The 57,671-nt window shown below is 61.5% G+C and carries 49 protein-coding genes and 9 tRNA genes (1 of these 58 running past the window's edge); 37 read left to right on the top strand and 21 right to left on the bottom strand.

The genetic code is table 11. The features are described from left to right. On the bottom strand, positions 1-580 hold the 5' portion of the coding sequence (locus AB5Y80_RS12600; protein WP_041212603.1) for a LysR family transcriptional regulator. 323 nt of this gene lie to the left of the window's left edge; only the first 580 of its 903 coding nucleotides appear in the window; it begins with the start codon at positions 578-580; the stop codon falls past the left edge of the window. Positions 581-770: 190 nt separating this feature from the next. Here AB5Y80_RS12600 and AB5Y80_RS12595 point away from each other — a divergent pair, with 190 nt between their 5' ends. The 4 genes from AB5Y80_RS12595 (at position 771) to ygjK (ending at position 6,227) form a co-directional block, all read left to right on the top strand. Further along, on the top strand, positions 771-2,027 hold the full coding sequence (locus AB5Y80_RS12595) for an adenylosuccinate synthetase (protein ID WP_010673886.1): 1,257 nt from the start codon (positions 771-773) through the stop codon (positions 2,025-2,027). Between the two features lie 177 nt (positions 2,028-2,204). Then, positions 2,205-2,738 (top strand): YbhB/YbcL family Raf kinase inhibitor-like protein, encoded by a 534-nt coding sequence (locus tag AB5Y80_RS12590; RefSeq protein WP_049637270.1) that lies wholly within the window; start codon positions 2,205-2,207, stop codon positions 2,736-2,738. An 11-nt stretch (positions 2,739-2,749) separates the two neighbouring features. Continuing rightward, a complete protein-coding gene (locus tag AB5Y80_RS12585; protein WP_048207195.1) occupies positions 2,750-3,562 on the top strand; it encodes an AraC family transcriptional regulator in 813 nt (270 codons plus the stop codon). A 184-nt stretch (positions 3,563-3,746) separates the two neighbouring features. Further along, positions 3,747-6,227 (top strand): alpha-glucosidase, encoded by a 2,481-nt coding sequence (gene ygjK, locus AB5Y80_RS12580; protein ID WP_368173008.1) that lies wholly within the window; start codon positions 3,747-3,749, stop codon positions 6,225-6,227. A gap of 78 nt (positions 6,228-6,305) precedes the next feature. Here the strand turns inward: ygjK and tyrS are convergent, their stop codons facing one another. Continuing rightward, positions 6,306-7,505 (bottom strand): tyrosine--tRNA ligase, encoded by a 1,200-nt coding sequence (gene tyrS / locus AB5Y80_RS12575; protein ID WP_182954635.1) that lies wholly within the window; start codon positions 7,503-7,505, stop codon positions 6,306-6,308. Positions 7,506-7,619: 114 nt separating this feature from the next. Here tyrS and AB5Y80_RS12570 point away from each other — a divergent pair, with 114 nt between their 5' ends. Together AB5Y80_RS12570 and AB5Y80_RS12565 are read left to right on the top strand one after the other, a co-directional pair. Next, a complete protein-coding gene (locus tag AB5Y80_RS12570; RefSeq protein ID WP_368173007.1) occupies positions 7,620-8,930 on the top strand; it encodes a peptidoglycan DD-metalloendopeptidase family protein in 1,311 nt (436 codons plus the stop codon). A gap of 154 nt (positions 8,931-9,084) precedes the next feature. After that, entirely contained in the window at positions 9,085-10,209 is a 1,125-nt protein-coding gene (locus AB5Y80_RS12565) for an anhydro-N-acetylmuramic acid kinase (protein WP_368173006.1), read from the top strand. A gap of 112 nt (positions 10,210-10,321) precedes the next feature. On the opposite strand, the gene AB5Y80_RS12560 is transcribed toward AB5Y80_RS12565, so the two are convergent. Together AB5Y80_RS12560 and AB5Y80_RS12555 are read right to left on the bottom strand one after the other, a co-directional pair. Then, the gene (locus AB5Y80_RS12560; protein WP_233466622.1) at positions 10,322-10,723 is read right to left on the bottom strand and encodes a hypothetical protein; all 402 of its coding nucleotides are present in this window, start codon (positions 10,721-10,723) and stop codon (positions 10,322-10,324) included. A 376-nt stretch (positions 10,724-11,099) separates the two neighbouring features. After that, positions 11,100-11,972, bottom strand: coding sequence for a hypothetical protein (locus tag AB5Y80_RS12555; protein WP_368173005.1), 873 nt, complete (start codon positions 11,970-11,972; stop codon positions 11,100-11,102). A gap of 1,069 nt (positions 11,973-13,041) precedes the next feature. On the opposite strand from AB5Y80_RS12555, the gene AB5Y80_RS12550 reads away from it, so the two are divergent. Further along, positions 13,042-14,307: a Rid family detoxifying hydrolase gene (locus AB5Y80_RS12550; protein WP_368173004.1), complete on the top strand. Its 1,266-nt coding sequence runs from the start codon at positions 13,042-13,044 to the stop codon at positions 14,305-14,307. A 160-nt stretch (positions 14,308-14,467) separates the two neighbouring features. Here AB5Y80_RS12550 and AB5Y80_RS12545 read toward each other — a convergent pair whose 3' ends face one another. Further along, positions 14,468-15,094, bottom strand: a complete 627-nt coding sequence (locus AB5Y80_RS12545) for a hypothetical protein (RefSeq protein WP_368173003.1) — start codon at positions 15,092-15,094, stop codon at positions 14,468-14,470. 183 nt (positions 15,095-15,277) lie between these two features. Continuing rightward, positions 15,278-17,269, bottom strand: coding sequence for a transketolase (tkt, locus tag AB5Y80_RS12540; protein WP_182976411.1), 1,992 nt, complete (start codon positions 17,267-17,269; stop codon positions 15,278-15,280). Positions 17,270-17,609: 340 nt separating this feature from the next. On the opposite strand from tkt, the gene metK reads away from it, so the two are divergent. From metK to ruvX, 7 genes are all read left to right on the top strand, one after another. Beyond that, positions 17,610-18,761, top strand: a complete 1,152-nt coding sequence (gene metK, locus AB5Y80_RS12535; RefSeq protein WP_010673869.1) for a methionine adenosyltransferase — start codon at positions 17,610-17,612, stop codon at positions 18,759-18,761. Positions 18,762-18,828: 67 nt separating this feature from the next. Beyond that, positions 18,829-19,368: a SprT family zinc-dependent metalloprotease gene (locus tag AB5Y80_RS12530; protein WP_323902393.1), complete on the top strand. Its 540-nt coding sequence runs from the start codon at positions 18,829-18,831 to the stop codon at positions 19,366-19,368. 73 nt (positions 19,369-19,441) lie between these two features. Further along, the gene (locus AB5Y80_RS12525) at positions 19,442-20,134 is read left to right on the top strand and encodes an endonuclease (RefSeq protein WP_039040144.1); all 693 of its coding nucleotides are present in this window, start codon (positions 19,442-19,444) and stop codon (positions 20,132-20,134) included. Positions 20,135-20,263: 129 nt separating this feature from the next. Further along, on the top strand, positions 20,264-20,995 hold the full coding sequence (gene rsmE, locus AB5Y80_RS12520) for a 16S rRNA (uracil(1498)-N(3))-methyltransferase (protein ID WP_041212593.1): 732 nt from the start codon (positions 20,264-20,266) through the stop codon (positions 20,993-20,995). Positions 20,996-21,118: 123 nt separating this feature from the next. After that, the gene (gene gshB, locus AB5Y80_RS12515) at positions 21,119-22,069 is read left to right on the top strand and encodes a glutathione synthase (protein ID WP_368173002.1); all 951 of its coding nucleotides are present in this window, start codon (positions 21,119-21,121) and stop codon (positions 22,067-22,069) included. 154 nt (positions 22,070-22,223) lie between these two features. After that, a complete protein-coding gene (locus AB5Y80_RS12510) occupies positions 22,224-22,778 on the top strand; it encodes a YqgE/AlgH family protein (protein WP_010673864.1) in 555 nt (184 codons plus the stop codon). Positions 22,779-22,889: 111 nt separating this feature from the next. Beyond that, the gene (gene ruvX / locus AB5Y80_RS12505) at positions 22,890-23,312 is read left to right on the top strand and encodes a Holliday junction resolvase RuvX (protein ID WP_010673863.1); all 423 of its coding nucleotides are present in this window, start codon (positions 22,890-22,892) and stop codon (positions 23,310-23,312) included. Here the strand turns inward: ruvX and yidZ are convergent. From yidZ to AB5Y80_RS12485, 4 genes are all read right to left on the bottom strand, one after another. Further along, on the bottom strand, positions 23,309-24,349 hold the full coding sequence (gene yidZ / locus AB5Y80_RS12500) for an HTH-type transcriptional regulator YidZ (RefSeq protein ID WP_183148794.1): 1,041 nt from the start codon (positions 24,347-24,349) through the stop codon (positions 23,309-23,311). The two genes, ruvX and yidZ, sit on opposite strands and share 4 nt — an antisense overlap. Positions 24,350-24,359: 10 nt before the next feature. Next, positions 24,360-25,526, bottom strand: a complete 1,167-nt coding sequence (locus AB5Y80_RS12495) for an MdtL family multidrug efflux MFS transporter (protein WP_368173001.1) — start codon at positions 25,524-25,526, stop codon at positions 24,360-24,362. Positions 25,527-25,818: 292 nt separating this feature from the next. Further along, a complete protein-coding gene (blaMOX, locus tag AB5Y80_RS12490; RefSeq protein WP_368173000.1) occupies positions 25,819-26,970 on the bottom strand; it encodes a CMY-1/MOX family class C beta-lactamase in 1,152 nt (383 codons plus the stop codon). A gap of 179 nt (positions 26,971-27,149) precedes the next feature. After that, positions 27,150-28,580, bottom strand: a complete 1,431-nt coding sequence (locus tag AB5Y80_RS12485) for a sodium:alanine symporter family protein (RefSeq protein WP_010673860.1) — start codon at positions 28,578-28,580, stop codon at positions 27,150-27,152. A 725-nt stretch (positions 28,581-29,305) separates the two neighbouring features. Here AB5Y80_RS12485 and tal point away from each other — a divergent pair. Then, the gene (gene tal, locus AB5Y80_RS12480; protein ID WP_010673859.1) at positions 29,306-30,256 is read left to right on the top strand and encodes a transaldolase; all 951 of its coding nucleotides are present in this window, start codon (positions 29,306-29,308) and stop codon (positions 30,254-30,256) included. A 180-nt stretch (positions 30,257-30,436) separates the two neighbouring features. Further along, complete coding sequence (locus AB5Y80_RS12475) at positions 30,437-30,616, top strand: DUF3545 family protein (protein WP_010673858.1); 180 nt, start codon at positions 30,437-30,439, stop codon at positions 30,614-30,616. A 96-nt stretch (positions 30,617-30,712) separates the two neighbouring features. Here the strand turns inward: AB5Y80_RS12475 and AB5Y80_RS12470 are convergent, their stop codons facing one another. Together AB5Y80_RS12470 and ung are read right to left on the bottom strand one after the other, a co-directional pair. Further along, positions 30,713-31,258, bottom strand: a complete 546-nt coding sequence (locus AB5Y80_RS12470) for a hemerythrin domain-containing protein (protein WP_041212588.1) — start codon at positions 31,256-31,258, stop codon at positions 30,713-30,715. Positions 31,259-31,418: 160 nt separating this feature from the next. Then, positions 31,419-32,099 carry a uracil-DNA glycosylase gene (gene ung / locus AB5Y80_RS12465; RefSeq protein ID WP_048207174.1) on the bottom strand — a complete coding sequence of 227 codons (681 nt, stop codon included), beginning with the start codon at positions 32,097-32,099 and terminating at the stop codon, positions 31,419-31,421. A 614-nt stretch (positions 32,100-32,713) separates the two neighbouring features. On the opposite strand from ung, the gene grcA reads away from it, so the two are divergent. Further along, a complete protein-coding gene (gene grcA, locus AB5Y80_RS12460; protein ID WP_010673855.1) occupies positions 32,714-33,094 on the top strand; it encodes an autonomous glycyl radical cofactor GrcA in 381 nt (126 codons plus the stop codon). An 80-nt stretch (positions 33,095-33,174) separates the two neighbouring features. On the opposite strand, the gene AB5Y80_RS12455 is transcribed toward grcA, so the two are convergent. The 7 genes from AB5Y80_RS12455 to hemA all read right to left on the bottom strand — a co-directional run bounded on the left by AB5Y80_RS12455 (position 33,175) and on the right by hemA (position 40,083). After that, positions 33,175-34,458: a dicarboxylate/amino acid:cation symporter gene (locus AB5Y80_RS12455; RefSeq protein ID WP_041212586.1), complete on the bottom strand. Its 1,284-nt coding sequence runs from the start codon at positions 34,456-34,458 to the stop codon at positions 33,175-33,177. Between the two features lie 289 nt (positions 34,459-34,747). Next, on the bottom strand, positions 34,748-35,602 hold the full coding sequence (gene kdsA / locus AB5Y80_RS12450) for a 3-deoxy-8-phosphooctulonate synthase (protein WP_048207171.1): 855 nt from the start codon (positions 35,600-35,602) through the stop codon (positions 34,748-34,750). A gap of 11 nt (positions 35,603-35,613) precedes the next feature. Beyond that, positions 35,614-36,414, bottom strand: a complete 801-nt coding sequence (locus AB5Y80_RS12445) for a SirB1 family protein (protein WP_042015581.1) — start codon at positions 36,412-36,414, stop codon at positions 35,614-35,616. Between the two features lie 11 nt (positions 36,415-36,425). Further along, positions 36,426-36,809 (bottom strand): SirB2 family protein, encoded by a 384-nt coding sequence (locus AB5Y80_RS12440; RefSeq protein ID WP_039039603.1) that lies wholly within the window; start codon positions 36,807-36,809, stop codon positions 36,426-36,428. 42 nt (positions 36,810-36,851) lie between these two features. After that, positions 36,852-37,685, bottom strand: a complete 834-nt coding sequence (gene prmC / locus AB5Y80_RS12435) for a peptide chain release factor N(5)-glutamine methyltransferase (protein ID WP_039039602.1) — start codon at positions 37,683-37,685, stop codon at positions 36,852-36,854. Further along, complete coding sequence (gene prfA / locus AB5Y80_RS12430; protein WP_039039601.1) at positions 37,685-38,773, bottom strand: peptide chain release factor 1; 1,089 nt, start codon at positions 38,771-38,773, stop codon at positions 37,685-37,687. The genes prmC and prfA overlap by 1 nt, the downstream gene beginning before the upstream one ends. 50 nt (positions 38,774-38,823) lie before the next feature. Further along, complete coding sequence (gene hemA / locus AB5Y80_RS12425) at positions 38,824-40,083, bottom strand: glutamyl-tRNA reductase (RefSeq protein WP_223955661.1); 1,260 nt, start codon at positions 40,081-40,083, stop codon at positions 38,824-38,826. A 125-nt stretch (positions 40,084-40,208) separates the two neighbouring features. On the opposite strand from hemA, the gene lolB reads away from it, so the two are divergent. The 14 genes from lolB to AB5Y80_RS12355 all read left to right on the top strand — a co-directional run bounded on the left by lolB (position 40,209) and on the right by AB5Y80_RS12355 (position 46,046). Continuing rightward, positions 40,209-40,787, top strand: coding sequence for a lipoprotein insertase outer membrane protein LolB (lolB, locus tag AB5Y80_RS12420; protein ID WP_039039599.1), 579 nt, complete (start codon positions 40,209-40,211; stop codon positions 40,785-40,787). Then, positions 40,787-41,665 (top strand): 4-(cytidine 5'-diphospho)-2-C-methyl-D-erythritol kinase, encoded by an 879-nt coding sequence (gene ispE / locus AB5Y80_RS12415; protein WP_368173024.1) that lies wholly within the window; start codon positions 40,787-40,789, stop codon positions 41,663-41,665. The genes lolB and ispE overlap by 1 nt, the downstream gene beginning before the upstream one ends. Continuing rightward, positions 41,645-41,719, top strand: a tRNA-Gln gene (locus tag AB5Y80_RS12410). Before ispE ends, AB5Y80_RS12410 begins: the two co-directional genes overlap by 21 nt. A 239-nt stretch (positions 41,720-41,958) precedes the next feature. Continuing rightward, positions 41,959-42,906 (top strand): ribose-phosphate pyrophosphokinase, encoded by a 948-nt coding sequence (locus tag AB5Y80_RS12405; protein WP_010673845.1) that lies wholly within the window; start codon positions 41,959-41,961, stop codon positions 42,904-42,906. A gap of 249 nt (positions 42,907-43,155) precedes the next feature. Beyond that, positions 43,156-43,752 carry an aminoacyl-tRNA hydrolase gene (gene pth, locus AB5Y80_RS12400; RefSeq protein WP_041215615.1) on the top strand — a complete coding sequence of 199 codons (597 nt, stop codon included), beginning with the start codon at positions 43,156-43,158 and terminating at the stop codon, positions 43,750-43,752. A 132-nt stretch (positions 43,753-43,884) separates the two neighbouring features. After that, positions 43,885-44,976, top strand: coding sequence for a redox-regulated ATPase YchF (gene ychF / locus AB5Y80_RS12395; RefSeq protein WP_010673843.1), 1,092 nt, complete (start codon positions 43,885-43,887; stop codon positions 44,974-44,976). A gap of 235 nt (positions 44,977-45,211) precedes the next feature. Then, positions 45,212-45,288 (top strand) — tRNA-Met (locus tag AB5Y80_RS12390). 8 nt (positions 45,289-45,296) lie between these two features. Next, positions 45,297-45,371: transfer RNA gene (locus tag AB5Y80_RS12385), tRNA-Gln, on the top strand. Positions 45,372-45,413: 42 nt separating this feature from the next. Further along, positions 45,414-45,488 (top strand) — tRNA-Gln (locus AB5Y80_RS12380). A gap of 41 nt (positions 45,489-45,529) precedes the next feature. Next, positions 45,530-45,604: transfer RNA gene (locus tag AB5Y80_RS12375), tRNA-Gln, on the top strand. 39 nt (positions 45,605-45,643) lie between these two features. Then, positions 45,644-45,720, top strand: a tRNA-Met gene (locus AB5Y80_RS12370). 46 nt (positions 45,721-45,766) lie between these two features. Beyond that, positions 45,767-45,841, top strand: a tRNA-Gln gene (locus AB5Y80_RS12365). Positions 45,842-45,877: 36 nt separating this feature from the next. After that, positions 45,878-45,954 (top strand) — tRNA-Met (locus tag AB5Y80_RS12360). 8 nt (positions 45,955-45,962) lie between these two features. Beyond that, positions 45,963-46,046, top strand: a tRNA-Leu gene (locus AB5Y80_RS12355). Positions 46,047-46,290: 244 nt separating this feature from the next. On the opposite strand, the gene AB5Y80_RS12350 is transcribed toward AB5Y80_RS12355, so the two are convergent. Then, positions 46,291-48,123, bottom strand: a complete 1,833-nt coding sequence (locus AB5Y80_RS12350) for an SLC13 family permease (protein ID WP_042014550.1) — start codon at positions 48,121-48,123, stop codon at positions 46,291-46,293. A 270-nt stretch (positions 48,124-48,393) separates the two neighbouring features. On the opposite strand from AB5Y80_RS12350, the gene yqfB reads away from it, so the two are divergent. From yqfB to nifJ, 4 genes are all read left to right on the top strand, one after another. Beyond that, complete coding sequence (gene yqfB, locus AB5Y80_RS12345) at positions 48,394-48,726, top strand: N(4)-acetylcytidine aminohydrolase (protein ID WP_042014549.1); 333 nt, start codon at positions 48,394-48,396, stop codon at positions 48,724-48,726. An 87-nt stretch (positions 48,727-48,813) separates the two neighbouring features. Then, positions 48,814-49,734 carry an alpha/beta hydrolase gene (locus AB5Y80_RS12340; RefSeq protein WP_368172999.1) on the top strand — a complete coding sequence of 307 codons (921 nt, stop codon included), beginning with the start codon at positions 48,814-48,816 and terminating at the stop codon, positions 49,732-49,734. A gap of 61 nt (positions 49,735-49,795) precedes the next feature. Continuing rightward, a complete protein-coding gene (locus tag AB5Y80_RS12335; protein ID WP_111736082.1) occupies positions 49,796-50,155 on the top strand; it encodes a DUF1622 domain-containing protein in 360 nt (119 codons plus the stop codon). 242 nt (positions 50,156-50,397) lie between these two features. Then, positions 50,398-53,943: a pyruvate:ferredoxin (flavodoxin) oxidoreductase gene (gene nifJ, locus AB5Y80_RS12330; RefSeq protein WP_368172998.1), complete on the top strand. Its 3,546-nt coding sequence runs from the start codon at positions 50,398-50,400 to the stop codon at positions 53,941-53,943. 79 nt (positions 53,944-54,022) lie between these two features. Here nifJ and AB5Y80_RS12325 read toward each other — a convergent pair whose 3' ends face one another. Further along, a complete protein-coding gene (locus tag AB5Y80_RS12325; RefSeq protein ID WP_368172997.1) occupies positions 54,023-55,387 on the bottom strand; it encodes an MDR family MFS transporter in 1,365 nt (454 codons plus the stop codon). A gap of 163 nt (positions 55,388-55,550) precedes the next feature. On the opposite strand from AB5Y80_RS12325, the gene AB5Y80_RS12320 reads away from it, so the two are divergent. Then, entirely contained in the window at positions 55,551-56,177 is a 627-nt protein-coding gene (locus tag AB5Y80_RS12320; RefSeq protein WP_167824747.1) for an HAD family phosphatase, read from the top strand. 322 nt (positions 56,178-56,499) lie between these two features. Further along, positions 56,500-57,653 (top strand): IS3-like element ISAeca4 family transposase gene (locus tag AB5Y80_RS12315; RefSeq protein ID WP_139739419.1). Its coding sequence is split into 2 segments (ribosomal slippage): positions 56,500-56,737 and positions 56,737-57,653, totalling 1,155 coding nucleotides; the frame shifts between segments, so codons are not numbered across the junction. The last annotated feature ends 18 nt before the right edge of the window (positions 57,654-57,671 follow it).

Genomic DNA, 57,671 nt, shown 5'->3' with positions numbered 1-57,671 from the left:
GCAGGATCAGGGTCGGCTCGTCCAGAGGATCGCTCTCCCCCGAGCTGGCCCGCGCCTGCCAGCGGGCCAGGCCGTGCCCCAGGGCACACCAGGTCACCTGCTGCAACTCGGTGTAGAAGAGCGGCTCGCTGCGCTTTTGTGCCATCACGAAGCCCAGATCCGCCTTGCCCGCCCGCACCAGATCCGCCGCCTGATCCGAGGTGGTGTTGAACAGGGTGAGGTCGATGCCGGGGAAGGCCTGCTTGAAGCGCTGGAACGGCTGGATGAGCAGCAGGCGCGAGATGATGTCGCTGGCGGCGATGGCGAGCGTCCCCTGGCTCAACTGGCTCAGGGCATTGAGATCGGACTGGCAGAGCTGCAGCTCGTTGATGGCGCGCTCGGCGCTTTGCAGCAGCCGCTCCCCCGCCTGGGTCAGGCGAAACGGGCTGCGCTCCACCAGCTTGACCCGGGTCGCCTGCTCCAGGTTCTTGAGGTGCAGGCTCACATTGGGTTGCGTCATGTGCAGTTCGGTGGCCGTCTGGCCGAAGTGCTGCAACCGGGCCAGGGTGACGAAGGTGTGCAGCCAGTGAATGTCCAGCATGGGGTTCCTCTTCTCCCGGGTCGATGGCAAGGCCAGCGCCGCCAGGGCACGGGCACCACGAAAGGGAGCGCGGTGTCGATAATGGCACCTGAATTATATGGCTTTCTTATCGGAATTATAAAGATAATTAATTTTTCTAATCCTCACGGGGCTCCTAGGATGGACGCCTAACGTCTTAGGAGAAAGAGTCATGTCGTCTATCGTAGTCGTAGGTGCTAACTGGGGTGATGAAGGCAAAGGCCGCATCGTCGATTATCTGGCAGGCCAGGCTGGCGCCAGTATTCGTTTCCAGGGCGGCAACAACGCCGGCCACACCGTGGTCAACGATCTGGGCACCTTCAAGCTGCACCAGGTGCCGAGCGGCGTCTTCAACCCGGATTGCCTGGTCGTGCTGGGCCCCGGCATGGTGATCAGCCCCGAGAAGCTCACCGTCGAGCTGGAAGAGGTCAAGGCCTCCGGCGTCATTCCCAAGCTCGCCATCTCTGACCGTGCCACCCTCTGCCTGCCGCTGCACGCGCTGGAAGACACCCTGGAAGAGCAACGCCTGGGTGACGGCGCCTACGGCTCCACCCGTCAGGGCATCGCCCCGGCTTACGGTGATCGGGTCATGAAAAAGGCGATCCTGGTGGGCTGGCTGAAACAGCCGGACGTGCTGGTCGAGCGCATCCAGTTCATGCTGGACTGGAAACTGCCGCAGATGAAGGCTCTCTATCCGGACTTCGAATTCACCCAGACCGCCCAGGAGATGGCCGACTGGCTGCTGGAAGTGTCCGCTCCCTGGCTGGACGCCGTCTGCAACGTCAGCATGCCCCTCAAGGCACTGCAAGCCGAAGGCAAGACCCTGCTGTTCGAAGCCCAGCTGGGTGCCGGCCGTGATCTCATCTACGGCGAATACCCCTGGGTCACCTCCTCCCACGTTTCCGGCGCCTACGCCGGCATCGGTGGCGGTCTGCCGGGCCTGCGCCCGGAGCGCGTCATCGCCGTGGCCAAGGCCTTCAGCTCCTCCGTCGGTACCGGCACCCTGCTGACCGCCATGGAGAACCAGGACGAGTTCCGCAAGATCACCAACGAGTTCGGCGCCACCACCGGCCGTCCCCGTGACGTGGGTTACTTCGATGCCGTCGCCACCAAGAACGGCGTCGAGCTGCAGGCTGCCACCGAAGTGGCCCTGACCAAGCTGGACTGCCTGACCGGTCTGCCGGATCTGAAGATCTGCGTGGCCTACGAAGGTGCCCACACCGAGAACCCGATCTGGCCGCAGACCGCCGCCCTCACCCCCGTCTACGAGAAGATGGAGAGCTGGAGCGAAGACATCAGCGGCTGCCGCACCTTCGCCGAGCTGCCCAAGGCAGCCCAGGACTATGTGCTGCGCATCGAAGCCCTGCTGGGCGTGCCGGTGCCCATGGTCTCCGTCGGCCCGGGCCGTGACGAGATGATCCTGCGCTAAGGCCCCTCGCCTCTCCCAAAAACCGGCATCCTAGGATGCCGGTTTTTTTATGCCCCTCAAAAGCCCCGAACAGCTCACAAAAGCCACTTCTATGGCATAATTTGAGCCATACGGGCACTCTGTTTTGAGCCAGCCCCCTTAGAGTGAATGCCATATTCACACAAAGGAGTGCCCATCATGAGATCCCCCATTATCCCGCTGCTGCCCCTGTTCTGCCTCGCGGCTCTGCCCGCCGGTGCCATGACCCTCAAGAGTACCGACATCCGCGAGGGTGAACCCATGGACAAGGTCTTCAGCTTCAACGGCTTTGGTTGCAGCGGCGAGAACCGCTCCCCCCAGTTGAGCTGGCAGAGCCTGCCCGCCGGCACCCAGAGCGTCGCCATCACCGCCTATGACCCGGACGCCCCCACCGGCAGCGGCTGGTGGCACTGGCTGGTGGTGAACCTGCCGGCCAGCCAGAGCGAGCTGCCGAGCAATGCCTCCGGCAAGATCAAGCAGGGGCTGGAGCTTGGCACCGACTACGGTACCCAGGGTTATGGCGGCCCCTGCCCGCCCGCCGGTCACGGCATGCACCGCTACCAGTTCACCGTCTGGGCCCTGCCCAAGGCGCTGGAGGTGAAGGCCAACACCCCGCCCGCCATGGTAGGCTACATGCTCAACAGCCTGGCCCTTGGCAAGGCCACCCTGACCGCCACCTTCACCACCCCCTAGGAGCCCGCCCGATGAGCACGCCCCTGCTGCAACTGAATCACTACTTCGGGATCCGCCAGCAGCCCCTGCGCCGGGTGCTCATCTACGCGCCGACCCTCATCTGGGTGCAGCAGGGCCGCAAGCAGCTGTGGTGGCGGGAGCAGCGCCTCTCCTTTGACAAGGAGAGCTGGCTGCTGATCCCGGCGGGTCACCGGCTCACCTTCGTCAACCAGCCGGAGCAGGGCACGTTTCGCTCCCAGGCGCTCACCCTGCTGGCCCCGCCACCGGCCGAGTGGCTGGCAGAGAGCACCCTCGATCTCCTCAAGCCACCGGCCATCAGGGTGACGTCGGCCCTCGCCTTCTGCTTCGATCTCGTCACCACCATGGCGCAGCGGCAGCTCTGCGAGACGGCCCAGACCCAGCTGCTGCAAGGGTTTTATGGCGAGCTCAGGGAAGCGGGGGGCCTTGGCCTGCTCTTTCCTGCCACCACCATGACCCTGGGGGAACGGCTGGCCCGTTACCTCAGCGTGGAGCCTGGTCTCGATCACCGGCTGGAGACGGTAGCGACCCACTTCGCCATGAGCCGCGCCTCTCTGGTCCGCAAGCTGGCCGCCGAGGGGCGCAGCTTTCGCCAGGTGCTGACCCAGGTACGCCTGGGGCACGCCCTCACCCTGCTGCAACAGGGGCTCACTCCGCTTCAGACCGCCCTCGCCTGTGGCTACGACTCCCCCGGCCGCTTTGCCGCGCGCTTCAAGGAGGAGTTCGGCCTGACCCCCCACCAATACCTGCGTACCTGCCCCTCCTCTCTCTCACTGACTGCCACCACAAAAGTAAATAATTACTAAAACACAAAGCTATGTAACCTCGTGTAACCGGGTGATCCGGCTCACACTCGCCCCTCCTGCACTGTGACACAGCGCCAATAATCCCGCCAAAATCGCCCTATAATGGCTCTCGTAAACGCTTTCACTAAAATAATCACTAAAAAACACCTTCCTTAACCTACAAAAACTGTCATTGGAGCGAGAGATGTTTCGTAAAAATTTACTTTCCATCACCCTGAGCGTCGCCCTGTTCGGCCTCACTGCCTGCAATGGCAATGACTCCAGCAGCCCGGCCGCCCCCAGCGCCACCCTGGCGAACCAGTATCAGAACGTGATCGACCGCAGCGGCACCCCGCTCCAGTTCCGTGACTTTGACAGCTACGCCAACCTCAAATACAACCCGCTGCTCGATCTCGGCGCCTGGCACGGCTTCCTGCTGCCCGCCAGCGACAGCGAATGGGGCGGCTTTACCGGTCCCATGGTCATCGCCGAGGAGTACAGCCTCTTCTTCGCAAGCGAGCTGGACAAGCTGACCCTGAGCGACGAGAGCGGCCGCGCCTTCCCCCTCACCAGCGCCAGCAAGCAGGCGCTGTACGCCATCCCGGGGGCGCTGGTGCAACGCTTCGAATTCGACCCCTTCACCCTGGAGCTGGAGCTGCGCTACGGCGATGCCCGCACTGCGCTGGTTCGCACCCGCCTCATCAACCACACTGACGCCCCCCTCACCCTCAAGCTCAACTGGCAGGGGGAGCTGCTCAACCAGTGGGATGCCAACAAGACGGTCGCCGAGCAGTACCCCGCCTGGACCCGCACCATCAGCCAGACCGAGCGCGGCGTGGCATTCCAGTTCGGCAAACTGCGCAGCACCTGGAACATCATGCAAAGCGGCAGCGCCAGCTACCGCATCGATCGCACCCTGCCCAGCCGTACCACCCTCGACGAGCAGGGGCTCGGCTACGTGAGCGAGGCCAGCCTCACCCTGGCCGCCAAGGGCCAGCAGGATATCTACACCCTGCAGAGCTACGTCCACAGCAGTGCTGAAGCGAGTCGCTTCGAGCGAAGCCGCCTGGCGCTGCTGGCCGACCCCGCCAGCCATTTCGACGACTCCATCCGCCGCTGGGAGGATTACCTGGCGCGCGGCCTCTCCAATCAGGGGATCCCGGAGTCGGAGCGGCGCATCGCGGTCAAGGCGATGGAGACCCTCAACGGCAACTGGCGCTCACCGGCCGGCGCCATCCTGCACGACGGGGTGACCCCCTCCAACACCGCCCGCTGGTTCGACGGGGTCTGGGCCTGGGACAGCTGGAAGCACGCCTATGCCATGGCCCACTTCAACCCCGAGGTAGCCAAGAACAACGTGCGCGCCATGTATGACTACCAGATCCAGGCCGATGACCCGGTTCGGCCGCAGGATGCCGGCATGGTGATCGACGCCGTCTTCTACAACAAGCTCGCCGATCGGGGTGGCGACGGCGGCAACTGGAACGAGCGGGACACCAAACCGCCCCTCTCCGCCTGGGCCATCTGGGAGATCTACAGCGCCACCCAGGACAAGGCCTTCATCGCCGAGATGTACCCGAAGATCCAGGCCTATCACGACTGGTGGTACCGGGCGCGGGACAACAACCGCAACGGCATCATCGAATATGGCGCCACCCGCCACGTCGAGCACAACGACGAGTTCGGCAACATCACCTTCAAGGTGCAGTACCCGACGGGGGTACCGGCCGGGCTGGATCTGTCGAGCTGCACCGATGAGGGTGATGGCTGGTATGGCTGCGCCGGCATGGCGCTCTACCAGCAGGTGTTGAGCGTCGGCGGCTACGCCGACATGGATATCGGCGCCCAGCACGGCGCGGGCTGGGAGTCCGGCATGGACAACGCCGCCCGCTTCGGCTTTATCGAGCAGGATCAGCTCAAGCGCTATGCCGACAAGACCTATGGCGGCGACCTGGCCAGGGCGCGCCAGGACTGGAACGTCTTCTTCTTTGAAAACCATCAGGACGACGGCAGCCTCATCGGCTTCTCCATCGATCAGGAGTCGGTGGAGCTCAACGCCTTCCTCGCCAAGGAGAAGCGCATCCTGGCCGACATGGCCGAGCTGCTCGGCAAGCCTGACGAGGCGAGCCGCTACCGCGAAGGGGCTACCCAGCTGGCTGGCTACATCAACAGCTGCCTGTTCGATGAGGCCTCCGGCTTCTATTACGATCGCCAGATAGCCCAGGGGGATCTGCCCGACGCCAACGGCTGCGTCGGCAAGCTGTTGACCGCCCGCGGCCGTGGCCCGGAAGGGTGGAGCCCGCTCTGGGCCGAGGTAGCGGACAAGGAGAAGGCGGCGCGGGTGCGCGAGGTGATGCTCAATGCCCAGGAGTTCAACACCAAGGTGCCGCTCGGCACGGCGGCACTGACCAACCCGGCCTACGACCCCGACATCTACTGGCGCGGTCGGGTCTGGCTGGATCAGTTCTACTTCGGGGTGAAGGGGCTGGAGAACTACGGCTATCGCAGCGATGCCCAACAGCTCGTCAACAAGCTGTTTGCCAACGCCGAGGGGCTGGCGGGCAGCGGCCCCATCCGCGAGAACTACAACCCGGAGACCGGCGCCATGCAGGGTGCCAGCAACTTCAGCTGGAGCTCGGCCCACCTCTACATGCTCTATCGCAACTTCCTGAAAACCGAGGGTTGATCCCTCTTTGCAGCAATGAGCCAACAAAAAGGCCTCCGCAAGGGAGGCCTTTCTTATGGCAGCGCCGCAGGTGGCGACTTACTTCACGGTCACCCGGGCAAACTTGCGCTTGCCGACCTGGTAGACGGCGGTACCGGCACCGATGAGGGCCTTGCCATCGTCCAGCTTCTCGCCATCCACCTTGACCGCGCCCTGCTTGATCATGCGCAGCGCTTCGGAGGTGGTGTCAACCAGACCAGCGTCTTTGAGCAGGTTGGCGATGGCCAGCCCTTCCCCTTCCAGTGCCAGCTCGACTTCCGGCATGTCGTCCGGAATGGCGTTCTTGGAGAAGCGCTGGGTGAAATCTTCGTGGGCCGCTTCGGCCGCCGCTTCGTCGTGATAACGGGCGATGATCTCTTTGGCCAGCCAGATCTTCACGTCGCGCGGGTTGAGGGTGCCGGCGGCGATACCTGCCTTGAACTCTTCAATCTCGGCGAGCGGACGGAAGGAGAGCAGCTCATAGTAGTTCCACATCAGATCGTCGGTGATGGACATGATCTTGCCGAACATCTCCCCCGGGGCATCGTGCACACCGATGTAGTTGGCAGCGGACTTGGACATCTTCTTGACGCCGTCCAGGCCGACCAGCAGCGGCATCATCAGCACGCACTGGGTCGCCATGCCCGCATCTTTTTGCAGCTCGCGGCCCATCAGCAGGTTGAACTTCTGATCGGTACCGCCGAGCTCGACGTCCGCCTTCAGCGCGACCGAGTCATAGCCTTGCAGCAGCGGATAGAGGAATTCGTGAATGGCGATGGACTGGCCGTTGCTGTAGCGCTTCTTGAAGTCGTCGCGCTCCATCATGCGGGCCACGGTCTGCTTGGCCGCCAGCTTGATCATGCCGGTCGCGCCCAGCTCACTCAGCCAGGTGGAGTTGTACTCGATGCGGGTCTTGGCCGGGTCGAGGATCTTGAACGCCTGCTCGGCATAGGTGAGGGCGTTGTGCTTGATGGCCTCTTCGGAGAGCGGCGGACGGGTGGCGTTCTTGCCGGAGGGGTCACCCACCATGGCGGTGAAGTCACCGATCAGCAGGATCACTTCATGGCCCAGATCCTGGAAGGTCTTCAGCTTGTTGAGGATCACGGTATGACCCAGGTGGATGTCCGGCGCGGTCGGGTCCATCCCCAGCTTGATGCGCAGGGGGCGCCCTTCCTTCAACTTGGCGATCAGTTCTTCTTCAACCAGAATTTCTTCCGCTCCGCGCTTGATCTCGGCTAGCGCCACCTCGAGCTGGGACATTTTTTGACTCTCCAATCACGATTCCACAGGGCCAGACATATTACTGGAATGGCGGGCCAATTGGAAAGGCGGTAAACTCCGACCTTCTTCCGGGTTCAACTTTGTCTGCTTCTCATGGTCCTTTGGCACGCCTTCAACTCTCTCCCTCACTGGCACCGCAAGATGGTGCTTATCCTGAGCATCATGGTGATGATGCTGGCGGCCTGGCCGAGCGAACAGGCAGTCGCCACCCGGGTCGATGACAACGACAACGAACTGGCCGTCGAGCAGCAGGTCGACGAGGAGGCCCAGCTGGCACGGGCCGAGCCCGTCACCTCGCCCAAACCGCGCTATGTCACCAGACAGGTGAAGGTGCGCAGCGGCGACAACATGGGGGTCATCTTCCAGCGCCTCGGCCTCAGTACCACGGATCTGCACCTCATCGACCAGCTCGAGGGCACGGATACCCTGCGCCTGCTCAAGCCCGGTCAGGAGCTCACCTTCAAGCTCACCAAGGGCGGCGAGCTGCACAGCCTCTATTACCCCCACAGCCTGGAGCAGGCGCTCAAGGTGAACCGCCGGGATGACGGCTTCGTGGCCAGGCCGGTGAAGATCGAGCTCGACACCCGCGAACAGGTGGCCCAGGGGGAGATCCGCTCCAGCTTCTGGGGCGCCGCCGTCGAAGCGGGCATGACGGAAGACCAGATCATGGATCTCGCCGCCATCTTCGGCTGGGACATCGACTTTGCCCAGGACCTGCAACCGGGGGACAGCTTCCGGGTGGTCTACCAGGACAAATACCAGGATGACGAGCGGGTTGCCTCCGGCGACATCCTGGCCGCCGAGTTCGTCAACCAGGGGGCCATCTACCGCGCCGTGCTGAACACGGATGGCAACTATTACACCCCGGACGGCAAGGCGATGCGCAAGAGCTTCCTGCGCGCGCCGGTCAACTTCAAATACATCAGCTCCAACTTCAATCCGCGCCGCCTTCACCCGGTCACCGGCAAGGTGCGCCCCCACAACGGCATCGACTACGTGGCGCCGGTGGGGACCCCCATCATGGCGGCGGGCGGCGGCAGCGTGGTGGCCGCCGGCTACAACCAGTTCAACGGCAACTACGTCTTCATCAAGCACGCGGGCAACTACGTGACCAAGTACCTGCACCTCTCCAAGCGCACCGTCAACAAGGGGCAGCGAGTGAAGCAGGGGCAGACCATCGGCCTGCTCGGTGGCACCGGCCGGGTCACAGGCCCGCACCTGCACTATGAATTCGTGGTAGGCGGCGTACACAAGAACCCGCGCACCCTCAACCTGCCCCAGGCGGAGTCTCTCAGCGGGCGGGCGCTGGCCAGCTTCAAGGCCCAGGCCATCCCCCAACTGGCCAAGCTGGACAGCCCCGAGCTGCAACTGGCCAGAAACAAGGGCAACGGCGACGACAGCTGACCGCTGTCGACCAAGGCGGAACACGGCATCGGACGGTTCCTCTGCACCACTGAAGAGGTGATGTCATGAGCGGGCCATATATCCGATTGATGTCGGGGACCAAGGCGGAACACGGCATCGGACGGTTCCTCTGCATCATTGAAAGGGGGTTGTCATGACGGAACGCTATATAGGCTTGATGTCCGGTACCAGCATGGATGGTATCGACGCAGTGCTGGTGACGATGGATAGGGAAGCGCTTCGAGTAGAGGCGGCCCTCTGCCATCCCTGGCCTGTCGATACGGCTCGCACCCTGCATGAACTCTGCACCCCGGGGGAGAACGAAATCGACCGCATGGGGGTCGCCGACAACCTGGTGGCCCGCGAATTTGCCGCCGCCACCCAGGCCCTGCTCGCGAAGGCGGCGCTGACTCCCAAGGAGATTCGCGCCATCGGCAGTCACGGCCAGACCATACGCCACCGCCCTGCCCTCGGCTTTACCCTGCAAATTGGCAACGCGGCCCTGCTGGCGGCCCTGACCGGCATCGACGTGGTGGCCGATTTTCGCACCATGGACATGGCCCTCGGCGGTCAGGGGGCGCCCCTGGTGCCCGCCTTCCATCAGGCGCTCTTTGCCCGCCCCGGCGCCCTGCGGGTGGTGCTGAACCTCGGCGGCATTGCCAATATCTCGGTGCTGCCCGGCCAGGCCGACGGGGGGGCGGGTTCAGGGGTATATGGCTTCGATACCGGCCCCGCCAACACCCTGCTCGACGGCTGGTATCGCCGCCACCATCCACACGGTGACAGCTATGACGACGGTGGCCAGTGGGCCGCCAGCGGCAAGCTTATTCCTGCGCTGCTGGAGCAGTTGCTGGCTCACCCCTACTTCGCCGCCCCGGCCCCCAAGAGCACGGGGCGTGAGATGTTCACCCTCGACTGGCTCGACGGCGAGCTGGACGGCTGCGCATACGCCCCCGCTGATGTGCAGCGTACCCTGCAATCCCTCACCTGCCACAGCATCGCCCGCCAGTTGCCCACCCACCGTGATGCGTCAACCCGGCCCGAGCTGTTTGTCTGCGGCGGCGGCGCCCACAACGCCCCGCTGCTGGCGGAGCTGGCAGCCCTGCTGCCCGACTGGCATCTGACCAGCACCGCCCAGCTCGGCCTTGCACCGGACTGGGTGGAAGGGGCCGCCTTTGCCTGGCTGGCACAACGCTTTATCCAGCGAAAGCCGGGCAACCTGCCTGCGGTGACCGGCGCGAGCCGCCCGGCGGTGCTGGGCGCCCTCTATCCCGCCTGAGCCGCTCCCCGAGCGCCCTCCCCCCTAATGGAACAAGCCCGAACAGGTGCACCTGATCGGGCTTGTTGTTATGCCTGGCGCCAGATGGCGCAGACCCGTCACTCTGTGCTCCCTACCCGAGCCGCTCTTTCAACCTGGCCGCCTGCGCCTTGAAGGTCTCATAATCGGCGACATGCCGACTCCTGGCGGCGGTGATCCACTGCACGCCCGTCTCGTCGGCGTGGGAAAATTCGATGCAAAACTCATATTTCGTGCTGGAGAGCAGCCCCATCAGGGCGCCAGACAGAAAACCCACCAGGGGCAGGAAGAGCACGATGAGCCAGTTGCCCGCCTGCTCGTAGGAAGGGGTGAAGTAAAAGAGCACACTGGAGGTGACCACTCCCAGCAACAAGGTCTTCTTGAGCCTATCCATCCAGCCGAGAGCTTTTACCTGCACGCCGACGATGCGGCCCAGATCGTAGCGATCCTTGTTCACCCTCAGTGTGTTGTCCGACTGTTCAATGGCAATGGCCATCCTGATACTCCGTCCTGTTGGCTATGGCGATAAGGGGTTGCCGTGGCGGCCCCAGATTGTGCATCCCGTGATCATGACAGGACCAGCGGCCAGCCACGGGGCGATGGGCGGCACCTCCCCCAACAGGAACACACGCTGCGCATGGTATCGTATGGCGCCAAACATCAAAAGACGTTCACATCAAAAGGCGAGGTGGATCACCTTCTATCCACCCCTTGTCCCCCGTGCAGCCGTTGGCTTTTCTGGCCATCCTCTCATGGGCAAGGTAGCCGGGGGATCAGGGGTCAGTGAGATTACAGCCCCGTGATGACCCTCAGGAGGGGCGGGCCGATGGGATGGCACCATGGGCCCGCACCTCGAGAGCACTCCCATGGCCCTAGAAGGCCCACTTCAGGAAGCGGTTTACCTGGCGCTTGACCGGTGCACAGAGCGGCGGTTTGGGAGGCTCCAGGTTGATCTGTCTGCGGCCCACCCTGGCTTCGCCCCGCAGCAGGATCTGGAGATAGTGGGGATGCTGGCGCTGGATGAATCGAGAGATCTCATGGGCCCAGGGTTTGGGGACTCCCCACAGGGTCGAGGCCAGGGCGCCGACGATACAGAAGAAGGCGGGCTCGTGCATGCCCATCCTGACGCCATTCTCCAGCGCCTCTTTGAGGGAGCCAGAATGGGCGATGCAGGTCATCACATTGACCATGAAGGCGGCATAGTCATCTTCCCCGCCGTGGCCCACCCTGGCCACCAACCCGGCCTGCGGTCTGTAGCCGAACTGGTGGCCGATGTGCTCAAGCACTGCATTGCGCTGGCGAATGACCTTGGCATAGAACATCAGCATGGCGGTACAGTCGAGCGCCTGGCTCAAGGCCGCCTGATGGGGATGGGTCTGGGTGGGACGGGGGGTGGTCAGCAGCGCGATCTCCTCCGAGATGGCGAGCAGACCGATGGGCACCGCCGTGCTGATAAAGGCGAGGTCAATGGCGATCGCCAGGTCCTGGCCCTCCTCCATCCGGCCGATGACCACCTGCTCGGCAAAGAGGCGACGCTGGCGCTCGATAAAGGCGCCATAGATCAGGGCTCTGAACTTCTTCTGGGGATAGGGGGTATCGAGCAGGGTCTCCATGGTCAGGATGGCGGCGCCGGTGCGACCACGCAGTTGATAGTCGGGGGCGGGGGGGAAGTGCTTGCCTAGGCGGGGGGGTGGCCGAAACCCGCTGGTGCGGCTGTACATGTCACCCAGAATGAATCCAAGCATAAAACCTCCGAAGTCAGATGACGGGGATCGCGATGCGATCGCATGTGCCACTCCCGGGCAGATGAGTGCCGATCCGTGCTGCTCGTCGGCAGGGTCCCTGATTTCATTATTAATCATACAGTTAATAATCCACCCAAACCCCGACCCAGGTCGCAATAACGTCAGTTGATGACAAAAAACACAAATAAGGGTGGTGCGGGGAAGATGAGCCGGCTGCATCGCAAGGAGTGCGGGATACGCCAGGGCGGCAAAGCAGGGCGGACTCCGGGGCCCCCTCACAGGGAGGGTCATGACAGGAGTGATATGCATCGGGGGGCGGCAAGTCGGGGCAGGCAAGGGGAAGGCCCCCTCCCCTTGCGTATGAGCCTTGTTGGCGGGCTGCGCTCGCGCCGCTGAAAAGATATGGCATAGGCGGTGTGGCGACCCGCCCATGTCAGCCTCCGCCGCAGGGGCTAAAAAGCGCCCTCTCTTTCTCCCGTATTTATGTCATGACCTGTTGCCATGCAAAGAGGGTGAATGTTATTTCAGTGTGCTCACCGCAGCATATTTTGGCGGCGCTGAACAGGGCGTCGAGAGAGCGATAAATAGATAGCTATGCAAAACCGGGAGAATAAGCTGCAATGTCGCCAAAAGTATTAACGGAGGATTCACAGGCTGTAACCCTGATGCGCGACAATATGGCGCTATCTGGTTCCACTTTCATGGTAAAGCGGGATCATCATCACCTTTATTTGCCATGCCCGTCATGAATTGAATCGCAAAATGAATATATTTCACTCTGTTGAGCCACCTCATAGAAACAGGATCCCGGTTTGCATCCCCGGATAACCGCCCCCTAGAATTCTCCCGTCTGAATCACCAGGCCAATTTCTCTCCCTTGTCTGTTGCACGCGCTGTCTGCATCGAAACAGGGCTCGACGCTGTGATGATCGTTCTCCTTTTCTCCGTCGCCCTGCGGCGGGAACGGGCAACTGTTGCCGCAATATCACGAGTCATCAGCGTGCCGCATTCGGCCAGGGAAGAACAATGCGGCTCGGACCCTACATCAAAAACGAAAAGGAGTATCGCCATGAGTGGTACCATCATCAAATCCGCCAGAAATACCTCCAATGCGCCTCAGGATCTGGGGCCCTATACCCAGAGCGTGGCCTTCTCCCACTACAACAATATTGCCGCCCAGCTGCCGGTCGATCCGAAAACGGGCGCGCTGGTCGCAGGGGATATCCAGGCGCAGGCCAGGCAGTGTCTCACCAATATCCAGGCCATCGTCCAGAGCATTGGCCACGGCATGGAGGACATGGTGAAGGTGACCCTGTTCCTCGCGGACATCGCCGACCTCGATGCCGTCAACGCCGTCTATCGGGAATTCTTCCCCCACTCGCTGCCGACCCGCACAGTGCTAGCGGTGGCCGGTCTGCCGCTCGGCGCCAGGGTGCAGATGGATGCCCTGCTCTCCAACGGGGAAGGCACCTTCCCCCAGGCTCCCTGCCCGCTGCTCAAACTCGCCCGCAATAGCGACCACGCCCCGCAGGATCCGCTCTCCAGCCAGAGCGTCGCCTTCTCCCATTACAACAATATCGGTGCCCAGCTGCCCCTCGACCCCGCCTCTGGCGCCCTGGTTGACGGTGGCATCCGCGAGCAGGCGGCCCAGTGCCTGCGCAATATCAAAACCGTGCTGGAGAGCATCGACGTGCCCTTCGACGATATCGTCAAGGTGACCGTCTATCTGACCAATCTGGCGGATCTCGACGCCGTCAACGAGGTCTACACCACCTTCTTCCCGGACTCCGCCATCGCCCGTGCCGTCGCCTATCTGCCCGCCCGCTCTGTGGTCAGTGCCGCCGCCCTGCCCATGGGGGCACGGGTGCAGATGGATGCGGTCATCTCCCACGGTGACGGCACCCCGCCCCAGCTGGTGGAAGACAGGCACAACCTGGTGATCCGTGCCCGCAATACCGACAAAGCGCCGAGAAGCCCGCTGCATACCCAGAGCGTCGCCTTCTCCCACTACAACCATATCGCTGGCCAGTTGCCGCTCGACATGACCACCGGCAAAGTGCTGACCGGTTGCGTCCGTGAACAGACCGCCCAGTGCCTCGGCCATATCAAGACCATCGTCGAGAGCATCGGCCATGTGATGGACGATATCGTCAAGGTCAATATCCAGCTTGCCGATATCGCGGATCTGGCGGAGGTGGATGCCATCTACGCCAAATATTTCCCGGGCTATCTGCCTGCCCGCACCGTGATTGGCGTCAGCGAGCTGCCCGCCGGCGCCCTGGTGCAGATGGATGCCGTACTCTCCAATGCGGAAAGCACCCCGCCGCAGGGGTAAGTTTTTCGCTCAATAAAAAGAGACCGGCTATATGCCGGTCTCTTTTTGGTAACAGGGAGGGATATTATTTTTATGACATCGATATAAAGAACGCGAACGTCCGATTACGCTTCGCTGAGCTAAGCTAACCTACGTGCTGTTGCATTCTATTTAGATATCTCTACTGCAATTTTTGGTTAAAAACATATGTAAAACCGCTTGTCCCACCAGTACGACAAAAATGCAAACCATCCAAAGCCAAACATATTTCAAAACTGAGTAACGCAACTAGCTTTTGTTTTGAAGAAGCCAATGTCATTTTAAATTTCGAGTCATCTACAGCTGATAGCCCCATGAATACAGGATATATAGCACTCCATATATCAAGTGCCTGTGGCATTAACCTGTGAATATCAACGGCAATATTCTTCATATCTATTGAACATAGTTCTTCAGGACTGCAAAACATAAATTCCCCATGAAGCACAGCCCTCAAAGGCACATCACCAACCAGTGATTCATCAAGAATATTAGATAACTGCGATGCATAAAACTCGATATCTTCTCGCGCTTGCTGCAAATAATACTGTTCATTCATCTGTTTCTGTAAAAAAAGCTGACGAATCAAAACTACCAACGTAGTAAATCCGAGTATTGGTGCATAGATACCTCCAATTGCCGAGCCAAATTCAGCCCATCGAGAGTGGTCTTGTGACAAATCTCCGCCAAATGTATTTACATATAAAACAACAGGGGAAAATAAAAGTGCCAATACAACAACTATAATAAACCAGCCTCTTGCAACCATAACTTAGCCTTTATTTAAACAATAAAAATCAATCATCTAGAAAAAGTACTATCAACTCTCAGATATTTAAATATATTTTTAATTTATTATTTTTTCTTTCCCAATAAAAAACGCCCCCCATCTTGCGATGGAGGGCGTTTTATTGTTCCGGCTATTGAGCCAAAAAGGCCCAACGTTCAGCGATTACAGGGACTCTGCGGTCGCCACCACATTTTCCACGGTAAAGCCGAATTCCTTGAACAGCAGCTCGGCCGGGGCGGACTCACCGAAGGTGCGCATGCCGATGATCTTGCCGCCAAAGCCCACGTATTTGTACCAGTAGTCGGCGATGCCCGCTTCGATGGCCACACGCTTGGTGACGGCGGCCGGCAGGACGGACTCCTTGTACTCGGCGGACTGGGCGTCGAACACGTCGGTAGACGGGATGGAGACCACGCGCACGGCACGGCCCTTGGCAGTCAGCTGCTCATAGGCAGCCACGGCCAGTTCCACTTCGGAACCGGTGGCGATCAGGATCAGCTCCGGGGTACCGGCGCAATCCTTCAGCACGTAACCACCCTTGGCGGCATCGGCCAGTTGCTGGGCGGTGCGGTCCATCTGGGCCAGGTTCTGACGGGAGAAGATCAGGGAGGTCGGACCGTCGGTACGCTCGATGGCGTGTTTCCAGGCGATGGCGGACTCTACCTGGTCACACGGGCGCCAGGTGCTCATGTTCGGGGTCAGACGCAGGGAGGCGATCTGCTCCACCGGCTGGTGGGTCGGGCCATCTTCACCCAGACCGATGGAGTCGTGGGTGTAGACGAAGATGGCGCGCTGCTTCATCAGGGCGGCCATGCGCAGGGCGTTGCGGGCGTACTCCATGAACATCAGGAAGGTGGCGCCGTAGGGGATGAAACCACCGTGCAGGGCGATGCCGTTCATGATGGCGGACATGCCGAACTCGCGCACGCCGTAGTGGATGTAGTTGCCTGCGGCGCTCTCGGGAGTCAGGGACTTGGAGCCGGACCACATGGTCAGGTTGGACGGCGCGAGATCCGCAGAGCCGCCCATGAATTCCGGCAGCAGCTTGCCGAAGGCTTCCAGGGAGTTCTGGGACGCTTTACGGGTCGCGATCTTGGCCGGGTTGGCCTGCAGGGTTTCGATGATCTTGGCGGATTCAGCAGCCCAGTTGGCCGGCAGCTCGCCTGCGGTGCGGCGCTTGAATTCGGCAGCCAGGGCCGGGTGAGCGGCTTCATAGGCGGCGAACTTGGCAGCCCAGTCGGATTCGAGCTTGGCGCCCTTCTCCTGACCGTTCCACTCGGCGGCGATGTCGGACGGGATGACGAACGGCGCGTGGTCCCACTTCAGGAAGGCACGGGCGGCGGCGATCTCGTCGTTGCCCAGCGGTGCGCCGTGGCAGTCGTGGGAGCCGGACTTGTTCGGGGAACCGTAACCGATGATGGTGCGGCAGCAGATCAGGGTCGGCTTGCCGGTCTCGGCCTTGGCGGCTTCGATGGCAGCGTTGATGGCTTCCGGGTTGTGACCGTCAACGGCCGGGATGACGTGCCAGCCGTAGGCTTCGAAGCGCTTGGGAGTGTCGTCGGTGAACCAGCCTTCTACGTGACCGTCGATGGAGATGCCGTTGTCATCCCAGAACGCAATCAGCTTGCCCAGACCCAGGGTGCCGGCCAGGGAGCAGGCTTCGTGGGAGATACCTTCCATCAGGCAGCCGTCGCCCATGAAGGCGTAGGTGTAGTGGTCGACGATGTCGTGACCCGGCTGGTTGAACTGCTCGGCCATGGCCTTCTCGGCGATCGCCATGCCCACGGCGTTGGTGATGCCCTGACCCAGCGGACCGGTGGTGGTTTCAACGCCCGGTGCATAACCGTACTCCGGGTGACCCGGGGTGCGAGAGTGCAGTTGGCGGAAGTTTTTCAGATCGTCGATGGAGAGGTCATAACCGGAGAGGTGCAGCAGGGAGTACAGCAGCATGGAGCCGTGGCCGTTGGAGAGAATGAAACGGTCGCGGTCGGCCCACTTGGGGTTGTTCGGGTTGTGTTTGAGGTGGCTGCGCCACAGCACTTCAGCGATATCCGCCATTCCCATGGGGGCGCCCGGGTGACCGGAGTTGGCTTTTTGAACGGCATCCATACTCAATGCACGAATGGCATTGGCAAGCTCTTTACGAGAAGGCATCTGTATCTCCTGCGATTGCTTCATTTGATGGCCAAGATTAAGGCGCGTTATTGTCCCAGCAGGGGGCGCGGCGTGCAAATATTATCTGGGCGAATAAAGTGGCTTTGGGAGCACAATCGCTTTTCTGGGCGGGGAAAACGATTCAATCCGCCCCCCGCCCTACCTCTATGGAGGTAGACCCCTTCCCCATCCCGCCCCGGGCGGCTCCACCCCCAAATAGTGCTGGCAATCACCGGATGACCTATTTAAAATAGACGTCCAGATGTAGATACCTCTACAGTCATCCTGTCATTATCCGGTTATGGCCAAGGCGATAACCCTTACGAATCGAGAACCAAACATGGCAAAGCTGTTTACTTCCGAGTCGGTCTCCGAAGGCCATCCCGATAAAATCGCCGACCAGATCTCCGATGCGGTGCTGGACGCCATCCTGCAGCAGGACACCAAGGCGCGCGTCGCCTGCGAAACCCTGGTCAAGACCGGCATGGTGATGGTAGCCGGCGAAGTGACCACCTCTGCCTGGGTCGACATCGAACAGATCGTGCGCGACACCGTGCGCGAGATTGGTTACACCCACTCCGACATGGGCTTCGACGCCGACTCCTGCGCCGTGCTGAACGCCATCGGCAAACAGTCTCCGGACATCAACCAGGGCGTCGACCGTACCGACCCGCTGGAGCAAGGTGCCGGTGACCAGGGCCTGATGTTCGGCTACGCCACCAACGAAACCGACGTGCTGATGCCCGCGCCCATCACCTACTCCCACCTGCTGGTGAAGCGTCAGGCAGAAGTGCGCAAGAACGGCACCCTGCCGTGGCTGCGTCCGGACGCCAAGAGCCAGCTGACCTTCGCCTACGACGACGCAGGCAAGATCCTGGGTGTCGATGCCGTGGTGCTCTCCACCCAGCATTGCGACTCCATCAGCCACAGCGATCTGGTGGAAGCGGTGCGCGAAGAGATCATCAAGCCGGTGCTGCCCGCCGAGTGGATCAACAAGGACACCAAGTACTTCATCAACCCGACCGGCCGTTTCGTCATCGGCGGCCCCATGGGTGACTGCGGTCTGACCGGTCGCAAGATCATCGTCGACACCTACGGCGGCATGGCCCGTCACGGTGGTGGCGCCTTCTCCGGCAAGGATCCGTCCAAGGTGGACCGCTCCGCCGCCTACGCCGCCCGCTACGTGGCCAAGAACATCGTGGCCGCAGGTCTCGCGGATCGCTGTGAAGTGCAGGTCTCCTACGCCATCGGCGTGGCCGAGCCCACCTCTATCAGCGTCGAAACCTTCGGCACCGGCAAGGTGGCCGAAGCCCTGCTGGTCAAGCTGGTGCGAGAGTTCTTCGAGCTGCGCCCCTATGGTCTCATCGAGATGCTGGATCTGAAGCGCCCTATCTACCAGGCAACCGCCGCTTACGGCCACTTCGGCCGCGACGAGTTCCCCTGGGAGAAGACCGACAAGGCCGAGCTGCTGCGCGCTGCCGCCGGCCTGTAAGGCTCGAGGTTGTGATAAAAGGGGAGCCTGGCTCCCCTTTTGCTTTTGTGTCCATCCCGAGGATCCCATGCCTGCCACTGCCACCCGGCTTGACCCCACCCTCATCGAGACGCTGCTCACGCGCGTCGAGGCCTGCTTTGTGCAGGCTGAAACGCGCCTTGGCCGCACCTTCCCGCGCCCGCAAGTCCACTGCAACATGCGGGGCCGGGCGGCAGGGTCTGCGCGGCTGCAAACCTGGGAGCTGCGTTTCAATCCGGCGCTCTATCAGGCCAATCAGCAGGCGTTTCTCAGGGAAGTAGTGCCCCACGAGGTGGCGCACCTGCTGGTCTATGCGCTCTGGGGAGAGGGGCGTGGCAAGAGCCGGGTACTGCCCCACGGTCGCCAGTGGCAGTCGGTGATGCGGGAGCTGTTCGGTCTCGAACCCAGCACCACCCACAGCTTCGATCTGGGGGTGCTGGCCCAGCGCACCTTCGTGTATGCCTGCGCCTGCCAGCAGCATCCCCTCTCGGTGCGCCGCCACAACAAGGTGATGCGCGGCGAGGCCCGCTATCACTGCCGCCGCTGTCGCCACCCCCTGGTGTGGCAGCGCGACACGACGGCGGATTGAGTCACCCCGTGTCGCGCTCCTGTGATAGGGTGCGCGCTTACTTCATTCAACTGTCTCATTGCCAAGGATATTCATGTTTCGCCCTCTGCTCTCCCTCTGCCTGGCCCTGCTGGTCAGCGCCCCGGCCCATGCCGACAACATCCAGACCTTTCGCGCCGCCAAGCAGGATCTGAACAAGCTCTACCAGAGCCACCCCGTCACCTTCTACTGCGGCTGCAACATCAAGTTCAGCGGCAAGAAGATGGCCCCCGACTGGGAGAGCTGCGGCTACCTGCCGCGCAAACAGGCCGAGCGGGCCTCCCGCATCGAATGGGAGCACGTGGTGCCCGCCTGGGAGTTCGGCCACCAGCTCCAGTGCTGGCAGGACGGAGGTCGCAAGAATTGCGGCAAGAGCGACGAGTTCAACAGGATGGAGGGAGACATGCACAACCTCTTCCCTGCCATCGGCGAGGTGAACGGCGATCGGGCGAACTTCCGCTTCAGCGACTGGAACGGCAAACCGAACCAATACGGCAAGTGCCAGATGCTGGTGGACTTCAAGGAGCGCCAGGTGCAGCCGCCCAAGGGGCCGGTGCGTGGCCAGATCGCCCGCGCCTACCTCTACATGAGCCAGCAGTACGGACTGCGTCTGGCGGCCCAGCAGCGCAAGCTTTACGAAGCCTGGGACAGGCAGTATCCGGCTGATCGCTGGGAGTGCGAGCGCAACCGCCGTATCGGCAAGCTGCAGGGCAATACCAATCCCTTCATTGAAAAGCAGTGCCAGTAACCCCATTTGACCAGGGAGGGGGAGCGTCCCCCTCCTCCTGAATCCCTTCACTCTCTGTCTCGCGAGCCTTGCTCGCCGCCGTGCAGTAGGGTATTGAAGGGTTTCCAAGCAAGAGACTGACTATCAGCCATGCGCATTCCACGTATCTATGAACCGGCCAGCCTGCAGGTTGGCCAGACCCTCGCCCTGTCGGAAGACGGTGCCAATCACATCGGCCGCGTGCTGCGCATGCAGCCGGGCCAGCAGCTCGAGCTGTTCAACGGCGACGGCCACCAGTACCCCGCCACCATCACCAGTGTGGGCAAGAAGTCCGTTGAGGTGACCATCGACAGTTGCGAGACCCGCTCGGTGGAGTCACCGCTGGCCATCCACCTGGGTCAGGTGATCAGCCGCGGCGACAAGATGGACTTCACCATCCAGAAATCCGTGGAGCTCGGCGTCACCTGCATCACGCCCCTCTTCTCCGAGCGCTGCGGCGTCAAGCTGCCCGCCGATCGGCTGGAGAAAAAGCGCGAGCAGTGGCAGAAGGTGGTGATCAGTGCCTGCGAGCAGTGCGGCCGCAATACCGTGCCCGAGGTGCGCATGCCGATGGAGCTCGACGCCTGGCTGGCGGAAGAGACTCAGGAGCTCAAGCTCAACCTGCACCCGCGCGCCCCTTACAGCATCAACACCCTGCCCATCCCCGAGCACGGCGTGCGCCTGCTGATCGGCCCGGAAGGGGGCTTGTCCGGCGACGAGATCGCCCGTACCGTGCAGGAAGATTTCAAGGAGATGCTGCTGGGGCCGCGGGTGCTGCGCACCGAAACCGCCGCCCTGACGGCGATTACTGCGCTTCAGTGCCGCTTTGGCGATCTGGCCTGACAGCCGACCCCACCCCGGCCCTCCCCTTCGCAGGGGAGGGAGCAACAGGCCCCTCCCCCTTGTGAAGGGGGAGGCAGGGAGGGGGTCATCACATCCAATCGAGCCATTAGGAAGGAAACTCGGATGACCATTAAACTCGGCATCGTGATGGACCCCATCTCGGCCATCAACATCAAGAAGGACTCCAGCTTCGCCATGCTCGAAGAGGCGCAAAAGCGCGGCTACGAGCTGTTCTATCTGGAGATGAAGGATCTCTACATGGAGGCCGGTCGCGCCTTCGGTACCATGCGTCCGCTCACCGTCAAATATGACTATGCCGACTGGTATAGCCTGGGCGAGGTGGTGGATCAGCCGCTCTCCAGCCTGGACGTGATCCTGATGCGCAAGGATCCCCCCTTCGACACCGAGTTCATCTACGCCACCTACATGCTGGAGCGAGCCGAGGATGAGGGTTGCCTCATCGTCAACAAGCCCCAGAGCCTGCGCGACGCTAACGAAAAGCTCTACACCGCCTGGTTTGCCGAGCACACCCCGACCACACTCGTCACTCGCAGAGCCGACAAGCTGCGGGCTTTCCACGCCAAGCACAAGGACGTCATCCTCAAGCCGCTCGACGGCATGGGCGGCGCCTCCATCTTCCGCATGAAGGAGGATGACGCCAACGTCGGCGTCATCATCGAAACCCTGACCGCCCACGGTAGCCAGTACTGCATGGCGCAGACCTATCTGCCCGCCATCAAGGATGGCGACAAGCGAGTGCTGGTGGTAGACGGCGAGCCGGTACCTTACTGCCTGGCCCGCATTCCGGCCCAGGGTGAGACCCGTGGCAACCTGGCGGCCGGCGGCCGTGGTGAGGCGCGCCCTTTGAGTGAAGCGGACTGGGCCATCGCCCGCGCGGTAGGCCCGACCCTGAAAGAGAAGGGGCTCATCTTCGTCGGCCTCGACATCATCGGCGATCGCCTGACCGAGATTAACGTCACCAGCCCGACCTGCATCCGCGAGATTGAGGCGGCTTTCGACGTCTCCATCACCGGCATGCTGATGGACACCATCGATCGCCGACTGGGCCGCTGACCCCTTCGTTGCTGCGGCGAGGACACACACACAAGGGGCCGTGAGGGCCCCTTTGACTACCGCCCTCCTGCCGGCAAAAAGCGGTTTTGCCCGCCGCCATCAACTGCCATAATCACCCCAAATACCTTTGCACGCTTAGAGATACATACGCTCCATGCAAACACTGCAAAATCACTTTCTGCTCGCCATGCCGAGCCTCACGGACGCCTATTTCCAGCGCTCCCTGGTCTATCTGTGCGAACACAGCAGCGAAGGCGCCATGGGACTGGTGGTCAACATTCCGGTTGACATGTCCCTGGACGCCATGCTGACCAAGCTCAACCTCAATCCCCCCGCCACCGCCGAGATGAAACAGCCGGTGTTGCAGGGGGGCCCGGTGCACGGGGATCGCGGCTTCGTGTTGCACAGCTTCCGCCCGGGCTTCAACTCCACCCTGCAGGTGAGCGACGAGATGATGGTCACCACCTCCAAGGACATCCTGGAGACCCTGGGCACCGACGAGGCGCCGGACCACTGGCTGGTGGCGCTCGGTTACGCCGGCTGGAGTGCAGGCCAGCTCGAGCAGGAGCTGGTGGATGGCGCCTGGCTGGTGATCCCCCCCAATCCCAAGCTGGTCTTCGATACCCCCATCCACCTGCGCTGGCAGCAAGCCGCCGCGAGCATTGGGGTCAACCCCCTGCACCTCTCCAGCCAGGTGGGCCATAGCTGACACCCCGGACCTCCCCTCCGGGGGAGGCGGCACGCTCACCTCCCCCACGAGCAGGGGGAGACAGGGAGGGGTCTTCCCCCTTCATTTATCCATCCATTTCGAGGAGACCCCATGTCATCACGCAGCATCATGGGCTTTGACTACGGCACCAAGAGCATCGGTGTCGCCATCGGCCAGGAGCTCACGGGCAGCGCCCGCCCCCTTCGCTCCCTCAAGGCCAACGACGGCATCCCCAACTGGGACGAGATAGAGAAGCTGATCAAGGAGTGGCAACCGGATCTGCTGATCGTCGGTCTGCCCCTCAACATGGATGGCACGGACCAGGAGATCACGGTGCGGGCTCGCAAGTTCGGCAATCGCCTGCACGGTCGCTTCGGCAAGCCGGTGGAGTTCAAGGACGAGCGGCTCACCACCACGGATGCCCGCGCCCGCCTGTTTGAACGTGGCGGCTACAAGGCGCTGGACAAGGGGAGTGTGGACGGCGTCTCCGCCCAGCTCATCGTCGAAGCCTGGATGGAAGAGCAGTACGACTAAACCGGGGAGCCTCCTCCCCCTTGCTTCTCTTTCACCGCCCCGCTCTCCATGGGCCCGCCCCAGGCAAAACGCGTCATCCCCGCCGCGGCCAGGCCATAGAGCCGCCGGATCTCCCCCCGCAACCACATCACCTTGGCATCCTGATTGTGGCGCTTGTGCCACAGCAGGATGAAGGCGATCTCCAGCTGGGCATAGAGGGACTCTTCCAGCGGCAACGGCATGGGGATGAGGTCGGGGTGATGTCTGGCGGCATAGTCCGCGCAATATGAAGGCACCACGGCGATCAGCTCGTGGCTCTTTTGGGCGGCGATATGCAGCGCCTGCTCGAAGCTCGCCACCATGATGGGCACCTGCCGCCTGTGGCCTTCGTCCTCCAGCAGATCATCCAGTGCCCAGCTGTCGCTGGCCTCCCACACCACGCTCACCTGGGGGCAGGCCAGAAAGCGGGTCAGCGACCACGTCTGCCCGAGCAAGGGGTGATCCTTGCGCAGGAACACCACGGGACGATCGCAGAACAGCACCTCGTGATCGATGTAATAGGGCAGCCGGTTGACCCTGGCATGGGAGCGGCCGTGGGTCTCCCGGGCGCAGAAGCCGAGATCCGCCTCCCCGTTGACGATGTCGTTGAGGGAGTGGTGATCCCAGCCCAGCATCCTGACCACGGAGTGGGGGTACTTCTGGTAGATGGTCGTGGGCAGCTCGCTCAGGAAGCTGATGCCGAAGGGGGACTCCATCACCAGACTGAAGCGGGCCCCCTCGGGGATCGCCTCGCTGTTGAGGGTGCTGATGCTCTCGGTGAGCTGGAACCAGGTCTTGAGCTCCTCCGCCAGGGTCAGGGAGAGATTGGTCGGCTGCAAACCCTGGCGCACGCGCACGAAGAGGGGATCCCCGAACCAGTCCCGCAGCTTGCCAAGCGCCTTGCTCACCGCCGACGGGGTGACACACAGCTTCTTGGCCGCCCCCGCCACGCTGCGCTCCTGCATCAGGTGCCTGAAGACCACCAGCAGGTTCAAATCGAGTTCACCCAGATTACGCATCGCGTCTCTCCTATCCCCGAACCCGTACTCGCCGTACCGCACGCCATGGTAGCAGCACCTTGACCACCAGGTAACCGAGCAGCGCCAGCAGGAGTGCCAGGATCAGCATCCAGAGCGCAGGCATCCCCAGATGGCCCATCCCCCAGATGAAGAGCCCGGACAACCCTATCTGCATGATGCAGAGCAGGGCACTGGCCGATGCCACCTGATCCCCGCACACATCCAGCGCCTCCCCCATCGCCACCCCGAACCCGCAGGAAAACCCGATGCAGACCAGGGCACATCCCGCCAGCAGCCAGGACAGGCCGCCTTCGGGCCCGCTGCTGCACAGCAGGGCGAGCAAAGCCAGCAGGTAGGCGAGATGGGAGAGCGCCAGCACCCTTGCCTTGCCGAACCAGCGCAGCAGCAAGGGGGTCAGGAAGGAAGCGGACATGCTCACCCCGGCCATCGCCATCATCAGCCGGGTGTACTGCTCGGGAGACAGGCCGAACGTGGTCATCAGGACGAGGGGCGAGACGCTCACATAGACCAGGATGGCGGTCACGCTGGCGCTGGTCAGCAAGGCGCGCTGCATGAAGGGGGCCGTGCCCAGCAGGACCAGCGGCGATGCCCCCGCAGGCTGGCGGGCGGGGCGGGTCTCCTTGAGCAGTCGCAGGTTGACCAGGGCGCTGATGGCGGCCACCAGCGCCATGCCCACGAAGATGCCGCGCCACTCGAAGTGCGACAGGATGAGATAACCGAGTACGGGAGCCAGCACCGGAATGACGCAGATCACGCCGTTGATGAGGGAGAGAGCCATCGCGAGGCGCGCATGGCTCAGCACATCCCGCAGCACGGTGAAGGTCATGATGTAGAGCGCTCCAGCGCCCACCCCTTGCCAGAAACGCCCCAGATAAAACTGGGCGATGCCGGTTGCCTCCGCCGCCACCAGGGAGGCGACCACGAAGATGAGGGTGCCCCCCAGTACCACGGGGCGCCTGCCATGGCGATCCGCCAGCATGCCCCCCGGCAGCACGGTAGCCGCCATGCCCAGCAGATAGATGGAAAAAGCGGTGTGGATCTGCGCCTCGCTCCCCTGCAGGGTTTGCGCAATGCGGGGCACGGCCACCAGATAGAGATCGATCCCGAGGGGATAGAGGATGATCATCAGAAAAGTACACAGCAGAAACATACCCATGAAGGCTCCATAGCAGCAGGTTTCACCATCACAGGTGCGCTGTCAGCGAGATTGACAACTCAATCCTGCAAAAGCAGAGGAAGATGCCGGGCACTATAGAGCGGGCGGCCTGCCGGGGCCTAGTGACGAGATGGCACTCGGTGGATGCCAATCCGGACATCTCCCGCAGGAGAGGCCCGGACTGGCATGTTCATCGACCCGCCCCCTGCCAGGTCGCCCTTGAGGGGGCGGGTCCGAGGTAACGGGCACGCCGCGATGCGACGTGCCCTCAATGCTCAGCGAAGGCGCACCATTACCTGGCCAGTTGCGTCAGGATGGCGTGAGCAGCCTTGATGCGTGCCTCGTTGGGGTAGTTGCGATTGGCCAGCATGACGATGCCGATCCCTTTGGCCGGCACGAAGGCCACATAGGCCCCGAAGCCGTTGGTCGAGCCGGTCTTGTTGAAGAGCACAGGGTGCCCTGCCGCAGCGGGCGCGGGCGCCGCCGGGTTGGCATTGTAAATCATCGCCGGGGAGTTGCCCGCCAGCAGCGTCTGCTCGCTGACGGGATAGGCGTAACGCTCCCAGCCCAGCCCCTGGGTCATCTCCCCCACCGCATACTGGCCCTGGTGAGTCAGGTCGATGGCCTGCTGCATGGCCGCATTATCCACCCCGCTGATGTTCGCCTTCACAAAGCGCAGCAGATCCGCCGAGCTGGTCTTGATGCCGTAGGCCTCGTCCGCCAGCATGCCGGGAGTGACGCGGATCGGCTTGTCCTCCTTCGAGTAGCCGTAGGCGTAGTGCCCCATGGCCTGCTCGGGCACAGTGAGGTAGGTATGGTACAGGCCAAGCCCCGGCAGGATCGTCTGCTCCATCAGGCGATCGAACGGCTGCTTCATGCTGCTCGCCGCCAGATAGCCAAAGAGCCCGATGCTGGGGTTGGCGTACTGGCGATGGGAACCCGGCGAGTAGGCTGGGGTCCACTGGCGGTAGTAGGCCTGCATCTTCTCGAGCGAATCCACCTCCTCGGGGAATTGCAGCGGCAAGCCGCCCGCGCTGTAGGTAGCCAGCTCCCACATGGTGATGTTGTCAAAGGCGGATCCCTTGAGCCAGGGGGCGAACAGACTCGCCTTGTCATCGAGCTCGAAGCCCCCCTGCACCACGGCGTAGGCCCCCAGCGTCGCGGTCAGGGTCTTGCTCACGGAGCCTATCTCGAACAGGGTCTGCTCGCTGACACCGACCGCGCGCTCCCGATCGGCCACACCGTAGTTGAAATAGTGGGCCTTGCCATCCTTGAGCACGGCCACCGCCATGCCCGGGATCCTGTGCTCCTTGAGCAGCGGCCGGATGCTGGCATCCACCACGGGGCGCAGGGGATCGGTCGCCGCCTTGTCACCGGCATGAGCCAGACCGGCCCACATCAGGGTGGCCAGAGCGCCCCACAGGATGGATTGTCGTTGTTGCATTGCATGTCTCCTGACTGTCGTTAGCAAGGTATCGCCATGGCGGCGAGTGATGAGCCCAGCATAGTCCCGCGAGGTGTGCTGCCGATGAGGCTCTGTGAAGTCTGTGTGAAGCCACCCCCTCTTTTTACCCATGAAAAAGGGGAGCCATGGCTCCCCTTCAATCACCTTGCAACACGGGCTTATTTCTTGCCCGGGTTGTCCCAGATCCCCTCTTCCAGCTGACTGCGCAGCTCGGGGTACTTGTTGGCATCGAAGGTCGGCACGCGGCCCAGCTTGAGCTGGTCGTTGTAGTCCTTGGCCAGCTTGATGGCGACGCCGGAGAGCAGCAGGATGGCCACCAGGTTGACGATGGCCATCAGCCCCATGGAGACATCCGCCAGAGCCCACACGGTCGGCAGCTCGCCCACGGAGCCGAACATCACCATGCCCAGCACGAACATCCGGAACAGCATCAGGCCGCCCTTGTGGTTGTGCTCGAGGAACACCAGGTTGGTCTCCGCATAGGAGTAGTTCGCCACGATGGAGGTGAAGGCGAAGAAGAAGATGGCCGCTGCGATGAAGATGTTGCCACCGCCGCCCACCTGGGAGGAGAGCGCACGCTGGGTCAGCTCGACACCGGTCACACCGGAGCCCGGCTCGAACTGGCCGGACATCAGGATGATGGCGGCAGTACAGGTACAGATGACGATGGTATCGAGGAAGACCCCCAGCATCTGCACATAACCCTGGGAGGCCGGGTGCGGCGGATAGGGGGTGGCGGTGGCGGCAGCATTGGGGGCAGAGCCCATGCCCGCCTCGTTGGAGAAGAGGCCTCGCTTGATGCCGTTGATCATCGCCTGGGAGATGGCATAGCCCATGGCGCCGGAACCCGCCTGCTCGATGCCGAACGCAGACTTGATGATCAGGGCCAGCACGCCGGGCAGCTCGCTGATGTTCATGGCCACCACGAACAGCGCCATCAGGATGTAGGCGAGCGCCATGAAGGGCACCACCAGCTCGGCGAAACGGGCGATGCCGCGGATGCCGCCGAAGATGATGAGGCCGGAGAGCACCACCAGGGCCAGACCGCTCACCCAGTCAGGGATGCCGAAGGCGACGTTCATGGCCAGGCTGATGGAGTTGGCCTGCACCGCGTTGAACACCAGACCGAAGGCCAGCAGCAGGCAGAGGGAGAAGACCACCCCCATCCAGCGCATGCCGAGGCCGCGCTCCATGTAGTAGGCGGGACCGCCCCGGTAGTTACCATCCTCATCCTTGACCTTGTAGAGCTGGGCCAGGGTGCTCTCCACGAAGGCGGTGGCCATGCCGATGAAGGCGATCAGCCACATCCAGAAGACGGCGCCAGGGCCACCCAGATAGATGGCGACGGCCACACCGGCCAGATTGCCCGTCCCGACGCGTGCCGCCAGGCTGGTACACAGAGCCTGGAAGGAGGAGATGCCGGCGCTGTCGGATTTGCGACTGTTGCGCAGGACCGAGAACATGTGGCCGAAGTGGCGGATCTGGATAAAGCCCAGACGGAAGGTAAAGAAGATACCGACCCCGATCAGCAGGTAAATGAGCACGGCTCCCCACATCAGGTCGTTAATCATTGCAATCAAGGTGTCCATAATTCTCTCGTTGTTATCACATCCATGGCCAGTCTGCGCTGACCGCTCTCTGTCAATTTCCGAACCAGCATTGCGCCGAAGGGGCGGAATCTAGCATAGGGAGGGAATTCAGAATAGTGACAGGGCTCACTGGGGAGACAAAAAACGAGCAATTTGATGCAAAAAAGCTTCATTTAGCACGCAATAAATCAACAAAAATTGATGCGCTACCCAGCGCCCTTACAAATTAGATCCAATAGAGAACCATTTTACAACTCACCCCATGGGGGTAAAAACCGCTGAGTGAAACAGAACCAGGGAGACAAGCGTTTGCCTCTCATGCCTCATCGGCAAGGGGTTGTAACGCAAAACGTTTTACACGTAATTAAATTTCAAGTAGCTGACAGAACTATTTATGTGACCTCCCGCACAAATTCATGAATCCACCAAAATAATTGCGCTTTTCCATGTCGGAGCCAGCCGCCACACCATGAATAAAACTCGTTTTTTATCAAACACTTTCACCAGACAGCCGGTACCGCTTTCACCACCTGGCTGATTCGCATACAAGCCCCCCTATTGCAGGATGCGCCACATCCGTATTAATTAGGCAGGCAATGACGATGGGGCCTGCCCATCGCCCCTTTCTGAGCCTGAGCCGCCGGGATCTTGTAATTTAATTTCAGAACTGCCGTCTCATGCCCGCCACCCTGGGATTGCTCCCTCATAAAGAGATGATATTTGCCATGGCCGATAAATTGACTCAGCTGAAAGCCCTGACCACAGTGGTTGCCGATACCGGCGACATCGAAGCCATCAAGCGCTACCAGCCCATCGATGCCACCACCAACCCCTCTCTGGTACTCAAGGCCTCCGAGATCCCCGAGTACGCAGCCCTGATCCAGGACGCCATTGCCTGGGCCAAATCCCAGAGCCAGGACAAGGCACAGCAAATCATCGACGCAGGCGACAAGCTGGCGGTCAACATCGGCCTGGAAGTGCTGAAAATCGTCCCGGGTCGCATCTCCACCGAAGTGGACGCCCGCCTCTCCTTCGACACCGACGCCAGCATCGCCAAGGCCCGCAAGCTGATCCGCCTCTACAACGAAGCCGGTATCAGCAATGATCGCATCCTGATCAAGCTGGCCTCCACCTGGGAAGGGATCCGTGCCGCCGAGGTGCTGGAGAAAGAGGGTATCCAGTGCAACCTGACCCTGCTGTTCTCCTTCGCCCAGGCCCGCGCCTGTGCCGAAGCCGGCGCCTTCCTCATCTCCCCGTTCGTGGGCCGCATCCTCGACTGGTACAAGGCCAAGAACGGCCGTGACTACACCGCCAGTGAAGATCCGGGCGTGGTCTCCGTCACCGCCATCTACAACTACTACAAGCAGCACGACTACCCGACCGTGGTCATGGGCGCGAGCTTCCGCAACACCGGCGAAATCCTGGAACTGGCCGGCTGCGACCGACTGACCATTGGCCCCGCTTTGCTGGAAGAGCTGAGCAAGGCCGAAGGCACCGTGGTGCGCAAGCTGGACTACACCGGCGAGCGCACAGCCAAACCGGCCCCGATGACCGAAGCCGAATTCCGCTGGGAGCTGAACCAGGACGCCATGGCCGTCGAGAAACTGGGGGAAGGCATCCGCCTGTTCGCCATCGACCAGGGCAAGCTGGAAACCATGCTGGCAAGCCACCTGTAAGGCCGCTCGCCACACGGCTCTCACAGAGCGAAGTGGCGCCGCAAATACCGGGCTCCCGAAAGGGCAGCCCGGTTTTTTTGTGCCTGTTTCCGGTTGTCACAACTTCGTCATAAAAACGTTTTATTTTCAAAGGCGTCGTGTTATACGGATGGTGAAAACCATAAAACCAAGGAGGGAGCCATGGACATGTTCAACTTCGATTTTGACGAGGTCGTTGAGCTGGGTTCACGTAGCCGCGGGACAACGGGAAAAAAACGCAAATGGCGTGAGATTGAGGCGCTTAAAGACAAGCACCGCCTGCAAAAGGAGCTGCAGGCCATCGACATCGCCTATGAAGGATCGGACGACCTGGAGCTCTGATACGCCCACGTCGCCCATGTTTCACTCCAGCGAGTGGAGCCATAAAAACAGCGCCCCGGATTGACCGGGGCGCTGTTTTTATGGGTGAACCTCCTGTCAGGCTGCAGGCAGCGAGAGCTGTTTGGCCAGCGCCTGGAAGTGCTGGCTCACCTCCGCCCCGAACAGGGGATCATTGATGGCCCGGTTCTGCCAGAGCTGTTCGAGATGACGCCAGTCATCCTCGGTCAGGGAGTCGCGCAGATGGGGGAAGATGACCCCTTCCTCATAGTTCATGTGCGCCTCCTGCTGCTCGATGAACTGCTCCAGACGGGCCACGAACTGATCCAGCGGGATGACCGCGTCCATCAGGATCATCTCCACCATCTCCTTGAGCTCGGTCCCTGCATCCAGCAGACGGGCGTGCTCCTCGTGCAGCCGGTTGGCCACCTCCCCCTCCACCACCCTGTATTTCAGGTAGTAGTCATAAATCATGTCTTCCTTCGGGTGGTGGTACTTGTCGGATACCTCGCGCAGATAATCCACCACATCCCGCAGCAGGAAGTAGCTCACCGGCTGCTCATTGCGAATGGCCGCCAGCTTTTGCTTGAGCAGCGTCAGCAACCGGGTGATGTTGAGATGGTCCTTATGCAGACTGGATAACATGGGCACTCCTTGCACTGAAATGAGAAAACGTCTGTCTCGAGTATACGGTCATTTATTGCCTGAACTTTGCACTCAATCAAGTCGGATGCAGACAGCGGCTGCACCAGCCTCTCACCACAGGGGGCACAGGGGACACCATTTCCCCTGTGCATGCACGGCGTCAGGCCGCCGGATCGGCGCAGACCGAGAGCCAGTCGATGGGACTGCGTCCCTGCTGGACCAGCAGGCGATTGGCCTCGGAGAAGTGGCCGCAACCGATGAAACCGCGATGGGCAGAGAGCGGGCTGGGATGGGGGGCGCTCAGCACATGGTGGCGCGACCGGTCGATGAAGCGCCCTTTCTTCTGGGCATGAGCGCCCCACAGCAGGAAGACGACGCCCTGGCAATGGGCATTGATCCGCTCGATGACCCGATCGGTAAAGGTCTCCCACCCCAGGTGGGCGTGAGAGTGCGCCATGCCCGCCTGTACCGTCAGCACCGTATTGAGCAGCAGCACTCCCTGTCTGGCCCAGGACTCCAGAAAGCCGTGATGGGGCGTGACAAAACCCGGCAGATCCCGCTGCATCTCCTTGTAGATGTTGACGAGGGACGGCGGCGTGCGCACTCCGGGCAAGACGGAGAAGCAGAGGCCGTGCGCCTGGTCCGGGCCGTGATAGGGATCCTGCCCCAGAATCACCACCTTGACGTCATCCAGCTCGGTCAGTTTGAAGGCATTGAATACCTCGGTCGCCGGGGGATAGATCACCTTGCCCGCCTCCCGCTCGGCCCTGACGGTGGCCAGGGTGTCCATGAAATACGCCTGCTCTTTCTCCGAACCAATCACATCTTTCCAGGTCAGCACACCCGTCTCCTCTCGTTGCGAATCCACTCCTTCCATCCTGGCTGGCATGCCAGCCTCTCCCTCTCCCCACTCCCCGCCTTCTGTCCAGCTTGGCACCGCTATCTCCTCGGTCAATAGAGCAAGGGGCTCAGGATAGGGTCCTCGCCCCCAAGACGCAACCGCATGGAGGTCAGGCTCAGCCTTGCCAGCCTGGGAAGTGGCGGCGGCGTTCACGGGCCATGACCGAGGCTGCGTCGACACAGGAATAACAGGGCGTCCTTCGGACAGGCCTCATGGGCAGGCCGGTTTTCGCTGACGCCAGCAATAAACCCTAAAGGTGTAGTTAAATTACTAGATATGAATAATAAAAAATGCATAATTCATATATCTTACAAAAACAGAAAAATGATCTGTTTTTGATTCAACTCAATGATTTAATCCCTTTCAATGCACGCAAAATGGGATTTTATTGATTTGGATCAATTTTCGTAATATTACCGTCGTGGTATATATGGCCCCAACGAAGTAAAGGTGTAAGGCAAGGCCCCGTTAAATCATTCCTTCCAAGAGGTGGTTTAAAAACATCAGGGTAATGTGCTTACCGTTGAATCCGCTTTCCTATGAGGAGTCATACCATGATCAAGGGCATCCAAATCACCCAGTCCGCCAACGCCGCTCTGCTGAACTCTTTCTGGCTGCTGGACGAAGAGAAACAACAGGCTCGCTGCATCTGCGCCAAGGGCGACAGCTTTGCCGCCGATCAGGAAGTCAGCCTCTCCGACCTGGGTCAATTCGAATACCGTGAACTGCCGGTTCAGCAAGAGCCTGTGGTCGAAGGGGGTCAGCACCTGAACGTCAACGTACTGCGCCGCGAAACCCTGGAAGACGCCATCGCCAACCCGGAAAAATACCCGCAGCTCACCATCCGCGTCTCCGGTTACGCCGTGCGTTTCAACGCCCTGACCCCGGAGCAGCAGCGTGACGTGGTCACCCGCACCTTCACCCAGAGCCTGTAAGGCGCCCTGCGTAAAGAGATTAAAAAAACGGCCCCCTCGGGCCGTTTTTTCATGGGTGATGATCGCCGCCGGAACCTGGGTCAGCTTCGCAGGTCCACCGGCCTTGCCACCACGGGTTTCGCCAGGGCGTCCTGCATGGTGGCCTCGTCGAGCTGATCGCAGTAACGGGCCACCACCAGGGTCGCCACCCCGTTGCCGATGAGGTTGGTCAGGGCGCGCGCCTCCGACATGAAGCGATCAATCCCGAGGATCAGCGCCAGCCCGGCCAGCGGCAGATGCCCTACCGCCGAGATGGTGGCTGCCAGCACGATGAAGCCACTCCCCGTGACTCCGGCCGCCCCCTTGGAGGAGATAAGCAGCACCACCAGCAGGGTGAGCTGATGAAACAGGTCCAGCGGGGTGTTGGTCGCCTGGGCGATGAAGACGGCTGCCATGGTCAGATAGATGGAGGTGCCGTCCAGGTTGAATGAGTAACCGGTCGGGATCACCAGACCCACCACCGATTTCTTGCAGCCCAGTGCCTCCATTTTCACCAGCATGCGCGGCAATACGGATTCCGACGAGGATGTTCCGAGCACGATCAACAGCTCTTCCCGGATATAGGCAATAAAGCGCACAATGCTGAAGCCATTGGCTTTGGCGATACTGCCGAGCACCAGAAAAATAAACAGCAGGCAGGTCAGATAGAAGCTAGCAATTAATTGCCCCAGCTGCACCAAAGAACCAATACCGTATTTCCCTATGGTGAATGCCATGGCACCAAATGCCCCGATCGGCGCCAGTTTCATGATCATGTTGATGATGCCGAAAATAACCTGAGAGAAACCATCGATGATATTGAAGATGGGTTTTCCCTTCTCCCCGATATGATGCAGGGAAAATCCGAACAGGACGGCAAACAGCAACACCTGGAGTATATTGCCGCCGGCAAAGGCACCGATGACGCTGGCCGGTATCACATCCAGCAGGAAGGGAATTATCCCCTGGGACTGGGCCTGATCCGCATAGACGGAGATGGCGCTGGCGTCGAGTGAGGAGGGATCCACATTCATACCGGCCCCGGGCTGCAGCACGTTGACCACGCACAGACCGATGATCAGGGCCAGGGTGCTCACCACTTCAAAATAGATCAGCGCAATGGCACCGGTTTTGCCCACCGCCTTCATGCTTTCCATGCCGGCAATGCCGGTGACCACGGTACAAAAAATGACGGGGGCGATGATCATCTTGATTAATTTAACGAAGCCATCACCAAGGGGTTTCATATCTGCGCCCAGACTCGGATAGACATGTCCCAGACATATTCCGATGGTGATTGCCAATATCACCTGAAAATAGAGGCTACTGACAATTTTCTTGTGCATGCTCAACGTCCTGTTAATAAGTGTGACTCCACTGACAGCAAATAACGCATGCAGCAGTCTGCGGCGAGAAATAGGGTTATCTCACCCGCTTCATACCTTTTTGCCATCCTGACGGTCGCTACTTTTGCATGTCATAAGAAGCAAATAAGAGACATCAATCACACAACATATTTAACATCATTAACACCACAGAAACATGGTCGCAATGGACGCCGAAGAGCACCAAATGAAAATGACGGAAATAAAAATGCCCCGCATGGCGGGGCATTTTTGATAGTAAAAATCGCGATCAGGCGGAGGTATCGAGGGGCTCGAAGCTCTTGACGAGATCGTCGATGGCCTTCATCTGCTTGAGGAAGCCTTCCAGCTTCTCCAGCGGCAGGGCGCTCGGGCCGTCGCAGCGGGCAATTTTAGGATCCGGGTGGGACTCGATAAAGAGACCGGCCAGGCCCACCGCCATACCGGCACGAGCCAGCTCGGTCACCTGCTCGCGGCGACCGCCGGAGGCCGCTCCCAGGGGATCACGGCACTGCAGGGAGTGGGTGACGTCAAAGATGACCGGATAGCCGCCGGTGCTCTTCTTCATGACGCCCAGGCCCAGCATGTCCACCACCAGGTTGTCATAGCCGAAGTTGGCACCGCGCTCGCAGAGGATCAGGCGATCGTTGCCACACTCCTCGAACTTGTCGGTGATGTTCTTCATCTGGCTTGGGCTCAGGAATTGCGGCTTCTTGATGTTGATGACGTTGCCGGTGCGGGCCATGGCCTCCACCAGATCGGTCTGGCGCGCCAGGAAGGCGGGCAGCTGGATGACGTCGACCACCTCGGCGACCGGTTTGGCCTGATGGGGCTCATGCAGATCGGAGATCACCGGCATGCCGAAGGTCGCTTTCAGCTCCTGGAAGATCTTCATCCCCTCTTCCAGACCCGGACCGCGATAGGAGTGGATGGAGGAGCGGTTGGCCTTGTCCCAGCTCGCCTTGAACACGAACGGGATGCCGAGCTTGCTGGTCACTTCCACGTACTTCTCGCACACCGCCATCGCCATGTCGCGGGATTCCAGCACGTTCATGCCGCCGAACAGCACGAAAGGTTTGTCGTTGGCGACGTCGATCTGGTTGACCTTGATATTCTTCTGTTCCATCTCAGGGATCCTTAATGGAGGGGTTTGGGACTGAGGTCCAGGGTGGCCAGCTGGGTTTTCAGCACATCGGCCACGGGATCATCAGGGCATTGTTCAATAAAGTATTCGAAATCGTCGGCGGCAAAGCGCGGGCAATCGAGTTGCTCATAGATGAAGCCCCGATCCCGCGTCTCCAGCGGATCGCCGGGCTTCATGCGCAGCAGCAGCTCGCTGCAGCGCAACGCCTCCGTCATGCGCTCCTCGCGCAGCAGGGCGCCCTTGCTGACATTGAGCAAGCGCTCGATGATCTCCCACTGCCCCGATGGCTGCAGATGATCATCGCTCAGACTAGCCAGGTTGCCGAGGGCACCGCGCAGCAGCAGTTCGATGCGGTGCCGGCTCAGTTCATCACCGTTGAAGGGGTCCACATAGACCTCCCCGTCCAGACCGGCAAAACTCAGGAGGAAATGGCCGGGGAAGCAGATCCCCTCCACATCCAGCCCTATCTTGCGACCCAGCTGGATGAGGAGGATGCCGAGACTGACCGGGATCCCCTTGCGCCTTGCCAGCACCTGGTCCAGATCGCAGTTGGCGGACGAGAAGTAATCCTGCCAGTCGCCACGAAAGCCCAGGGTCTGGTAGAAACCCTGCAACAGCTGACGGCGCACCTCGTCGCAGTCTCCCTCGGCAATCGTTTCGTCCAGCCAGGCATCGAGGAGGGCAAGCTCGGCCTCTCCCGTGCCGCCATGGCCCCGGATCTCGTCGCTCACCGACAGCGCCAGCTCGGCCAGATCGTGAGCCTCGAAGTCGGTCCACTCATCCACACGTATCATCGTCATCCTTCCTAGCCGAACAGGCTGGCCTGCTTTTGCACCGCAAGCTTGGCGATAAAGAAGATCCACCCCAGTGCGCCCAGGAAGGCAAACCAGCGGATGCCGTTGCTGCGGGCCAGACGCAGCGCCATCATGGCCAGAAACGCCACCACCAGGATGGACGTCAGCTTCTCGGCCAGCCAGGGAATGGCGTTGTTGAGGGGGTTGAGACCCAGCACCATGCAGAGCAGCACACCGGAGAGCACCACCAGGCCGTTGAGCCAGCCGCTGATCTTGAGGGTGCGGGCGCCCCCTGCCAGCGCGGAGCCGGTCTGCAACCAGTAAAAGCGCAGGATAAACATCAGCACGGCCCCGGCAATCAGGGTGAGGTGCAGATGCTTGAGAACAACATACATAAGATTTCCTTGAACAGGGGCAGACCGGGCCCGCCCGTCATATCACTGAGCCAGGCGCCCCAGGGTCACCCGCTCGTTATCGCCGTAATCGCGCACGGTTTCCACCTGGACGTAGCCTTGTTGCAGCAGGAGTTGACGCACCGCCTCCCCCTGATCCCAGCCGTGTTCCAGCAACAGCCAGCCACCTGGCACCAGATGGGCGGGCGCCTGGGTGACGATGAGGCGGATATCCGCCAGCCCCTGCTCCTCCGCCACCAGGGCGGAGCGCGGCTCGAAGCGCACGTCCCCCTCGTGAAGATGGGGATCCGTCCCGTCGATGTAAGGCGGGTTGGAGACGATCATCGCAAAGCGCGGTGCATCCGAGAGCGGCGCAAACCAGCTGCCGTCGCGCACCTCGATGGGCAACCCCAGGGCGGCGCTGTTGGTGCGGGCCAACGCGGCCGCGGCCGGCATCCTGTCCACCGCCCATACATCGGCATCCGGTCGCTCAGACTTGAGCGCAAGGGCGATGGCACCGGTGCCCGTGCCCAGATCCAGCAGGGCGCAGGGGCCGCCCGGCAGGCGGGCCAGCGCCTGTTCCACCAGCACCTCGGTATCGGGGCGCGGGATCAGGGTGGCCGGGCTCACTTTCAGCGGCAGCGACCAGAACTCCCGCTCACCGATGAGGTGGGCAATGGGCTCACCATTGAGGCGACGGGCAAGCCAGCCCGCCAGGGTCGCCTGCTGGGCGGCATCGAGCTCGTGCTCCGGCCAGGTCATCAGATAGCTGCGCCGGCAATCCAGCAGATGACAGAGCAGGGCATCGGCGTCGGCACGGGGGGATTCCCCAGAGGCCAGGGTCGCCATGATATGGGCACGGGCCTGCTGGATCTGCATCAGTTGCTCTCGGCCAGGGAGGCGAGCTGATCCGCCTGATACTCCTGCACCAGGGGGGTGATCACGCAGTCCAGATCCCCTTCCAGGATGTCGCCCAGACGATACAGGGTGAGGTTGATCCGGTGCTCGGAGAGACGCCCCTGGGGATAGTTGTAAGTGCGGATGCGCTCGGAGCGATCCCCGGAGCCCACCAGGTTGCGGCGGGTACTCTGCTCGGCGGCGCGGTGGCGTTCGTCCTCGGCCGCCTGCAGGCGGGCGGAGAGCACCGACATCGCCTTGGCGCGATTCTTGTGCTGGGAGCGCTCGTCCTGGCACTCCACCACCAGCCCGGTGGGCAGGTGGGTGATGCGGATGGCGGAGTCGGTCTTGTTGACGTGCTGGCCGCCGGCACCGGAGGCGCGGAAGGTGTCGATCTTCAGCTCGGAGGGGTTGATCTCCACCTGCTCGGCTTCCGGCACTTCCGGCAGCACGGCCACGGTACAGGCGGACGTGTGCACCCGGCCCTGGGATTCGGTCTCGGGGACTCGCTGCACCCGGTGGCCGCCGGACTCGAACTTGAGGCGGCCGTAGACGTGCTCGCCGTCCACCTTGGCGATCACCTCCTTGTAGCCGCCGTGTTCGCCGTCATTGCAGCTGACGATGGAGACACGCCACCCCTGACGCTCGGCGTAGCGGGAGTACATGCGGAACAGATCCCCCGCGAAAATGGCCGCCTCGTCGCCACCGGCACCGGCGCGGATCTCCAGATAGCAGTTGTTGTCATCCTTGGGGTCGCGCGGCAACAGCATCACCTGAAGCGCCTGCTCCTGCTCCTCGAAGGTCGCCTTGGCGAGCGGCAGTTCCTCCTGCGCCATCTCCCGCAGCTCGGCATCCTCTTCCTCCAGCATCAGCCGGGTGGTGTCGAGGTTCTCTTCGGCCTGGCGGAAACGCTGGAAGGCGTGAACGATATCTTCCAGCTGGGCGTATTCCCGGGTCAGGGCGCGGTATCTGTCCTGATCCGAGGCGACCCCGGGCTCCCCGAGCAGGGCCTGTACTTCTTCATGGCGCTCGATGAGGCCTTCCAGCTTTCTGATCAATGAGGGGTTCATGACTCTTGGATTCTCGATGGAGGACGGGACGGCAAAGGGCCGTCCCAACACTATGATTCTTGTGACAATCCCAGCACCTGACGCAGTTGGGCCAGTTTGTGACTGTCCCCCTGGGCGGCGGCCTGGCGCAGGGCCTGGGTCGGTGCGTGGATCAGCTTGTTGGTGAGGCGATGGGCCATGGCCTTGAGCGCCTGCTCGGCATTTTCACCCTGTTGCAGGGCCAGCAGGGCCCGCTGCAACTCTTCGTCGGCGACCTGCTGTGACTGATGGCGATAATCACGAATGAGATCCACCGAGTGCTGGCTGCGATACCAGCCCATGAACTCGTCGCGCTCTTCCTGCACGATGAGTTCCGCCTCGGCGGCCGCCCGCTTGCGGGTCTCCAGGTTCTGCTCGATGATGCCCTGCAGATCGTCCACCGTGTAGAGATAGGCATCGGAGAGCTCGTCCACCTCGGCTTCGATGTCGCGGGGCACGGCGATGTCCACCAGGAACATGGGCTTGAAACGACGCGCCTTGAGCGCCCGCTCCACCATGCCCTTGCCGATGATGGGCAGGGGGCTTGCCGTGGAGCTGATGACGATGTCCGCCTCGTGCAGGTAGTCCGGGATCTCTTCGAGCGTCATTACCTGGGCACCGAACTCCTCTGCCAGCAACTGGGCCCGTTGCAGGGTCCGGTTCGCCACCATCATCCGGGTCACGCTCTGCTCGCGCAGGTGGCGGGCCACCAGTTCGATGGTTTCGCCGGCGCCCACCAGCAGCACCTTGGTCTGGGAGAGATCGGAGAAGATACGGCGGGCCAGGCTCACGGCGGCGAAGGCCACCGACACCGCGCTGGCGCCGATCTCGGTGTCGGTGCGCACCCGTTTGGCCACCGAGAAGGATTTCTGGAACAGGCGCTCCAGGGATCCTTTCACCGCATCCGCCTGCTGGGCGTGGGCGTAGGATTGCTTGATCTGCCCCAGGATCTGCGGCTCCCCGAGCACCAGGGAGTCGAGGCCGCAGGCCACCCGCATCAGGTGTCGCACCGCTTCCTCGTCCTGGTGCCGGTAGATGGCGGAGAGCACCTCGCTCGCCTCCAGCCCGTGGAACCGCTGCAACCAGTTCAGCACCTGCTCCCCCTGCCCCTGCTCCAGGCTGCAATAGAGCTCGGTGCGGTTGCAGGTGGAGACAATCACCGCCTCGCTGACGCCAGGCTGCTCCACCAGCTCACGCAGGGCGCGATCGATGCGGTCCGGGCCAAAGGCGACCCGCTCCCGCAAGGCGACACTGGCGGTGTTGTGGTTGATTCCGAGGGCAAACAGACTCATGGGTGGGTGATGATCGTTTCATGCACAGGGTGTAGAGGCCGACAATTGTACGAGAAAGGGTAAGTCTTTAAAAGCAATACGGCCGCCCCTTATACTGTCGCAAACCTCATCTGCGGAGCTCCACCTTGTTGTTGCGTATCTTCTCCCTCGCCTGCCTGCTGGTGCTGGCGGGCTGTACCACCACCCAACCCCAGCGGGATCAGGTCAACTGGCAGCAGGAGCGCGCCCGCCTCGAACGCCTCACACACTGGCAGTTGTCGGGCAAAATGGCCATCATCACCGCCCGCCAGAAGGGCAGCGCTCGCCTCAACTGGCAGCAAAACGGCGACGACTATCGCCTCAACCTCACCAGCCTCATCGGCACCCATATTCTGGAACTCTCCCGCACCGGCGGCGAGGTGACTCTGCTCGACAACGACGGAAAACAGCACCAGAGCCAGGATGCCGAGCTCCTGGTCTATCAGCTCACCGGCTGGCACATTCCGGTGGCCGGGCTGCCTGAGTGGATCAAGGGATTGCCGGGGCAGGCCGAATTCGAGCTCAACCCCGATGCCAGCCTCGCCAGCGTGCGCGACGGCCAGTGGCAGATCGTCTACGGGGACTATCGGGATCAGGACGGCTATCGCCTGCCCCACCTGCTCACCATGACCGGGCAGGAGAGCCGTCTCAAGCTGCAGATCAACGAATGGACCCTGGCACCATGATGCACGACCAGGCGCCGATCCGCTGGCCCGCCCCGGCCAAGCTCAACCTCTTCCTGCACGTCAACGGCCGCCGCCCCGATGGCTACCACGAACTGCAGACCCTCTTCATCTTTCTCAACCACGGCGACTGGCTCGAATTCGAGCCGATCCCCGGCAGCGACCAGCTCACCTTGAGCCCGGCCATTCCCGGCGTGCCCGATGAACAAAACCTCATCATCCGGGCTGCGCGACTGTTGCAGAGCCGGTTGGCCAGTCCGCAGGGAGCCCATATCCGGCTGGAGAAGGTACTGCCCATGGGCGGTGGCATCGGGGGCGGCTCGTCGGACGCGGCCACCACCCTCGTGGCCCTGAACCACCTCTGGCAAGCCGGCTTGAGTGAAGACGAGCTGGCCGAGCTCGGCGTGCAGCTGGGCGCCGACGTGCCGGTATTCGTGCGGGGCAAGGCCGCCTTCGCAGAGGGTGTGGGGGAGCGGTTGCAACAGATCGAGGTGCCGGATGCCTGGTACCTGGTACTCAAGCCCGATTGCCATGTGGCCACCGCCGCCGTGTTCCAGGATCCCGACCTGCCCCGCAACACCCCCAAGATGACCTTGGACAATCTGCTGGCAGGAGAGTGGAAAAACGATTGCGAACTGCTGGTGAAAAAGCGCCACCCCGAGGTTGCCAATGCGCTCGGCTGGTTGCTAGAATACGCGCCGTCAAGAATGACGGGCACTGGCGCCTGCGTCTTTGCTCGATTTGAAGACGAAATGGCTGCTCGGAAGGTGTTGGCAAAAGTGCCGGAAGGCTGGGATGGGTTTGTCGCCAAGGGCGAGAACATATCACCACTCTTCGTCACTTTGCAACAAGTGAGTGATTGGGGTATCGCCAAGCGGTAAGGCAGCGGGTTTTGATCTCGCCATTCCTAGGTTCGAATCCTAGTACCCCAGCCAACTCTCTCCTTGTTGAGGCCGCATCGGGAGGTGTTGACCTCGTCGATGTGTCTTGGGCCAATCTGACGCGATGGCGCTCAAGGTGGATTCCCGTCCACCCACCCTGCGGGTGATGAGACGCCATCCTCGACATCTCCCAGAGACCTTGTCCGTCATCTTGCTAAATCGTTTGCCCCCAAACGATACGGGTCTAAAATCAGACTCCCCACATACTGGATGCAACCCCGAGGTTTCAAACCGTGCCTGACATGAAGCTGTTTGCTGGTAACGCAACGCCGGAACTAGCCCAGAAGATCGCAGATCGCCTGTTTATCAAACTCGGCAATGCTGCCGTAGGTCGCTTTAGCGACGGCGAGATCAGCGTACAGATCAACGAGAATGTACGCGGTGGCGATATCTTCATCATTCAATCCACCTGTGCCCCGACCAACGACAATTTGATGGAATTGATCGTCATGGTGGATGCACTGCGTCGTGCTTCAGCTGGCCGTATCACTGCCGTTATTCCCTACTTTGGTTATGCCCGTCAGGACCGCCGCGTCCGCTCCGCCCGTGTGCCCATCACCGCCAAGGTCGTCGCCGACTTCCTCTCCAGCGTGGGTGTGGACCGTGTGCTGACCGTTGACCTGCATGCCGAGCAGATCCAGGGCTTCTTCGACGTCCCCGTCGACAACGTGTTCGGCAGCCCGGTGCTGCTGGAAGACATGAAGGCCAAGAACCTCGAATCCCCCGTGGTCGTGTCACCGGACATCGGTGGCGTGGTCCGTGCCCGTGCCATCGCCAAGCTGCTGGACGACACCGACATCGCCATCATCGACAAGCGTCGTCCCCGTCCGAACGTCTCCCAGGTCATGCACCTGATCGGCGACGTAGCCGGTCGTGACTGCGTCATCGTCGACGACATGATCGACACCGGCGGCACCCTGTGCAAAGCGGCCGAAGCGCTGAAAGAGCGTGGTGCCAAGCGCGTGTTCGCCTATGCGACCCACCCTGTCTTCTCCGGCACAGCCGTTGAAAACATCAAGAATTCGGTCATCGACGAGCTGATCATCACCGACTCCATCCCGCTCACCCCGGAGATGAAGGCAGTCGGCAAGGTCAAGCAGCTGACCCTCTCCTCCGTGCTGGCCGAAGCGATTCGCCGCATCAGCAACGAAGAATCCATCTCTGCCATGTTCGAGCATTGATAGACCCTGTCGTGACAAAAACCGCCGAATGGCGGTTTTTGTTTTTTTGGGTGCCTGGCGCCAACCGCCAGCCTTCACTCGGCAAGAGACGAAAACCTCGGACGAGCCACCCCACCCGAGCCCTTCTGTCCGGCTTTTCCCCGACCTTGCCGCACTTTGGTTGAGTGATCGCCACTCGGCGGCTAGAATATTGCGTCCCATTGCCCCGGGTCATCCGCCCATGGCAAGTAGCGAGTGAAGACATCAAGCGTGACAAGTCAAATCAAACTGATTGTCGGGCTGGGTAATCCCGGCCCCGAATATGCCAAGACCCGCCACAATGCGGGCGCCTGGTATGTGGAGCAACTGGCACGCTGGCACAATGTCAGCCTGCGCGAAGAGCCCAAGTTCTTCGGCCACACCGCCCGCTTCCTGGTGGACGGGCAGGATGTGCGGCTGCTCATCCCGAACACCTACATGAATCTCTCCGGCAAGGCCGTGGCGGCGCTCGCGCGCTTCTACCAGATCGCCCCGGAAGAGATCCTGGTGGCCCACGACGAGCTGGACCTGCCTCCCGGCATCGCCAAGTTCAAACAAGGGGGCGGTCACGGCGGCCATAACGGCCTCAAGGACATCATCGCCAGGATGGGCAACAACAATAACTTCTTCCGGCTGCGCCTTGGCATCGGCCATCCGGGCGCCAAGGAGCTGGTCGCCGGTTTCGTGCTGACCAAGGCGCCCAGCAGTGAGCAGAGTCTGATCGAGGCCGCGCTGGACGAATCCCTGCGCGCCACCGACATCCTGTTCAAGCAGGACATGACCAAGGCCATGAATCGCCTGCACAGTTTCAAGGCCGAGAAAGTCTAGGCCTTCAGCCTGCATGGCCAGGCAGTTCAAGATGACCGGCCCCCTGGCGAGATCCCTCGCCTCGGGGTCAAGCAACACGACACGGGCCGCCCGCGCGGCCCCTTGAAGCATCCATCAACAAGGTAACAATCCATGGGTTTTAAATGCGGTATCGTGGGCCTGCCCAATGTAGGCAAATCCACCCTGTTCAATGCGCTGACCAAGGCCGGCATCGAAGCCGCCAACTTCCCGTTCTGCACCATTGAGCCGAACACGGGTGTGGTCCCCATGCCGGATCCCCGCCTCGACCAGCTGGCGGCCATCATCAATCCGCAGCGTGTCGTGCCGACCACCATGGAATTCGTGGACATCGCCGGCCTGGTGGCCGGTGCCTCCAAGGGCGAAGGCCTTGGCAACCAGTTCCTGGCCAACATCCGTGAAACCGAAGCCATCGGTCACGTGGTGCGCTGCTTCGAGGACGAGAACATCGTCCACGTGGCGGGCAAGGTCTCCCCGGCCGACGACATCGAGGTGATCAACACCGAGCTGGCCCTCTCCGACCTGGATGCCTGCGAGCGCGCCATCAATCGCCAGTCCAAGCGTGCCAAGGGCGGCGACAAGGATGCCAAGCTGGAAGTGGAAGTGCTGGAGAAGATCAAGGTAGCCCTGGAAAACGGCCAGATGATCCGCGGCATGAAGCTGGACAAGGATGAGCTGGACGCCGTCAGCCACCTCAACTTCCTGACCCTCAAACCCACCATGTACATCGCCAACGTGGCGGAAGATGGCTTCGAGAACAACCCCTACCTGGATCAGGTCCGTGAGATAGCCGCCGCCGAGAACGCCGTTGTCGTGGTCGTCTGCTGCGCCATCGAGGCGGACATCGCCGAGCTGGACGACGAAGACCGCGCCGAGTTCATGGCGGATCTCGGCATCGAGGAGCCGGGCCTGAACCGGGTGATCCGCTCCGGATACGAGCTGCTCAAGTTGCAGACCTACTTCACCGCCGGTGTGAAAGAAGTGCGCGCCTGGACCATTCCGGTAGGCGCCACCGCCCCGCAGGCCGCTGGCAAGATCCACACCGACTTCGAAAAAGGCTTTATTCGCGCCCAGACCATCGCCTTCGACGACTTTATCACCTACAAGGGTGAGCAAGGCGCCAAGGAAGCAGGCAAGATGCGCGCGGAAGGGAAAGACTACATCGTCAAGGATGGCGATATCATGAACTTCCTGTTCAACGTCTAACCCCATGAGAGGCCAGCATTTGCTGGCCTCTTTTTTATCTGGCCAGAGGCGCGATCTGGGTGCGAATGTCGTAAAAAAAACCAGATTGTTGGGCTTTTGCACGACAGCGGCCAATAACTCGCCAAACGCACCCAAATTCGTTTTTTCAAACAAAAAAAGGGTTGACGCCCCAGAGCCAGATACGCATAATTCCGGCCGCACAGTGACGAGGCAACGACTCACTGGAAGCAAGGTTGGCTATGTAGCTCAGTTGGTTAGAGCATCGCACTCATAATGCGGGGGTCACAGGTTCGAATCCCGTCATAGCCACCATCTCTAGTTGGGGTATCGCCAAGCGGTAAGGCAGCGGGTTTTGATCTCGCCATCCCTAGGTTCGAATCCTAGTACCCCAGCCATTTTTTGAATGATGTTTGATGGTCTCTGTCAGGCATCGTCGTTGGGGTATCGCCAAGCGGTAAGGCAGCGGGTTTTGATCTCGCCATCCCTAGGTTCGAATCCTAGTACCCCAGCCATTTTTGAATGATGTTTGACAGTCTCTGTCGGGCATCGCTGTTGGGGTATCGCCAAGCGGTAAGGCAGCGGGTTTTGATCTCGCCATCCCTAGGTTCGAATCCTAGTACCCCAGCCATTTTTATGTTCTCTTCCACGTTTGTGGTTGACAACAAACGGCTATGTAGCTCAGTTGGTTAGAGCATCGCACTCATAATGCGGGGGTCACAGGTTCGAATCCCGTCATAGCCACCATGTTTGAAAAACGTTCCTTCAATCATCCGATTGCAAAGAACACTGTTGGGGCATCGCCAAGCGGTAAGGCAGCGGGTTTTGATCTCGCCATACCTAGGTTCGAATCCTAGTGCCCCAGCCATTTTTGCTTGTATTCGACGCAAGTCGTGCACAAGACGGCTATGTAGCTCAGTTGGTTAGAGCATCGCACTCATAATGCGGGGGTCACAGGTTCGAATCCCGTCATAGCCACCATTATTCTTGCGGAAGTGGCGAAATTGGTAGACGCACCAGATTTAGGTTCTGGCGCCCTAGGCGTGAGAGTTCGAGTCTCTCCTTCCGCACCATCGAAAGCAGTACCAAACAGACCAGCTCAGGCTGGTTTTTTTGTATCCGGCGTTTGCCGCTCTTCTCCCCCTCTCCACGCCATCGCGCGCCTGCAACGCCACCTCATGTATCAACGGCTAAGCCTTGTGTTCTCCTCTGCGACGGCGCAATGCCCTGCTCCGGCGTGATGCCGCCCTTTTCATCTCGCAGAGCGCTGCGGGCAATAAAAAGGCGGCCCGCAGGCCGCCATATCGTTTGCTGTCGTCAGAACGGGAAGAACCAGGGGATGGCGATGACGCTCACCACCATCACCAGCAAGGTGAAGGGCACGCCGATGCGCACGAAGTCCATGAACTTGTAGTTGCCCGGGCCCAGCACCAGGGTGTTGACCGGAGACGAGACCGGCGTCATGAAGGCTGCCGAGGCGGCGATGGCGATGGTCATGGCAAAGGGATAAGGCGACACCCCCATCTGATGGGCCGTACCCAGCGCGATGGGCGCCATCAGCACCGCCGTCGCCGTGTTGGAGATGAAGAGCCCGATGACGGCACAGAGCACGAAGAGGCTGGCCAGCATCACCCTGGGGCCCATCTCCCCCACTGCCGAGATGAGCGCGCCGACGATGAGATCCACCCCGCCGGTCTGCTGCAATGCAAGGGCAAAGGGCAGCATGCCCACGATGAGGATCAGGGTCGGCCAGTGGATGGACTTGTAGGCACTCTCCAGATCGATGCAGCGGAACTTGCCCATCAGCAGGCAGGCGATGAGCGCCGCGATCACGTTGGGCACGGGATCCGTCACCATCAGTACTATCATGACCCCGAGGGCAATCAGGGCGTGGATGGCCTGGCTGCGGGCCGGCGCCATCTCGTCCACTTCCGCAGGCAGGCCCAGCAGCAGAAAATCGCGATGATGGGTCTGCAACTGACGAATGAGGCTCCAGTTCCCCACCACCAGCAGGGTATCCCCCATCTGCAGCGCCTCGTCCACCAGCTTGCCGGTCAGCGCCTCTCCATCCCGGCGGATCCCCACCACGCTCAGACCGTAACGGGAACGGAAGGTCACCTCGCGGATGCTCTTGCCGAGCAGCCGGGAGCCGGGGATGAGGGAGACCTCCGCCATACCCACCTCCCGCGCCTGGTCGGAGAAATACTCCCCGCGCAATATCATGGGTTCTAGCCGCGCCTCGCTGCAAAACTCCCGCACATCCACCTCGGGATCCGACATGTCGATGAGCAGCACGTCCTTGGCCTGGAACTCGGTCACCCCGGTGACACTGACCATCACCCGCCTGAACTTGCGCCAGCGCTCCATCCCGATGACGTTGGCCCCGAAGCGGGCACGCAATTGCAGCTCGTCCAGGGTCTGGCCGATCAGGGGGGAATCGGGCCGGATCGCCAGTCGGCGTGCTCGCCCGGCCAGCCGGTAGTCACGGATGAGATCCCGCATGGTGCTGCGTCCCATCTGCTTGCCCTTGCCCTCTTCCCCTTCACGCACCAGACGGTTGCGCATCAGCAGCATGTAGAGGATCCCCATCCCCAGAATGATGACCCCCATGGGGGTGAAGCCGAAGAAGCCGAACCCCTGGATGTCGTGACGCATCAGTTCACTGTTCACCACCATGTTGGGCGGCGTCGCCACCAGCGTCATCATGCCGCTGATAAGGCCGGCAAAGCCGAGCGGCATCATCAGTCTGCCCGCCGGGATCCCCATCCGGTTCGCCACGCTCAGCACCACGGGGATGAAGATGGCCACCACCCCGGTCGAACTCATCACGGCCCCCAGGGTCGCCACCGCCACCATCAGCAGCACCAGCATGCGGGTTTCGCTGCTGCCGGCAACCTTCACCAGGGCATCTCCCACCTGATAGGCGATGCCGGTACGCACCAGCCCCTCCCCCACCACGAACAGGGCGGCAATCAGAATGACGTTGGGATCGCTGAATCCTGCCAGCGCCTGCGGCAGGGTCAGGGTGCCGCTCAACACGAACAGGATGATGATCAACAAGGCGACCACGTCCATGCGTACCTTGTTGGTAATAAACAGGAGAATGGCTCCCACCAGCATGCTGAGCACCCAGATCAACTCGGAATTCACACTTGCTCCTTTTGTTCAACGTCAACCACGGCCGGCCTCGGACGCCATCAGACCACAGAGCCCGTCCCCCTGATTTGTTACATATCAAGAAAGAGGAGACCGCATCATCTCACATTCAGGTTCAGTTGCGGCCATTTTACCGGTCCGTGAACGCAGACGGTCGCCCTTCACATGTCGGGGTAAAAAGTGCTGCACGCTCCCCCCGCCCCTCCTAAAATGGGCCCGCCGCGGCCTGAGCCGCCCTCTCACCCCTTGCCCTTCGGAGACGACATGACCCAGCACACCCCGGCCTACCCGGCATTCACCTTCTTCAGCCGCTTTGTCGCCGACATCCAGGCTGGCCGAAAGACCATCACCATCCGCGACGAGAGCGAGGCTAACTGGCGGCCCGGCCAGCGCCTGGCCCTGTTCACCAACCCGGAACACCAGCCTTTTGGCACCATTGAAGTCATCTCGGTCAAGGCGGTCGCCTTTGAGGCGCTGAGCGACGAGCACGCCCGTCAGGAGAACATGACCCTCCCCGAGCTTAAAGATGTGATCCGCGATATCTACCCCGCACTGCCGCCCCTCTATGTGATTGAATTCGTGCTGATTGAAGCCTGATTTTGTGAGCTGCCTCAGCTAACGCCGGTTGCGCTCACAGGCCAAAAGCGCACAATGACTGTTTTTATATACAGTCATTGGTGTCTTATGAAAAAACAACTCGAACCGGCCATCGCAGCCATGGTGGCAGACTTCATCGCCGCAGGTCGTCCCAAGGCGAGCCAGCTGAGCTGGCAGGCGCGCCGTGACGGCTACCTAGCCTCTGCCCTGTTGGGCGGTGAGCGGGAAGAGGTGGGCGCCATTGAAGAGTGGCAGGCCGATCTCCACGCCATCCGCTGCTATCGGCCCGCAGACAAACCGGACCCCGCGTATCCGGTGCTGATCTATTTTCACGGCGGCTGTTTTGTCAGCGGGGATTTCGAGACCCATGATCGCCAGATGCGGATGCTGTGCAACCGGGCCAGTGCCCTGATCTTCGCCGTACATACCCGCCTCGCCCCGGAACACACCTATCCTGCGGCTCACGACGATGCGCTGGCCGCCACACGGGCCATCATGGCCGAGGTGGAGAAATGGCATGGGGATCCGGCACGTCTCGCCATTGCCGGCGACAGCGCAGGGGGTCATCTCGCCCTGATCACCACCTTGCGGCTCAAGGCTGCCAACGCCCCCTTGCCCAAGGCCCTGCTGCTTCTCTATCCCATGCTGGATGCCCTCTGCGAGAGCCAAAGCTACCGCGATCTCGGTGACGACTACCTCATCACCCGGGACATGCTCGCAAGCGGTTTTCACGCCTACCTTGGCAGCCTGCCCCCCAGCCATCCCGAAGCCAGCCCGCTCCACCATCCCGCCCTGTCAGGATTACCGCCGACCCATATCGTCACGGCGGAATATGATCCGCTGCGCGACGAAGGGGAAGCCCTGTATGGCAAGCTGGTGCAGGCTGGCGTCGATGCCACTTGCCAGCGGCAGCATGGCGTCATCCACGGCTACTTCCAACTGGCGGCCATCAGCCCTGCCGCTCGTCAGCTCATCGACCAGATAGCCATGATGCTCAGAAGACTCTGAGTTGGAACCGGCCCCCAAGCCGTGTTAAAAGTGTCTCTTTTGAATCAGGGAGGTAACCCGCGTGTTCGAGATAGCGAGCCTGAAAGAGGGCATGATGCACGGGGTGGAGCTGTTCCAGCTGCTGCTGGAGATCATCTCCATCGCCTGCGTGGTCATCGGCCTTGGCAAGACCCTCTGGCTGGCGGCCAGAGTGCGGGATCACGAGCCCGGCTTTCCCCGTATCCGCCTCTGCTTCGGCAGCTGGCTTATCCTGGCGCTGGAGTTCCAGCTCGCCGCCGACATCCTGGCCACCACGGTGGCACCGAGCAAGGAGGAGCTGGTGCGCCTCGCCATCATCGCGGTCATCCGCACCTTCCTGAACTACTTCCTCGGCAAGGAGCTCGATGCCCAGGCCGAGCGCCAGCAGGAAAAACAGACATAAGCCTGAGCCACAACCCCGGGTGGATTACATGAGCCGCGACATGGGAACACTGCCAGGCCCATGTCGTTCAATGATAAATAAATGACCGTAACAGATTGAAAATAAATGAGTAAATAATCGAATCCACGCTGATTATTTATCCCGTTTGATGCAAGTAACACCCCCTCTTACTATGTTTGTGACCTATCCATGGCCGGCCCCCTGTCGCCGGCCTTTACACTGGCATAGCAAGTGGACAATGCATGATCACCACAGACGGTAATAACGCGGTCGCCTCAGTGGCCTACCGCACCAGCGAAGTCATCGCCATCTACCCCATCACCCCCAGTTCCAGCATGGCGGAGCAGGCGTCGGCCTGGTCGAGCGATCGGGGCCTGAACCTGTGGGGCGACGTGCCTCGCGTGGTCGAGATGCAGTCGGAGGGCGGGGCCATCGCCACCGTCCACGGCGCCTTGCAGACCGGCGCACTGGCGACCTCCTTTACCTCGTCCCAGGGCCTGCTGCTGATGATCCCCAACCTCTACAAGTTGGCGGGTCAGCTCGTTCCCTTCGTACTCCACGTGGCGGCGCGTACCGTGGCGACCCATGCCCTGTCGATTTTTGGCGATCACTCGGACGTGATGGCGGTGCGCCAGACCGGCTGCGCCATGCTCTGTGCCAGCAACGTGCAGGAGGCGCAGGATTTTGCCCTGATCGCCCAGGTGGCCAGCCTCAACAGCCGGCTGCCCTTCATCCACTTCTTCGACGGCTTTCGCACCTCCCACGAGATAGCCAAGATAGTGCCGCTGGCGGACGACACCCTGCGTGCCCTGCTGCCGGAAGCCGCCATCCGTGCCCACCGCGAGCGCGCCCTGAGCCCGGATCACCCCGTCGTGCGCGGCATCGCCGCCAACCCGGACACCTATTTCCAGTGCCGGGAGGCCACCAACCCCTGGTATGACGACGCTTATCGTCACGTGAGCGAGGCGATGCAAGCCTTCGGCGAACAGACCGGGCGCCACTACCAGCCGTTCGAATACCTGGGTCATCCAGAAGCCGAGCGGGTGCTGGTGCTGATGGGTTCCGCCATCGGCACCTGTGAGGAGGTGATAGCGCGTCTGATCGAGCAAGGGGAGAAGGTGGGGCTGGTGAAGGTACGCCTCTACCGCCCCTTCTCAGCCTCCCACCTGCTGGCTGTCATTCCCGAGAGCGCCCGCAAGATTGCGGTGCTGGATCGCACCAAGGAGCCGGGCGCCCAGGCCGAGCCGCTCTATCTGGATGTGATGAGCGCGCTGGCCGAGGCGGTCAGCCGGGGCGAGCGTGCCAGCCTGCCGCGGGTCATCGGCGGTCGCTACGGCCTCTCCTCCAAGGAGTTCAATCCGGCCTGCGTGCAGGCCATCTTCGATGAGCTGGCACTGGACAACCCGAGGCCGCGCTTCACCGTCGGCATCTTCGACGACGTCACCGGCCTCTCCCTGCCCCTGCCGAAACTCGATTATCCGAGCCCCGGCCTTGGCAACCAGCACAAGCTGGAGGCGCTCTTCTACGGCCTTGGCAGCGACGGCACCGTCTCAGCGGCCAAGAACAGCATCAAGATCCTCGGCAATCACACCCCGCTCTATCCCCAGGGCTACTTCGTCTACGACTCCAAGAAGGCGGGGGGCCTCACCGTCTCCCACCTGAGGGTGAATGAACGGCCGGTGCAATCGGCCTACCTGGTGGACGAGGCGGACTTCATCGGCTGCCACCAGTGGCAGTTCATCGACATGTACCAGATGGCGGAGCGGCTGAGGCCAGACGGGATCTTCCTGCTCAACAGCCCCTACGACGCCGAACAGCTCTGGCAGCGACTGCCGCAAGAGGTGCAACAGGTGTTGCGCAAGAAACGCGCCCGCCTCTACACCATCAACGCCGCTAGGATTGCCCGGGAATGCCAGCTCGGCAACCGCATCAATACCGTGATGCAGATGGCCTTCTTCCAGCTGACCGCCATCATACCGCCGACAGAGGCCACCGAGTTGCTCAAGCAGGCCATCGCATCGAGCTATGGCAACAAGAGCGCCGAGCTGGTCGAGCGCAACTGGCAGGCACTGGCCGCCACCTGCGAGGCTCTCACCCCAGTGCCGCTGCAGGCACTTGACCCATCCAGCCACCAGCGCCCCCCCGTGGTGTCGGCCAAAGCCCCCGACTTCGTGCAGACCGTCACCGCCGCCATGCTGGCGGGGCTCGGCGACAGCCTGCCGGTCTCGGCCTTCCCGCCGGACGGCACCTGGCCTGTGGGCACCACCCGCTGGGAGAAACGCAACATCGCCAAGGAGGTGCCAATCTGGCAGGCGGACTTGTGCACCCAGTGCAACTACTGCGTAGCGGCCTGCCCGCACTCGGCCATCCGCGCCAAGGTGGTGGACAAGGACGCGCTGGCCGATGCCCCCGCGACCCTGGACGCGCTGGATGTGAAGGCCCGCGATATGCGCGGTCAGCAATATGTGCTGCAGGTGGCGCCTGAGGATTGCACCGGCTGCAACCTCTGCGTCGAGGTGTGCCCGGCCAAGGATCGCACCGATCCGAGCCGCAAGGCGATCAACATGGAGTCCAGGCTCGACCACCTCGATGCCCAGAAGGCGAACTACGACTTCTTCCTGGACCTGCCTGAGCGCACGGCTGAGCAGTTGGAGCGCATCGACATTCGCACCTCCCAGCTCATCTCGCCGCTGTTCGAATACTCCGGCGCTTGCTCAGGCTGTGGTGAAACCCCCTACATCAAGCTGCTGACCCAGCTCTACGGGGACAGGCTGCTGATCGCCAACGCCACCGGTTGCTCGTCGATTTATGGCGGCAACCTGCCCACCACCCCCTACACCACCAACGCCGAGGGCCGTGGCCCGGCCTGGGCGAACTCCTTGTTCGAAGACAACGCCGAATTTGGCTTGGGCTTCAGGCTCACCGTGGATCAGCATCGCGACCGGGTACGCCGCCTGATGGCGGGTCTGGGTGATGTCGTCCCGGCAGAGCTGCAGCAAGGGCTACAAGACGCCAGCCTGCCGGTCTCCGAGCAACGCGCCCATATCGAACAGTTGCGCAGCCTGCTGCAGGGCCGCACCGAGCCGGGCGCGGCTGAGTTGGCCCGGGATGCGGACCACCTGGTGGACAAGTCGGTCTGGCTCATCGGCGGCGATGGCTGGGCCTATGACATCGGCTTCGGCGGCCTGGATCACGTGCTGAGTCTGGGGGAGAACATCAACGTGCTGGTGCTCGACACCCAGTGCTACTCCAACACCGGTGGCCAGCAATCCAAGGCGACGCCGCTCGGCGCCATCACCAAGTTTGGCGAGCAGGGCAAGCGCAAGGCGCGCAAGGATCTCGGCGCCAGCGTCATGATGTATGGCCACGTCTATGTGGCGCAGATCTCCCTCGGCGCCCAGATGAACCAGACGGTGAAGGCCATTCAGGAGGCGGAAGCCTACCCGGGCCCGTCCCTCATCATCGCCTACAGCCCCTGCGAGGAGCACGGCTACGATCTGGCCCAGAGCCACGAGCAGATGAAGCAGCTGACCGCCACCGGCTTCTGGCCGCTCTACCGCTACGACCCCCGTCGCAGCGAGGAGGGCAAGGCGCCGCTGGCGCTGGATTCCAGGGCCCCCAGCGTATCGCTTGCCGAGACCCTGCAACAGGAGCCCCGCTTCAAGCGCCTCGAGCGCCAGCTGCCGGAGATCGCCTCCCAGCTCTATCGGGAGGCGGAGCTGGATGCGAACCGTCGCTTCGCCTGGCTGAGCCAGCTCGCCGGCAAGGAGGCGCCAGCGCAGGAGTAAACGGCCCACACATGAGCGGTTAACGGCCAAACAAAGAGGGCTCCCCGCGGGGAGCCCTCTTTGTATCCGATAGCAACTATCAGACGTGCTTGCTGGCCAGCTCGTGGCGCTTCAATGCCAGCAAGGTGACCAGCAGGGCGGCGGTGGCGATCAGCGCCATGCCGATATAGGTGGCGCTGAAACCGGGTACCAGTTCGGCCGGGCTCAGGCTGGCCAGATTGGGGCTGCTGCCTGCTGGCAGGGCGGCATGGAACAACACGGCGCAGATGGCGACACCGACCGCCCCGCCCAGCTCCCGCCCGAAGTTGAACAGGGACATGCCGATGCCGCGATCTTCCCGCGGCAGGGCATTTTGCACCACCACCGACAGCGCCGGCAGCACCAGACCAAGGCCGATACCGGCAAACGCCAGTCCCAGTCTGGCCCAGACGTCGAAGTGGATCTGCCACAGGGCCAGCGCTGCCAGGGCAAAACCTGCCACCACGAAACGCTTGTAGTGACCGGTGCGACCGATGAGCTTGCCGCCGAAGAAGGCCCCCGCCGTGATGCAGACCATGAAGATCACCATGATCCCGCCACTGTCACTGGCACTCATCCCCTTTTGCCACTGCATCTGCAACGGCAGGTAGACCAGCACGGCAAACATCAGCAGCTGCGAGGCCAGCGCCAGCAGCACGCTCACCAGATAACCCGGCAGGCGCACCAGGTGGGCTGGCAGTATGGGGTCGTGCGCCCGCCGCTCCACCAGGATCAGCAGCAACAAGGCCGCCCCCAGCGCAGCCGCGAGCCAGACGGCGGGCAAGGCCGCCTCCGGCGAGAGCAGCAACAGGGTGAGGGTGGTGACCGTGATGAGCAGTGCCGCTCCCTTCCAGTCGAAGCGGCTGTGGCGGCGCACATTGAGGTGACCCAGATTGCGGTTCACCAGCCAGAGGGCGATAGCGCCGAGCGGCAGATTGATCCAGAAGATCCAGCGCCAGCTGAGCTGCTCGGTAAAATAGCCACCGAGCAGCGGGCCTGCGATGCTGGAGACCGCATAGACCGCCGAGATATACCCCTGATACTTGCCCACCTCCCGTGGCGGAATACAGTCGGCGATCACGGTAAAGGCGAGCGCGATCAGCCCTCCGCCCCCCAACCCTTGCAGCACGCGGGCGGCCAGCAGGGTTGGCAGATCCTGGGCCAGGGCGCAGGCCACTGATCCAGCCAGAAACAGGCCGATACCGATGTTGAGCATGCGTACCCGGCCGAACATGTCGCTCAACTTGCCATAGATGGGCAGGGCCGCAGTGGCCGCCAGCAGATAGGCGGTCACTACCCAGGTGAGGGCGGCACCGGCGTTCAGCTCAACCCCTATGATGGGCAAGGGCGTGGTGACGATGCTCTTTTCCAGTGAGCCCAGGGCGATCACCAGGGCCACGCTCGAGAAGACGGTTTTGGGGGACATAGGCAGGCTCGCTCATGTGAGATATCGGCACAGGGGGTGCAAGGCACATTATTGTCTCATATGTCATTAGCCGATGGTCAAAACCACTGCCAACCATGATGAAGGTCGCGACATCTGCAAGCCGGATCTGCTAGGGTGAGTCTTTGCCGAAGAGGACGCCCCCATGCCCCAGTCATCCCCCTGCGATCATCACCAGAGTGAACAGCCCCGATTCGACGAGTACGACGCCCTGATCTTCGACATGGATGGCACCCTGGTGGACTCCATGCCACTGCACCTGGATGCCTGGGAAATCACCAGTGCCGAGTTCGGCCTGCCGTTTGATCGGGCACAGCTCAACGAGTACGGCGGCATCCCCACCCGCAAGATAGTGACCATGCTGGCAGAGCAGCACGGGATGACCATCGACGTGGAAGCCTTTGCCCGGCGCAAGGTGGCCCTCTACCTGGCACGGATCGACGACGTCCGGGTGTTTCCCGCCATGTGGGAGCTGGTCAGGCAGTACCACGGCAAGGTCCCCATGGGCATAGGCACCGGCTCAACCCGGGAACATGCGGCGCACATCCTGCGTCAGACCGGGCTCGATGCCTTCATCTCCGTGCTGGTGAGTGCCGATGATGTGGTCAATCACAAGCCCCACCCGGACACCTTCCTGAAAGTGGCCGAGCAGCTCGGCGCCAACCCGGCCAACTGCCTGGTGTTTGAAGACACCCGGATAGGCATTCAGGCGGGCAAGGCCGCCGGCATGACCACCTTGCTGGCCGATCAGGGCGCACTTTACCCGCGCTAGTATGGGTAAACGTTCCTGACCACCAATAGAAACGCCTCCACAAAGGAGGCGCTTCTATATCTCGAATCATTAGCTTGATGTTCTCAAGGCCATGTGATGCGGATGATACCTAGACCTGTGCTCATTGAACCCATACAACTTTTATATAGGTCAATCGACATTTTATTTAAGGCCCTGCTTTCGCGATGATATACCAGTCATCTAAACTGTCATATCTAGGTACGTCTTATACCCCATCCTTCTGGCAGTATTAGTGGGTTGAATCGCCCCTACTTTCCTAGACACCTCAAGAGCCTCAAACTGAGGTCAATCAGGAGGTGTTATGAGCAAGCAGCAACGTTACACGGAAGAATTCAAACTGGCCGCCGTCAAGCAGGTGACTGAGCGCCATTACCCAGTGGCAGAGGTCGCTGAGCGACTTGGTGTTTCCAGCCACAGTCTTTACGCCTGGATCAGGCGCTACAGCCAGCCCGCCGTGCAGCAACAGCATGACTCCAGCCAGCAAGCCGAAATTCGGCGCCTCAAGGCTGAACTGCGCCGCGTCACCGATGAGCGAGATATCTTAAAAAAGGCCGCCGCGTACTTTGCCAAGCTGTCAGGGTAAGGTACGCCTTCATCCGGGTGCACGCGTCCACACATCCCATCCGCCGACTGTGTCGGATGATGAATGTCCACCCGAGCGGTTATTACGCCTGGCAGCACCAGCCTTTATCTGCCCGCGCACTTGAAGACCAACGCCTCCTGGGCCAGATCAAGCAATGTTGGCTAGAAAGCGGGGGCGTCTATGGCTATCGCAAGATCCGGGATGACCTGCGAGAGATGGGCGAGACCTGTGGGAAACACCGGGTGGCGCGATTAATGCGTCATGAAGGTTTGCGTTCACAAACCGGTTATCGTCGCCGTCCCGGTCATTATGGTGGCCGGCCAACGGTGGTTGCACCGAATCATCTTGAACGCCAGTTCGATGTGACTGAGCCAAATAAGGTCTGGGTAACGGACATCACTTATATTCGAACCCATGAAGGCTGGCTCTATCTGGCCGCGGTATTGGATTTGTTTTCACGACAAGTCATTGGTTGGTCAATGGGGCCACGGATCGACCGAGAGTTGGCCATCAGCGCGTTACTGATGGCAGTGTGGCGACGGCGACCCGAGCAGGAAGTGCTGGTTCATTCTGACCAAGGGAGCCAGTTTAGCAGCTATGACTGGCAGGATTTTTTGCGGGAGCACCGGCTCAAGGCCAGCATGAGCAGACGTGGCAATTGCCATGATAACGCGGTGGCGGAGAGTTTCTTCCAACTCCTCAAACGCGAGCGGATCCGACGTAAAACCTATGCAGATCGGGAGGAGGCCCGGCAGGATGTGTTCGATTACATTGAAATGTTTTACAACCCCAAGCGTCGGCACAGTTTCAACAATGGGCTATCGCCAGTAGAGTGTGAAAAGCAATATTTCGAACGGCTCAAAAGTGTCTAGAGAAGCCGGGGCGATTCA

This window comes from Aeromonas sp. R2-1, assembly GCF_040908425.1.
In the GTDB taxonomy this organism is placed as follows: Bacteria; Pseudomonadota; Gammaproteobacteria; order Enterobacterales; family Aeromonadaceae; genus Aeromonas; species Aeromonas caviae.
Note: the sequence above shows the minus strand (reverse complement) of the source record. Positions and strands in the feature narration are given on the sequence as shown.

Coding starts and splice junctions, on each gene's coding strand:
- AB5Y80_RS12595 (WP_010673886.1), top strand. CDS start 771: ATGTCGTCTATCGTAGTCGTAGGTGCTAACTGGGGTGATGAAGGCAAA.
- AB5Y80_RS12590 (WP_049637270.1), top strand. CDS start 2,205: ATGAGATCCCCCATTATCCCGCTGCTGCCCCTGTTCTGCCTCGCGGCT.
- AB5Y80_RS12585 (WP_048207195.1), top strand. CDS start 2,750: ATGAGCACGCCCCTGCTGCAACTGAATCACTACTTCGGGATCCGCCAG.
- ygjK (WP_368173008.1), top strand. CDS start 3,747: ATGTTTCGTAAAAATTTACTTTCCATCACCCTGAGCGTCGCCCTGTTC.
- tyrS (WP_182954635.1), bottom strand. CDS start 7,505: ATGTCCCAGCTCGAGGTGGCGCTAGCCGAGATCAAGCGCGGAGCGGAA.
- AB5Y80_RS12570 (WP_368173007.1), top strand. CDS start 7,620: ATGGTCCTTTGGCACGCCTTCAACTCTCTCCCTCACTGGCACCGCAAG.
- AB5Y80_RS12565 (WP_368173006.1), top strand. CDS start 9,085: ATGACGGAACGCTATATAGGCTTGATGTCCGGTACCAGCATGGATGGT.
- AB5Y80_RS12560 (WP_233466622.1), bottom strand. CDS start 10,723: ATGGCCATTGCCATTGAACAGTCGGACAACACACTGAGGGTGAACAAG.
- AB5Y80_RS12555 (WP_368173005.1), bottom strand. CDS start 11,972: ATGCTTGGATTCATTCTGGGTGACATGTACAGCCGCACCAGCGGGTTT.
- AB5Y80_RS12550 (WP_368173004.1), top strand. CDS start 13,042: ATGAGTGGTACCATCATCAAATCCGCCAGAAATACCTCCAATGCGCCT.
- AB5Y80_RS12545 (WP_368173003.1), bottom strand. CDS start 15,094: ATGGTTGCAAGAGGCTGGTTTATTATAGTTGTTGTATTGGCACTTTTA.
- tkt (WP_182976411.1), bottom strand. CDS start 17,269: ATGCCTTCTCGTAAAGAGCTTGCCAATGCCATTCGTGCATTGAGTATG.
- metK (WP_010673869.1), top strand. CDS start 17,610: ATGGCAAAGCTGTTTACTTCCGAGTCGGTCTCCGAAGGCCATCCCGAT.
- AB5Y80_RS12530 (WP_323902393.1), top strand. CDS start 18,829: ATGCCTGCCACTGCCACCCGGCTTGACCCCACCCTCATCGAGACGCTG.
- AB5Y80_RS12525 (WP_039040144.1), top strand. CDS start 19,442: ATGTTTCGCCCTCTGCTCTCCCTCTGCCTGGCCCTGCTGGTCAGCGCC.
- rsmE (WP_041212593.1), top strand. CDS start 20,264: ATGCGCATTCCACGTATCTATGAACCGGCCAGCCTGCAGGTTGGCCAG.
- gshB (WP_368173002.1), top strand. CDS start 21,119: ATGACCATTAAACTCGGCATCGTGATGGACCCCATCTCGGCCATCAAC.
- AB5Y80_RS12510 (WP_010673864.1), top strand. CDS start 22,224: ATGCAAACACTGCAAAATCACTTTCTGCTCGCCATGCCGAGCCTCACG.
- ruvX (WP_010673863.1), top strand. CDS start 22,890: ATGTCATCACGCAGCATCATGGGCTTTGACTACGGCACCAAGAGCATC.
- yidZ (WP_183148794.1), bottom strand. CDS start 24,349: ATGCGTAATCTGGGTGAACTCGATTTGAACCTGCTGGTGGTCTTCAGG.
- AB5Y80_RS12495 (WP_368173001.1), bottom strand. CDS start 25,526: ATGGGTATGTTTCTGCTGTGTACTTTTCTGATGATCATCCTCTATCCC.
- blaMOX (WP_368173000.1), bottom strand. CDS start 26,970: ATGCAACAACGACAATCCATCCTGTGGGGCGCTCTGGCCACCCTGATG.
- AB5Y80_RS12485 (WP_010673860.1), bottom strand. CDS start 28,580: ATGGACACCTTGATTGCAATGATTAACGACCTGATGTGGGGAGCCGTG.
- tal (WP_010673859.1), top strand. CDS start 29,306: ATGGCCGATAAATTGACTCAGCTGAAAGCCCTGACCACAGTGGTTGCC.
- AB5Y80_RS12475 (WP_010673858.1), top strand. CDS start 30,437: ATGGACATGTTCAACTTCGATTTTGACGAGGTCGTTGAGCTGGGTTCA.
- AB5Y80_RS12470 (WP_041212588.1), bottom strand. CDS start 31,258: ATGTTATCCAGTCTGCATAAGGACCATCTCAACATCACCCGGTTGCTG.
- grcA (WP_010673855.1), top strand. CDS start 32,714: ATGATCAAGGGCATCCAAATCACCCAGTCCGCCAACGCCGCTCTGCTG.
- AB5Y80_RS12455 (WP_041212586.1), bottom strand. CDS start 34,458: ATGCACAAGAAAATTGTCAGTAGCCTCTATTTTCAGGTGATATTGGCA.
- kdsA (WP_048207171.1), bottom strand. CDS start 35,602: ATGGAACAGAAGAATATCAAGGTCAACCAGATCGACGTCGCCAACGAC.
- AB5Y80_RS12445 (WP_042015581.1), bottom strand. CDS start 36,414: ATGATACGTGTGGATGAGTGGACCGACTTCGAGGCTCACGATCTGGCC.
- AB5Y80_RS12440 (WP_039039603.1), bottom strand. CDS start 36,809: ATGTATGTTGTTCTCAAGCATCTGCACCTCACCCTGATTGCCGGGGCC.
- prmC (WP_039039602.1), bottom strand. CDS start 37,685: ATGCAGATCCAGCAGGCCCGTGCCCATATCATGGCGACCCTGGCCTCT.
- prfA (WP_039039601.1), bottom strand. CDS start 38,773: ATGAACCCCTCATTGATCAGAAAGCTGGAAGGCCTCATCGAGCGCCAT.
- hemA (WP_223955661.1), bottom strand. CDS start 40,083: ATGAGTCTGTTTGCCCTCGGAATCAACCACAACACCGCCAGTGTCGCC.
- ispE (WP_368173024.1), top strand. CDS start 40,787: ATGCACGACCAGGCGCCGATCCGCTGGCCCGCCCCGGCCAAGCTCAAC.
- ychF (WP_010673843.1), top strand. CDS start 43,885: ATGGGTTTTAAATGCGGTATCGTGGGCCTGCCCAATGTAGGCAAATCC.
- yqfB (WP_042014549.1), top strand. CDS start 48,394: ATGACCCAGCACACCCCGGCCTACCCGGCATTCACCTTCTTCAGCCGC.
- AB5Y80_RS12340 (WP_368172999.1), top strand. CDS start 48,814: ATGAAAAAACAACTCGAACCGGCCATCGCAGCCATGGTGGCAGACTTC.
- nifJ (WP_368172998.1), top strand. CDS start 50,398: ATGATCACCACAGACGGTAATAACGCGGTCGCCTCAGTGGCCTACCGC.
- AB5Y80_RS12325 (WP_368172997.1), bottom strand. CDS start 55,387: ATGTCCCCCAAAACCGTCTTCTCGAGCGTGGCCCTGGTGATCGCCCTG.
- AB5Y80_RS12320 (WP_167824747.1), top strand. CDS start 55,551: ATGCCCCAGTCATCCCCCTGCGATCATCACCAGAGTGAACAGCCCCGA.